A 56,992-nucleotide genomic window follows, 5' to 3' on the forward strand; every position below is an offset into this window, starting at 1 on the left:
AGGTGGCGGGCGGCAGCGGCAGGACCTTCGGGAGCCTGTGGGTGGCCGCGAGATACGCCCCGCCCAGGCCGCACGTCACCATCTGCCCCGGCCGCTGCACCGGCTCGGATGTCGTGCGATCAGGACAGGCTGGTCCAGATGCTCTTGACCTCGGTGTAGGCCTCGATGGCCTCCCATCCCATTTCCCGGCCGATGCCGGAGGACTTCATGCCGCCCCAGGCGGCACCGGCGTCGAGGCCCTGCATCATGTTGATCCACACGGTGCCCGCCTTGACCTGGCGCGCCAGACGGTTGGCGGTACCGATGTCTCGGGACCAGACAGCGGCGGCGAGCCCGTAGTCGGAGTCGTTGGCGAGGGTGACGAGCTCCTCCGGGTCGTCGTACGGCAGCACCGCCAGCACCGGAGCGAAGATCTCCTCGCGGGCGATGCGCATGTCCTGCCGGACGCCCGCGAAGACGGTCGGCTCGAAGAAGAAGCCGCCGGCCAGGTCGCCGTCGGGGCGGCTTCCGCCGGTCAGAAGCTCGGCTCCCTCGTCCTTGCCCAGTGCGACGTAGCGGGCGGTCTGCTCGACGTGCTCGGCCGAGACGAGTGGCCCGAGGTGAACCTCGGGGTCGAGGCCGTTGCCGAGGCGCAGGCTCCCGGCCGCTCCGGAGAGCTTCTCGGCGAATTCGTCGTGCCGCTTGGCGTCGACGTAGAAGCGGGTGTAAGCGGCGCAGACCTGACCGGAGTTGAGTAGTCCGCCCAGCAGGTTTCCCTGCACCGCGGCGTCGATGTCGGCATCCGCGGCGATGATGCTCGGCGCCTTGCCGCCGAGTTCCAGGGAAACCTTCTTCAGCGTCCGGCCGCACTCCGCACCGATCTCCCGGCCGACCGTCGTGGAGCCGGTGAAGGAGATCTTCTTGACCAGCGGGTGACTGACGAGGGCCTTGCCAGTCGCCGCACCACCGGTGACGACGTTGACCACGCCGGCCGGGAACCCGGCCTCCTCGATCAGTTCGGCCAGCCGCAGCGTGGACAGCGGGGTCTGCTCGGCAGGCTTGATCACCACGGTGTTGCCGGTGGCGAGTGCCGGGGCGAGCTTCCACACCAGGATCATCAGCGGGAAGTTCCACGGGGTGATGAGGCCGCAGACGCCGAGCGGTTCACGCCGGGTGCGGTAGTCCACGTTCGGCACGGACAGCGGCGCGGTGATGCCGGTGATCTTGGTGACCCAGCCGGCGTAGTAGCGGAAGTGCTCGACGGCGTTGGGTACCGAAAAGCCCGCGCTCACACCGAGCGGCTGCCCCTGGTCCCGGGTCTCCAGTGCAGCGATCTCCTCCGCGTTCTGCTCCAGCAGGTCGGCGAGGCGCAGCAGCAGCTTCGCGCGGGCGGCCGGCAGCAGTTCGCTCCACTCGGGCGAGGTGAACGCCTGATGAGCAGCCCGTACCGCGGCATCGACGTCTGCTTCGGTCGCCTCACGAAGCTCGGCAAGGACCTCGCCGGTGGCCGGGTTGAGGGAGGTGAAGGCGGAGCCACCGCCTGTGGCCCACTCGCCGCCGATGAGCATGTCGGTACGCATGAGAGTTTCTCCTTGTGGTGAATGACGACGAGTCAGGCTTCGGCGAGGATGAGTTCGGCTGCCTTCTCGCCGACCATGATCGAAGGGGCGTTGGTATTGCCGGACGGCACGGACGGCATGATCGAGGCGTCCGCGACCCGCAGCCCCTGCACGCCGTACACCCTCAGCGCGGGGTCCACGACGGCAAGCGAGTCCTGCCCCATTCGGCAGGTGCCGACCTGGTGGTGATACGTCCCCACCGCCCGGCGGACGTAGGAGCGCAGGTCGTCGCGTGTACGGGCGTCAGGACCGGGTGCCACCTCGGCTTTGCGCCAGGCGTCGAAAGCGGCCTGGCCGCCGATCTCCCGGCACAGCTCCACCGCGTCGACCAGCGCTTCGAGGTCGTACCGCTCGGCCAGGACGTTCGGGTCGAGCAGGGGAGCCGCCTCGGGGTCGGCCGAGGCCAAGCGCAGCGTGCCCCGCGAGAGCGGCCGGACGATACCCGGCGCGATGGTGTAGCCGTGCTCCGGCACCGGATAGGACTCGGCCGGATAGACCAGGTGCATGAAGAGCGGCTGAAGATCGGGGCCAGGGCGGCGAGCATCGGTCGAGGCGAAGAGCTGGCTCTCCAGCAAGTTGGCCTTCCCGGGCGGCAGCGGCCGAGACGCCTCGTAGACGTTGCTGACCAGCAGGTGGTCGTGCAGGTTCTCGCCCACGCCCGGCAGGTCGACGAGGACTTCGACACCTACCTCGCGTAGGTGCCTGGCCGGTCCGATCCCGGACAGCAGCAGCGTCTGCGCCGAGCCGATCACGCCGCCACTGAGGACCACCTCGGCAGAGGCGTACGCACGGTGCAGAGCGCCGTCCGCTGCGTACTCCACTCCGACCGCCCGGCCGTCCTCCAGCAGTACACGGCGTACACGGGCGCCAGTGGTGACGGTCAGGGCGGGGTGACCGAGCACGGGGGCGACGAAGCTCTGCCAGGCGCTCATCCGGCGTCCGTTCCGGATGGTGGCGTGGTTGAAGCCCACGCCGGCCATCCGCTCGCCGTTGAAATCGTCCGTGTGTTCGTGGCCGAGTGCGACTGCGGCCTCCACGAAGGCGGCGGTGGCGGGGTGCGGATCGATGATCCGGCTGACCGGCAGCAGACCACCCTCGCCGTGCCACTCGCTTCCGCCGTCGACGTGGTCCTCGGAGCGCCTGAACAGCGGAAGCACGCTGTCCCAGTCCCATCCAGGACACCCGTTGTAGGCCCAGGAGTCGTAGTCGCTGCGGTGACCGCGCACGTAGATCATGCCGTTCAGCGAACTGGATCCCCCGAGCACCTTGCCACGAGGCCAGTACAGCGAACGGTTGTTGGCATGGCGCTGAGGAACGGTCGTGGCCCCCCAATCGAGCGGCGACTGGAGCAGCAGCGGCCAGCCCTGCGGATCGTGCACTCGATCGTCACCGTCGACCGGACCGGCCTCCAGGACATGGACCGAATGCCCCCCGTCAAGCAGCCGCCGGGCGATCACACTGCCGGCCGAACCGGCGCCCACCACCAGATAGTCATGCTCCGTACGCCCCTGCTGCACGCCGCTCGCCTCCCGCAACCTCGTTGTCACGTGGCCGAAAAGCTAGAGCGGAGAAAGCCGGAGCGGGTCTCCACTGAGCGCACCAGTACTCGCCATTGGGTGCACCGTGCCCAGCTGTCTATCAAGCGCCACCCTTCGGTCGGACCCTGATGCGAACTGACCAAGGCGTCGCAACGCGTCCCGTTGCAGCGAGCTGGTGTGCAGGGCGCGGGCGTCAGTGTGGGCAGGGCTGTGGCGACTGGCAGCGTGTCGTCACCCATCGGTCGTTCTGCCGATGTGGTGCACGGAGGCGCCGCCCTACTGTCCCGGCACGCCTGAGCGGCGCCCTGTAGCAAGGAGGAAGCATGTCCACCGCTACGGCCATCCCCCCATCCAGCTGCGGCTGATCCACGATCACAGCCTCATCTGCGAGGTCTCCGACGGCAGCAGCACCAGTCCTCGTCTGCGCCGCGCCCGAGTCTTCGACGAGGGCGGCCGGGGCCTGCTCCTCGTCGCCCAACTCACCCAGAGATGGGGAACCCGCTACACCCGTGCCGACAAGACGATTTGGGCCGAGCAAACCATCTCCACGCCATGAGCTGACCACAACCCGTGTACCGCGCCCGCTAGTGGCAGCGGCCAACACGCAGGTCAACCGTTGCGACACAGTGTGCCCCGCAGAGAGCTCAGCCATGGCCGCCGATGATTCCAAGAAAAGGCGCATCGCTTGCAGGATCCGGCCGCGTGCGGTGCCTGGAGCGTCGAGGTTCGCTTCGCAGGCTCGTGCCAGGCGTCGCCGGTCGGGCGGGGCGGCGCGCCGATCGCGCTGTCCCACCCGACCGGAGTGCGCTGCAGCTCAGGAGGCTTGTTCGGATCCCAGAACGGTAGCGCCAGCACTGGTCTGGACACCCAGCACCGAGGCGGCCGGGGGATTGGCCCCAGCGCGGACGAGACCTGTCACCAGCAATCCCGCGAGGCCGACACCGGCGAACACGTAGAAGGCGTACGTCGGAGGCACACCGGCCCCAATCAGTGCTCCGCCCGCCACCGGACCGAAGATGCCGCCGAGCCGGCCGAACCCGGCACACCAGGCGACACCGGCGGCGCGGGCCACGGTGTCGTAGTAGTTGGACACGAATCCGTAGATCAGGACCTGGGTGCCCAGCGTTCCCACACCGGCGACGGCGACGAGAGCAAGGAGCACGCCGAGCGGCAGGTTGATCGTCAGCAGGGCCAGCGAGGCAGCGGCCAGGCCGAAGGTGACCGCGATGACGCGTTGCGCGCCGAGACGGTCGGCGATCCGCGAGCCGAGCAGCCCGCCGATGATGGCGCCGCCGTTCAGCGTCAGCAGGAAAGCCAGCGCGTACGACTTCCCGTAGCCGTTGCGGCCCATGATCTCTGGCAGCCAGGTGTTCAGGCCGTAGGTGAGCAGGAGACCGGAGAAGCTCATCAGCCCGAGGAAGAAGGTAGAGAGGGCGTAACGACGGGTGGCGAGGGCCGCGAACCCAACCTTGCTGTTCTGTTCGGTGAGAACCGAACCCGCTTCCGGGAGGGGGATGCCGGTGTGGCCGGAAACCTCGTTGGCCCGCTCTGTGTACCCGCGGGCAAGAAGCCACTTGGGCGACTCCGGCAGCTTCAGCAGTGCGACAGGCAGCAGCAGGACGAGAGGCAGGGCTCCGATGAAGAAGAGCCCACGCCAGCCGATCGCATCGGATGTGAGCAGAGCAAGCAGTGCCGCGAGAACACCGCCGGCGGGGACGCCGCTGTACACGATGGCGTTGTAGAAGTTGCGGCGGCCCGGCGGGGCGAACTCGGCGATCAGGGCTCCGACGGTGACAACCAGGGCTCCCACGCCTATCCCCGTGAAGAAACGCAGGAAGCCGAAGGCGGTGACGCTGGTGGCGAACGAGGTCAGGCCCATGCCGACGGAAAACCAGACAAGGTTGACCACCATGACGCGGCGCCGTCCGACGCGGTCGCCTACGGCGCCTGCTGCCAGAGCACCGACCATGACGCCCACCAGGGCGTAGGAGCCGAGTGCTCCGGCTTGGCCTGGGGAAAGGGCGCCGAGCTGGTCCGGGTCCCGCAAGAGCGTGGGTACGACGGTGCCGTAGACGACGAGGTCGTAACCGTCGAAGAGGAGGGTGACGGCGGCGATGCTGACGATCCACCAGAGGCTGTTGCGCTGGCGACGTACGTCGGTGGTCGTTCTACGCTCGTGATCGGTCATGGCATGTCCCTGGGTTGGTGAGCGGGGGTGGGGACGGGCAACGTGAAAAGGCGAAGAGGCCTCGGCCCTGCTCTTCGCCGGCGGCGGGCGGCGCTGTGCCCCTGAGGTCAGGCTTTGTCGGAGGCGAGAAGCACGATCGCGGCGGACTGTGCCGCCTTCAGCCCCAGTCGGTGCCATGGCGTTGAGCCGTTGGCGGTGGGGATGCCGATTCGACGCTCCTGGCGGCTACGGAGGAGAAGCTGCTCGCGGTCTTCCGTCCGGGACGACATCAACCCGACGTCTCGGTCGCCGGCCTCTCGGTCCAGCCAACCTTGGTGAGGTTGTCCGAGTCCGTCGGATGCCGTGGGCGCCTCTGTGAGATCCGGTTGCGGTATCGGCCCGTCCCTCTGGATCGATTGGATCGATCGATCCACCAGGCCGGGGCAGGTGATGCGATTGGTTGCCCAGAACCATGACATCGAGGTGAGGAATCTAACCCGGTGTTTTCCCCAGGGTTGACCAAGGGGGGTATTGATATCGGCATCAGATGAATTAGTTGAGATCGCGTATATGTCTTTCCGGGGCTCGTCTGCTTGGGCTCGGACTTCGCTGGTCCGGAGGGGGGAAGCTGCAGGTGACAGGTCATGCCGAGTAAGGGCGCCGCAGTTCAGGGTGATCGTGACGTCGACGCAACGGGATGGCTGGTGACGTCGGCGGAGGCGTTGGTCCTCGGCGCACCCACCCACGAAGCGGACGCGATCGGCGCAGCTGTCGGCGACTTGCGGCTGACTGCGGTTGCCTGAACCCAGGCGCACAACGGAGCCCATCAGGGCCGGCGGTCTTGGCGCTACGGGCGGTCGTTCTCATACGTCCCCGAAGTCACCCGCACGATCGGCAGGGAACAACCACTTTCCAGCGGGCACCAGAGGCGAGCAGGGAAAGACTGCGAGCATGGGGGCCGATCCCTACTGCCTGTGCGGAGTGGACCTCTCGAGGACGGTGGCCGGACCGGGCGTCGAGGTCACCTCGACGCCTCGGACGGTTCACATCACGGGCTCTCGCCGACCACTGCCCCGGGCAGTCCTTCCTGCGTGACGGCGCGGGATGAGCCGCGGGTCAGGAGCAGAACACAGATCAGGCTGGCGCCGCAGATTCCCACCAGGTAGAGGGTGATTGGCCGGCTGGCGTGGGCGGAGTCGTAGAGCGCCGTGGCGATGATGGGGGCCAGGCCGCCACCGAGGACGGCGCCGACCTGGTAGCCGAGCGAGATCCCGCTGTAGCGCAGACGGGCCTCGAACAACTCCGAAAAGAGAGCAGCCTGAGGGCCGTACGTGAAACCGAGGATGATTCCGAGCCCCCCGAGCGCCGACAGTGCGAGACCTGTGGAGGCGGTGTCGAGGAGGGGGAAGTAGACCACTGCCCAGACCACAAGGGCCGCAGAACCAGCGAGGATGACCCTCCGCCGCCCAAAACGGTCGGACAGGGCGGCCGCCCAGGGGATGGACACCAGCCACACGGCGGCGGCCGCAAGGACCAGGACCAGGACTGTGTCGCGGCTGAATCCGAGTCCGGCGGTGGCGTAGGACAGCGTGTAGGCCATGAAGATGTACCCGAAGGCGTTGTTGCCTATGAAGGTGCCGCCGGCTAGCAGGACGTCCTTCCATTGAGTGCGCAGAACCTCGACCACAGGCATGCCGGCGGGCGCGCGACCGCCGGTGGCCGCCCGGGAGAACTCAGGGCTCTCGTCGACCTTCAGGCGGATGAGGAGGCCGACGCCCACCAGCAGGAAGCTCGCCAGGAAGGGGATACGCCAGCCCCACTCGGCAAACGCGGACGGCCCCGCCACGTTCGAGACGGCGAGGAAGACGACGTTGGCCAGGATGAGCCCACCGGGCACGCCCATTTGCGGGAAGCCGCCGTAGAACCCGCGCTTGCCCGGCGGGGCATGCTCGACCGCCATGAGCGCTGCCCCGCCCCACTCGCCACCGACGCCCAGGCCTTGGATCAGCCGCAGAAGCACCAGGAGTACAGGGGCCCAGATGCCGATGGCTTCGTAGGAAGGCAGAAGCCCGATGCAGGTGGTGGCCAGTCCCATCATGGTCAGGGACAGCACGAGCATGGCCTTGCGGCCGATTCGGTCACCGAAGTGGCCCATGACCACACCGCCGAGAGGGCGGGCGAGGAAGCCGACGGTGTACGTGGCGAACGAGGCCAGCGTGCCTGCCGCAGGGGAGAACTGCGGGAAGAACTGCGGGCCGAACACGAGGGCTGCGGCAGTGCCGTAGATGAAGTAGTCGTACCACTCGACGGCGGTGCCGACGAAGCTGGCGGTGACCACGCGGCGCAAGTGACGCTGCTGGCCGCGCGCGTGGGTTTGGGACACAGAGACTCCTGCCTTGAGGGGTGAGGCTCGGCGCGAGGCAGTGCCGCGCCGACGCAGAGAAGGAGAAGCCGGGCCGTCCGCCCACGGACCGGAAGCCGCGTCCCGGACCGGCAGAAGCCGGTCACACGGTGCCGCGTGGCGCACACGGTAGGTGCCCGCTGAACCCCCCGCAAGGTTCCCGGCCGGTAGGGGGAAGTTCTCCCTTCAGGGGTTCCCGACGGCGGCTATCGCGGGTATGGTCCAAAATAATCAAAGCTTTGATTAGATGTGCCGAGGTGCCTCACCGCACCCTTGCCCCGCTCTTAAGGGGCCACACAGCCCTGGTGGGGGCATCCCGCCCGATGCCCCCACCAGGCGCCCCTGGTCACACTGCCCTTCCCCCGCCCACAGGCGCCGGCACGGCCGGCACGCGACCCAAGGGGGTCCCGCATGTCACAAGCCCTCGCTCCTCCCAATCCCGGCGCCCTGCGCGCCTGCCTGTCCCGGTTCGCCACCGGCGTCACCGTCGTGACGTACGAAAGCGAAGACGGCCCCCGAGGCGCGACCATGAACTCCTTCACGTCCGTCTCCGCAGACCCCCCGCTCATACTCGTCAGCGTCGCTCGCAGGGCCCGCTGTCACGACCAGCTCCTCGGCCGCTCGTTCTGCGTCAACATCCTCGGATCCGAACAAGAGCCATTGGCACGGCTGTTCGCCGGCGCACACGGCACCACCGAACCCGCCTGGGCGGCCGAAGCCGACGTGCCCCGCCTTGCGAACCCCCTGGCATGGGTGGAATGCGGCCCGTGGCGCACATACGACGGCGGCGACCACACCCTCGTCGTCGGCCGCGTCACAGACCTCGGCCACCGTGACGGCGACGCCCTCACCTACGCATGGAGCCGCTTCGGCACCGCGGCCGAGACCACCGACGGCATCGAACACCTCATCTGACCTCGCACACCACACTCCCCAGGGAGCACCACCATGGCCGCACGCACCGGCAAGGAATTCCTCGAGCGCCTCTCCCAGTCCCGCGCCACCGTCCATGTCCAGGGCGAGACCCTCACCGGCCGCATCCAGGACCACCCCGCCTTCCGCAACGTCGTCCAGACCTATGCCGAGCTCTACGACCTCCAGCACTCGGACGAGCACAAGGACACCCTCACCTACACCTCACCGACATCCGGCAACCGCGTCGGCACGTCCTTCCTCACCCCGAAGACCCCGGACGACCTGGTCAAGCGGCGCCAGGCGTTCAAGGTGTGGGCCGATCACAGCAACGGGATGCTCGGCCGCACCGGCGACTACATGAACAGCTCCCTCATGGCGCTGGCCTCGGCCGCCGACTGGTTCGCCCAGGCGAACCCGGCCTTCGGCGAGAACATCCGCCGCTACTACGAGAAGGTCCGCGAAGAGGACCTTCTGTGCACGCACACCCTGATCCCGCCACAGGTCAACCGCTCGGTCGCCGGCACCCAGCAGGCCGGTGGCAAGCTGGCCGCCCGGATCGTGAAGGAGGACGACAACGGCATCGTGATCCACGGCGCGCGGATGCTCGCCACCATCGCGCCGTTCGCCGACGAGATGCTGGTCTTCCCCTCGACGGTGCTGCGCGGCACCCCCGAGGACAAGCCGTACTCGTACGCCTTCGCCATCCCCAATGACACCCCGGGCCTGCGCTACATCGCCCGCGAACCCCTTGACTACGACCGCCCGGCCCACGACCACCCCCTGGCCTCCCGCTTCGAGGAGTCGGACTGCGTCGTGGTCTTCGACAACGTGCACGTGCCCTTCGAGCGCGTCTTCGCCATGGGCGACGCCGAGCTGTGCAACGGCTTCTACTCCCAGACCAACTCGGTCAACCACATGACCCACCAGGTCGTCACCCGCACCACCGCCAAGACGGAGTACGTCCTCGGCCTGGTGTCGCTGCTGACCGAGGCCATCGGCATCGAGCAGTTCGGTCACGTCCAGGAGGACGTCGCCGAGATCATCACGACGCTGGAGACCCTGCGCGCGTTCCTGCGTGCCGCGGAGGCCGATGCCGAGGTCAACGAGTACGGCGTCCTCACCCCCGCCTGGGCGCCGCTCAACGCCGCCCGCAACCTCTACCCCAAGCTCTACCAGCGCTTCCCGGAGATCCTGCGCAAGCTCGGCGCCTCCGGCCTGATGGCCACCCCGACCGAGCTGGACATCAACGGGCCCGCCGCCGCCGACATCGAGGCCTACCTGCAGTCGGCCACCCTCACCGGCGCCGAGCGGGTCAAGCTCTTCCGCCTGGTGTGGGACACCTGCATCTCCGCGTTCTCCAGCCGCCAGGCCCTCTACGAGTACTACTTCTTCGGCGACCCGGTCCGCATGGCCGGCGCGTACGTGAAGAGCTACGACCGTGATCCGTACAAGGCGAAGGTCCAGGCCTTCCTCGACCGCGCCTGACCGGGGGCGGACGACATGACACACCCGCTCGGCAACCCACCGTCGAAGATCATCGCGGTTCATCTCAACTACCCCAGCCGCGCCCGGGAGCGCGGCCGGATCCCCGCCCAGCCCTCGTACTTCCTCAAGCCCCCCTCCTCGCTGGCGGGCACCAAAGATGCCCTCGTTCGGCCCGAGGGATGCGAACTCCTCGGTTTCGAGGGGGAGATCGCCCTCGTCATCGGATCGCGGGCCCAGCGCGTAAGCCCCGAGGACGGCTGGCAGTACGTGCGCTGGGTGACGGCCGCGAACGACGCCGGGTTGTACGACCTGCGCTACGCGGACCGGGGCTCCAACCTCCGCTCCAAGGGCGCCGACGGGCTCACCCCGCTCGGACCGCGCCTCCTCGACGCCCGCCGACTCGACCCGACGGCTTTGCGGCTGAGGACCTGGGTCAATGGCGAGCTGGTCCAGGACGACACCACGGACACCCTGCTGTTCCCTTTCGGACAGCTGATCGCCGACCTGTCCCGCCTTGTCACCCTGGAGCCGGGAGACGTCATCCTCACCGGCACACCGGCCGGCGCCTCGGTCGCCTCGCCCGGGGACGTGGTGGAGGTCGAGGTCAGCGGCGACGGCCTGTCCACCGGGCGCCTGCGCAACCCTGTCGCCGCCGGGCCCGCCCTGGAGCCGTACGGGGCGATGCCCCGACGGGACGAGGCAGAGCGCGAAGCCGCCTACGGCACCGCCTACACGCCGACGCCTCTGCTGGACAAGGCCCTTGAGGACGGGCTGCGGTCGGTGGCCGTCGCCACTCTCAGCGCCCAGCTGCGCTCGCGGGGACTGCCGCACATGTCCATCGACGGCGTCCGGCCCACCCGACCGGACCAGAGGATGGTCGGAGTCGCCCACACCCTGCGCTACCTGCCGCTGCGCGAGGACCTCTTCACGAGGTACGGCAACGGGATGAACGCCCAGAAGCGGGCGATCGAGGAGCTGAGGCCTGGCCACGTGCTGGTGATGGACGCCCGACGCGACACCTCGGCCGGCACTCTCGGCGACATTCTCGCGCTGCGCGCCCAGATGCGCGGAGCGGCCGGGGTCGTGACCGACGGCGGCCTGCGCGACAGCGCCGCGGTCACCAACCTGGGCCTGCCCGTCTACCACGCGGGCGAGCACCCCTCGGTCCTGGGCCGCCGCCACGTGCCATGGGACACCGGCGTTCCGATCGCCTGCGGCGGCGCCCTGGTGCAGCCCGGCGACCTGATCGTCGGCGACGCGGACGGCGTCGTCGTCGTGCCGCCCGACCTCGCGGAGGAGCTGATCGCCGACTGCCGGGAGCAGGAACTGCGCGAGCGGTTCATCACCGAGCAGGTGCGCGCCGGACACGGTGTGGACGGGCTCTACCCCCTCGGCCCCGCATGGCGCGAACAGTTCGACCTGTGGCGCCACAGCCATGACCCCGCGTGCGCTCCCGACACCCCGCACGCCTCGCAAGGAGAATCCGCATGAAGTTCCGCAGCGACCCCTCTGCCATCCGGGGCTCCATCGCCCCGGTCGTCACCCCGTTCACCGCCGAGGGTGCCATCGACCACGCGAGTCTGCGCTCGCTCGTCCGCTTCCAGCTGGACTCCGGTTCGCATGGCATCTCGCTGGGCGGCTCCACAGGCGAACCGAGCGCGCAGTCCGTCTCCGAGCGGATCGCCGGCATGCGTACGGCGGTTGAGGAGATCGGGGACCGCGTCCCGTTCCTTCCGGGCACCGGCTCGCACAAGCTGGACGAGACCCTGGAACTGACCGCGGCCGCCCAGGAGCTCGGCGCCGACGCCGCCCTGGTGATCACCCCCTACTACGCGCGCCCCACCCAGGAGGCGCTGTACCAGTGGTATGCCACCGTGGCCCGTGAGTTCCCGGACCTGCCGATCGTCGCGTACAACGTGCCCTCGCGCACGGCCGTCGATATCGCCCCGGAGACCGTCAAGCGGCTGTTCTCCGACTTCGACAACTTCGTCGGCGTCAAGGAGACGACGAAGGACTTCGAGCACTTCTCCCGCGTGCTGCACGCCTGTGGCCGCTCGCTGCTCGTGTGGTCCGGCATCGAGCTGCTGTGCCTGCCGCTGCTCGCCCTGGGCGGAGCCGGCTTCGTCAGTGCCGTGGCAAACCTGGCACCCGGCGCGGTGGCGCGCATGTACGAGCTGTGGGAGGCAGGCGACTTCGATGGCGCCCGGGACCTGCACTACCGCCTGCACCCGCTGGTCGACCTGCTGTTCGTCGAGACCAACCCGGCACCGGCGAAGTGGGTGCTGGCCCAACAGGGCCGGATCGCGTCCGGGCACGTCCGGCCCCCGCTGACCGCGCCCACGGACCAGGGCCTCGCCCGGATCCGCCCCCTCCTCGCCGAGGGCGGAGACCTCACCCAGCAGATCGGAGCCGACAAGTGAGCACCGCTCCCGAGGGCCTGCCCGCCCTCATCCGGCACTGGATCGGCGGCGAACTCGCCGACGCGTCCGACGGCCGCACCTTCGAGGTGACCGACCCGGTGTCCAACACCCCCTACACCCGGGGCGCGCGCGGCTCGGAGACCGACGTCCAGCGGGCCGTCGACGCGGCGCGTACCGCATTCCCCACCTGGGCCGCGCTCTCCAACCGTGAGCGCGCCCGGATCCTGTACCGCGTCGCCGACGCGGTCGAGGCCCGCCACGACCGCCTCGCGCACTTCGAGTCGTACGACTCGGGCCTGCCCATCACGCAGGCGAAGGGGCAGGCGCGCCGCGCGGCGGAGAACTTCCGCTACTTCGCCGACGTGATCGTCGCGCTCGGAGAGGAGGCGTTCCGGCAGGGCGACGAGCAGTTCAGCTACGTCGTCCGCACCCCGGTCGGCGTCGCCGGACTGATCACCCCCTGGAACACCCCGTTCATGCTGGAGAGCTGGAAGCTGGCCCCCGCCCTGGCCTCCGGCTGCACCCTGATCCTCAAGCCCGCCGAGTGGACGCCGCTGTCGGCCTCCCTCTGGCCGGAGATCTTTGCCGAGGCCGGTGTCCCGGCGGGTGTCGTGAACATCGTCCACGGCATCGGCGAGGAGGCCGGCCAGGCCCTGGTCGACCACCCGGACGTGCCGCTGATCTCCTTCACGGGCTCGACCGAGACCGGCCGGCACATCATCCGCTCCTCGGCCCAGCACCTGAAGACCACGTCGATGGAACTGGGCGGGAAGTCGCCCGTCGTCGTCTTCGCCGACGCCGACGTCGAAGCCGCCCTGGACTCGGTGGTATTCGGCGTCTTCTCCCTCAACGGCGAGCGCTGCACGGCCGGTTCACGGGTCCTCGTCGAGCGCCCGCTGTACGAGGAGTTCACCCGCCGCCTCGCCGAACGGGCCGATCGGGTCAAGGTCGGCCTGCCGTCCGACCCGGCCACCGAGGTGGGCGCGCTGGTCCACACCGAGCACTACCAGCGCGTCCTCGGCTACGTGGAGATCGGCAGGAAGGAGGCCAGGCTGGTGGCCGGCGGCGCCCGCCCGGCCCACCTCGCCGACGGCAACTACCTTCAGCCGACCGTCTTCGCGGACGTCGAGCGTGACGACCGCATCTTCCAGGAGGAGATCTTCGGCCCCGTCGTCGCCGTCGCTCCCTTCGACGACGAGGCCGAGGCGGTCGAACTGGCCAACGCCACCCAGTACGGCCTGGCCGCGTACATCTGGACGTCCGACCTCAAGCGAGGCCACCGCCTCGCCCACGCCGTCGAGTCCGGCATGGTCTGGATCAACTCCCACAACGTCCGTGACCTGCGCACCCCCTTCGGAGGAGTCAAGGCCTCCGGCGTCGGCCGCGAGGGTGGGGCCCACAGCATCGACTTCTACACCGAATCCAAGATCGTCCACGTAGCTCTCGGCGACGTCCACACTCCCCGATTCGGAGCCGCTCGATGACCGCCGCACCCGCACCGGACGTGGTCCGTTCCGCCTACGCCCAGCTCGCCGTCACGGACCTGGCAAAGGCCCGCTGGTTCTGGGTCGACATGCTGGGCTTCCACGTCCAGTACGAGGACACTCACTCCCTCTATCTGCGAGGGACCGACGAGCTGACCCACCACTCCCTTGTCCTGCGCAAGGGCGAGATCGCTGCCCTCGACCACATCTCCTACCGGGTGCGCACCCCCGAGGACGTCGACAAGGCGGAGCGGTTCTTCACCAGCCTCGGCCGCCCGGTCAGGCGGCTGAAGAGGGGAGAGGGCGCGCACGGCGTCGGCGATGCCGTGCGCGTCGTCGACCCGCTCGGATTCCCAGTGGAGTTCTTCCACGAGATCGACCGCGCAGAGCGCCTCATCCAGCGCTACGACCTCCGGCGCGGCGCGGAGATCGCCCGCCTGGACCACTTCAACATCTGCACCCCCGACATCCCGGCCGCCTACGCCCACTACCAGTCTCTCGGCTTCGGCTGCTCGGAGACAATCGAAGGCGACGAGCACGAACTGTACGCGGCCTGGATGTACCGCAAGCAGACCGTCCACGACGTGGCCTTCACCGGCGGCGCAGGACCCCGCCTGCACCACGTCGGGGTGGCCACACACGAATCCCACCAGGTCTTGCGAACCGCCGACATCTTCGGTTCCCTGCACGAGGAGAAGTACATTGAGCGTGGTCCCGGCCGGCACGGCGTCTCCAACGCCTTCTACCTCTACCTGCGCGACCCGGACGGCCACCGTGTGGAGATCTATACCTCCGACTACTACACCGGCGACCCCGACCACGAGACGTACCGGTGGAACGTCCACGACGACCGTCGCCGAGACTTCTGGGGGAACGCCGTGATCGATTCCTGGTACAAGGAAGCGACCCCGGTCCTCGGCCTCGACGGCACACCCCAGCCGATCGGCGACGCCCTGCTGGACGAGTCCGCGGTGCAGGTCGGGGCCGACGGACTCGGTTGAGAGGCACGAGTGGCGGGCGTCAAATCAGCAGCGGTGCCCGCCGATTCCGCGTCACGGACTGGTCCCGCTCATAACCGATATGGAGCGGCCTCCTTCGGCGCTGCCAAGAGCTTTGCATCGGCCGGTGCCCGTTGTACCTGCGGGCACCGGCTCCGCTACACAGGGTGACAACGCCCGCAGTCCCGGGCGGGCAGCGGCGCGATGAGCCGCCGAAGGCTGTCCTTCCTCCTCGCGTCGACGGACGGCGGAGCTCCAGCACTACGGGGCTACCGCGCGACTGCGCAACCATGATGCAGCTCCGCGGCACACGGCCAGCCAATTGAGGCGTGCCGCATCACGGCACACGAACTGGGGGTGATGGTGGCAAAACCCGTCTCCTGTACCCATGTGGCAAGACCAGGACCACCAAAGGCACACGCCGATCGTGTGGTTTGACGAGGACGTCACCAGGTACTTCGCCTCGGCCGCGGCCTGATCGACCGCACCATCTTCAGCGCTCCGGCCCTCTACCAGCAGGAGCTGCACCGAGTCTTCGCGCCCAGCTGGCTGTTCCTAGCGCACGAGAGCCAGTTCGAGAAACGGCGCGACTTCTTCACCACGTACATGGGGGAAGACCCGGTCATCGTCGCCATGGGCCGGGAGCGGAAGCTGCGCGCCTTCCTCAATGCCCGCCGGCATCGTGGCATGCGGGTCTGTCGGGCGGACGAGGGTGCGACGAAGGCGTTCACCTGCAGTTACCACGGCTGGTCGTACGACATGGCCGGAAAGCTCGTCAATGTCCCCAACGGAGACGACTATCCGGCCCACTTCGAGCGTGAGCAGTGGGGACTGAGCGAGGTCGCCCAACTCGACACGTACGAGGGACTGGTTTTCGCGACCGGGAGCAGGCGGGTGCCCTGACGTGTCCCTGATGCCTTCTTCCCGCTGCCAAGAGTGACCTCACGCGAAGGAGGCGTCAGATCGGCCGGCTGCTTGACCGTTCTCCTTCGGTTAGGGAAGCCCGCCGAAGGAGAACGAGGGCTCCGGATGGCTGTGATTGGCATCTCCGGCAGACGAGCGCGCCCTCCCAGGGGGAGAGGGGCTTCGTGGAAGCCGCCTGCGGATCTCCCAGCGGATCCGCAGGCGACGAAAACAAGTGCCGGGGAGTCGAAGGCGAGGTCGACAACTCGGCGTGAGCGCGGAGTTCGGAGCGAGCGGTGGAATGGGCTGCGACGACGCTGCGGTTGCCGACGGTCGGGCGGACAGCGGGCGGGATGCTGGTGGCAGCGATGATCAGGAGGTGCGTGACTTCCATTTATGCCCAGGTAGGAGGTGTTTTGTTCTCCTTGGGGATTTCCCTGAAGTCGAACGACTCCTGAGATGGCCGCCCAAGCGGGAGTCGCCGCAGGGACTGATTCGCCGACCGCATCAGTCGAATCTTTACTATGCGTAAAAAGACTTAATAGAGAGTGAATATTTTGGTAGCCTCCCTTCCGTGTGACCCCCGTCGGCATGACTGCTGCGGGATCTCGGTACACGGGTGAGGCAGGTTGCCTTGCCGCATCCTTAGGGTCCCGCCGTCGGAGGGGCCCTGATCCTGGTTGATTTGATGGGGCGATGCTGTGAGCGCCGGGTCCTCCAGCGAGCGCAAGGCCGTGCTCGCCATATCCGGCTCGCCTCATGGGGCACAAGGTGCGCAGTTACCACCGAGCTGTCACCTCCGGGGTGAGCGCCGCTGGCATCCACACCGCGCGCCTTGCCTGCCGGACCGCTCCTGTTGGCCGTGACGCGTTACCCCTCCGCGGGTCCGCCGACACCCCGATGGTGGCCGCAGAGACCCCCGAGTGCCTGTGCGCCGCGGCTCGCCGTCCATGAGCGGGCGGCCAAGGAAACCTTCCCTGCTGCCAGGCTTTCCGGTGGCACATCCCGAAAAACAACCTAGGCCGCACTGCGACGCATCAATGCTTCGCTTACCGGTCAGAAGGATTCAACGCATGCCCATATACGGCGCAGAAGAGTGGCCGGTAGAGAGTCCGGAAAGTCCGAATTCGAAGCATAAAATTCGGGCAGTGTCAAAAGAGCGTCGTCGCCTCTCTGTTGCAATCCTTTCCGCTGTAGGGGTGACGCCCCTTTCAATACTTCTCCTGGGGGAAGAGTTGGGTAACACTATCTCTGGTCGATTTACCCTCGGGATGCTCATACTGGGTCTCCAGAACCTAGCCGTAATCGTTTCTGTCGTCTGGTACAACAAGGTGGAGCGCGCGTGAACGCACAGAACTCTCTGGCGGCTTCTTCGGACGGGCTGATATCGCCAGTCGTCATCTTTGTGCTTTTCGTGATGGCCTCGTTCCTCCTCTGCCTCTTCGTGGGTATCAGGAATGACAGCGTTTCTGAATTCTTCAGTGCCGAGAGGGGTATTTCGAAATTCCAGAACACTCTCGCGCTGTGCGGGGACTGGATACCGGTTACCGCTCTACTCGGTAATGTTAGTGCAATTGCTGTCGGCGGCTTCGATGGAATGGTGATCGCGGCTAGCGTGACTGCGGGTCCCGCGATTCTCCTTCTCTTGGCGGGTCCGCTCCGATCTGCAGGGGGGTTCACCCTGAGCGGAATCATGTTGCGCCGTTTCCCGGGGCGCGCGACTCGGATAGCAGGGGCCGTTATTACGGTAGCCATGTGCATCCCGATGGCAATCGTCCAGCTCACGGTCGCGGGAGACGCCACGGCGTACGTCTTCGGCCTGGACAGCGAAGCGGCCTCCCAGGTCTGCACTGCTCTGAACGGAATGCTCATCATCAGCTTCGCCGCCTTCGGCGGTATGCGAGGCACGAGCATGATTCAGCTCGTCAAGACCGTGCTCGTTCTGACCACTCTTTTGGCGCTTACTTGGGTCGTCCTTCGACACGAGAACTGGGACTTCGGGGCGATCGTGGAGGGGGCTGGTCAGAAGAGCGGCGACGTTCATTCCTACTATTCTCCCGGAAAGTTGTACGGAGACTCATTGGAAGGAAAGCTGGATGTAGTTTCCTTGGCTGTCACAGCCGCGCTCGGTGCCGCAGCCCTGCCCCATATCTTCATGCGCCTAAACGTATTTACTGACGGACGATCCGTCCGCCAGGGGGCGGTATCTGCGACGATCATCCTTTCTCTGTGCGCTGTCCTCATGGCGACAATCGGACTGGCTTCGGCGGCAATGGTTGGCGATCAGCCTCTCACGCTCCGCGACCAGCAGGGAATTTCAGCTCTTTTCCTCCTCTCGGGAAGCTTGAACAACGGGACTGTCGGAGAAATATTGGTTTCCCTTGTTTCGTGTGCTGTTTTCGCTACCGCCCTCAGCACGGCATCGGGTATCACCCTCGCCGTCGGTTCTCTCGTTAGCGACCTGTACCCCTCATCGCGAAAGTACACTGAAAGAGAAGAGGGGAAGCAAGTATCCCTGGCTCGCTGGTTCATTATCGGTTCGGGCGCTCTGAGTCTTTTCCTGGCGGTGAAGCTTCACACCTGGAGCGTTGTCTCGATGACTTCTTTCGTTTTCGCTATCGGTGCGTCCGTGGTGCTCCCAGTGATTGTTTACGGACTTCTCTGGGGCGGCTTCAACCGAACCGGTCTGTATGCGACCATGTACGGATCCTTCGCCTTCTGTGTCTTCCTTCAGGTCTTCAGCCCGAGCGTTTCCGGAAGCCCCATCGCGCTACTCCCGGACAGGGACTTCCACTGGTTCCCTCTGCACCACATATCCCTGGTTTCCGTACCAGCAGGATTCCTCATCGGGTGGGTCGCAAGTCGCCTCGATGGACCTCTGCGTGCAAGGAAAGGAGCTGCTTCCGGAGCTCGCCTCAAGGCTTCTGCGTGATCTCTCCCTGTTCTCCTATTCATTTCCCAAATAATTAGGAGACGGAAGATTCATCCGGCTTGCCCCACCCCCGGCCACACGCGGGGGTGGGGCGCTTGTGGCAGGCGCAATGGAGGTTCGACCGGGTCAGACGGGTTTGGTCTGCCAGCTCGGTTCGGTCTTGCGGTCCAAGCCATCATGAGGGCCCAGAGGTCGAGGCATCCGAACTGTCAGCAAGGCTGCACAGGTTGTTTTCTCGCCCAGCTGTTCAGCTTGCCGCTCGGGTGCCGCGATATCACATAGTTCTTGGAGCCGGCCCGTCCCCGGTCGACCTGCGGCGGGCCCGTCTGGAGCCCTCTCTCTAGCGCTCTGACGTGGCTGGATTCGACGACCGTTCTCGACCAGTCGAAGACGGGCCGCAGCATTCAGCTCGGCCGGCAACACCTCGTGGGGCTGTCGCCAGAGCTCGTTCCAGTCCCGCAGCCGACGCCGGCACGTTGCTCGCGGCCCGGGTACCTGAGCCGCCTCTCCCGCTTCGGCAAGAGCGGATCAATCCGCTCCCACAGGTCATCCGGCACGATCCACGGCGAAGCCCTCATCACATCGAAGCAGACCAGCCCCATGGAATCCGCCACGGCGGCCGCGTAGGCCGATGCCTCCTCGGCCACGCTCCACCGCATGGGGAAGTAGATCAGCGGGCCAGTAGCCTTGCCGATCAACGGACCGGTCGACCAGGGGGAGGTTTCCTCCCGCTACGCCTCCCCAGGCCGTCTACAGCAGGTGCCGGTTCGGTTCCTTCGCCGCGTCGGCGTACTCGGGTAGTTCGACGACGGTGACGCCGGCGTGCTGGAGGAGTTCGGCGCCGTCGGCTCCGGGGACGAAGGTGTCGGGCTCGCGCCAGGCGGTGACGACGCGGCGGATCCCGGCATCCTTGATGAGCTGGGCGCACGGCCTGGGCCGCGAGGCGCGTTTCGCGCAGGGCTCCAGCGAGCTGTATACGGTGGCGCCGGCCAGACGTGGCTCGCCCGCAGGAAGCTTGGCGAGGGCGCCTTCCTCGGCATGGTCGTGGGGGTCGTTCTCACGTGAGTATCCGCGGGCGAGCTCGGTTCCGTCGGCGGCGACGATGACCGCTCCCACACTGAAGGCCGTGTCGGACGGTGGGCAGTGGGTGGCGAGTTCGCAGGCGAGCGCGAGCCAGTCCCGGTCCGCGGAGGAGGCTTCGTGGCCGGCACCGGGCCGGCCGCGGCCGGTGGGACCGGGGGCCGGGGCGGGTGTGGGGATGGGTGTCATCGGGGCTCCGTGCTGATGTCCTTGGGGGCGTACCTGAGGAGTACCACGTCGCCGATCTGCCGTGTTTCCAAGAGCCGCAGACGTGCGGAGGGCCCGCCCGTGTAGTGGGCGGGGCCGAGCATGCGCACGGCGTCGCTCTGCCCGACCAGGAGAGGGGCGATGACGAGCTGCAGCTCATCGGCGAGCTGCCCCTCGAGGAGCTGGGTGTGGATGGTCCCGCCGCCCTCGACCATCAGCCGCCGCACGCCATACACCTCGCCGAGGACGTCAAGGGCGACCGGCCAGGTGGCATCCTGCGGAACGCCCTGAATGGTGGCGAGGCCGCCCAGAGCCTTGCCGGCTTTCTCCGCTGCCTGGCTGCCGACGGCCAGCACGAGCTTCTCGCCGCCGTGATGCCAGAACTTCCACTCCGGGTCGAGGTCACCGGTGCCCGTGATCGTGACCTTCAGCGGGTACTCGGGAAGGCCAGCGGTGAGACGGTCGGCGCGCCGCTGAGACGAGTTCACCAGAAGCCGGGGATTGTCGGCGCGCAGTGTTCCGGCGCCGACGAGGATCGCGTCGACGGACGCGCGCACGGAATCGACACGGTCGAAGTCCGCAGGGTTGGAGAGCATCAGCCGGTCCTCGCCCGGCCGGGTGTCGAGGTAGCCATCCAGGGACACGGCGGCGGACAGCAGGACGTAAGGGCGGGGTGACACGGGGCGGCTCCAGTGCGACGCGGGGCGGGAAAGCGGTGCGGGTGGATGGGTGTCAGGCGGGGTGGAGGACGATCCGGTCCAGCGCGTCCCGGAATTCGGCGACGCCCTGCTCGCCGACGGTGGTGGACAGGGCGTGGTCGAGGAGATCGAGCTGGCCGATGATGCGGGCCGAACCGGTCTCCGCGGCGACACCCACCGCCTGCAGGCCGATCCGGGCGGCGAGCGGGATGTTGCCGGTTCCTGCGTGGGCCCGGGCCGCGCGGGCGAGATAGACGCCGCGGTCACGCCGGTAGGCGCCGGGCAGTTCGGCGATCGCCGTGTCGAATCCCCGCGCGGCCTGCTCGTAGCATCCGAGAGCGGCCAGCGAGCGGGCACGGGCGGTATGGACGTACGCCTCATCCAGCCATGAACCCCACACCCCGTCCACCTCCGCGCCCCCCAAGAGCGCGAGCGCGGAGTCGTAAGCCCTGAGAGCCCGTGTCCCGTCACCGAGGACGGCGTGCGCATGCGCCTGGTGCATGACGGCGATGACCTCGAGCCGACTGCCAGAGCGGGCGGTGCGCCGGGCGGCGGCCGCCAGCCCAAGGGCATCCGAGGGGTGCCCGGTGTCGACGGCGAGCTGAGCCTTGCGGCCCAGGATGTACGCGGTCAGGTCGCTGTCGCCGGTGATGTGGGAAGCATCCAACGCTCGGGCGGTGTGGCCGTGAGCGCAGCGGTCGTCACCGATGTCCTGGGCCAGCCACCCAGCCAGTTCCTCAAACCGGGTCTCGAGCGACAACAACCGCACCGCATCCGTACCCCGGGCGGTGCGGCGGCGCGCCGTGAGCTGGGCCAGGTGCTGCTGGACCGCGGGCAGGACGTGCCGGGCACCGATCAGGTTGTCCGTCTGGATCAGCACACGCCGCAGCTGCGCATAGTGCTCGACAGGCGATCCCATGTCACCCGGGAGCGTGCCGGCGAACGCCGTCGTGGCGGGCAACGCGGTCGAGGCGAGGCCGGCGAGTCCGGAAGCCAGGACGACGCGGCGGGGCACAGGCACGAACAGGATCCTTCCCTTGATACGGCAGGGCACGACGACCGTGTCCGTGTCGCCATGATCGGAGCCTGCCTGCCCGGACAAGCCTGCGACCAGATCATCGGGGGTCGTGGCCCCATCCGCTGCGCGACTGGCCCCATGACCCCGAACCCCAGCTCTGGACATCCCGAGCCCCAAGTCCTCCGGCACGCTGACAGCGGGGGAGTGGGAGGCTTGTCGCTGCGCCCATTCCCAGAGCCGGACCAGTGCCCCGCAGGCATCCAGGGCCCGGTCGACGGCGACCGCGATCTCACGAGGGACGGGCCGTTCGGCGCGCTCCAGGCGCGCGAGGTGCGACCGGTCGATCAGAGCGCGTGCGGCCAGCTCCTGCTGGGAGAGTCCGCGTGCGATGCGGGTCTGCCGTAACTCGTGTCCCCACCGGTGCCACGGGCCGGCCCCGGGCGTCAGTTGCTTCGGCCGCTGCCCCATGCCTCCCGCCCCTTCCCTGAGCCTCCAGCCCCGATGCTCTGCTGCTCCCGGCGTCATCGCCACGGTTCCCATGGGGCCAGCGGGGCCGGCACACCGGGCCCCATGCCGCGCCTGGCCACCGCGCCTGCCCACGGCTTCGATGGGTGATGCGAGCCGTCACACCGTATCCGAACACCCACCACAACTAACCGACTTGGAGGCGCCGACGTGACCGAACCGGCCACCCCCTCCACCCATCCCGCCCGCGCCGGGCGGGGCGGATCGGGCAGGAGCCCGCATGCCGGCATCGTCCACGCCCCCCAGGCACTTCTCGACGGCACCGTGCTGCTCGACCGGGACGTGCACGAACGGCTCGTCGACACCGTCCTGACCTGGCGACGCAACACCGCCGTCCTGCTGCCGGCTGACCTCGACCAGATCACCCTCCAGCTCACCGGCTACGGCCGTCTGTTGATCCGGGAGACCAAGGCCGCGTGCGGGCGTCTGCCGCAGACCGACCCGGCCGTACCCCTTGCACGCGCGTCCTGCGCCGAGGCCGTACGCCGATTCGACACGGCACACCGCCCCCGTGACCCGCTCACCGCCGCGCAATCGACGGCCCGCCTCGTGCGCGCCCTACACAGGGCGCTCGACCGCGCTCTCGCCGCCCGGCCCGATCCCGTACCGGCGAAGCCATAGCCCCTGCAAGCGGCTAGTACTGCAACGGTCTTTGCCGTGACGGTTGGGCGGGTGAGTCGTTGGTCTGTTCATGGGTGGGGTATTGGTTGATGCCCGGTCGTGGGCGGGTGAGCTGAAGGCTCTGCATGAGCGGTTCGTGCACCGTTTCGCCAGGTCGGAGCCGCGTGAGTCGGCGCTCGCCTATATGCGGGGGTTGATCGCTCCGCTCGAGCGGAAGAACGGCTGGACGCTGGCGGAGGAGGCCGGGCACGGAGGTCCGGACCGGATCCACAGGTTGCTGAACCGGATCGACTGGGACGCGGAGGAGGTCCTGGACGACGTGCGCGAGTACGTCGTCGAGCACCTCGGCGATCGGGAAGCGGTGCTGATCGTGGACGACACCGGTTTCCTGAAGAAGGGAGACCGGTCGGCCGGGGTCCAGCGGCAGTACTCGGGCACGGCCGGACGGACGGAGAACTGCCAGGTCGGGGTCTTCCTCGCCTATGCCACGGCCCGAGGCCGCACCCTCATCGACCGGCGCCTCTACCTGCCGGCGTCCTGGACGGACGACCGGGAACGGTGCCGACAGGCCGGCATCGCCGACACGACCGCCTTCGAGACGAAGGTTGCGATGGCCAGGGCGATGGTCCGCCGCGCGATCGAGGAGAAGATCCCGTTCGGCTGGGTCACCGCGGACGCCGGCTACGGCTACTCGAAAAGCTGGCGGACCGAACTGGAACGGGCCGATGTCTTCCATGTCATGGCCACCACCCGCCACGACACCGTCGTCACCCGCTGGGCCATGGACCACCCGGTTCACGACCTGTTCAACGGACTGGCCAGGCAGAAGTGGAAACGCCGGTCCTGCGGCAACGGCTCCCACGGCCCCCGGGTCTTCGACTGGGCGAGGGTCGAGGTCAGGCCCTGGCACCGGGAAGACCGCCGGCACTGGGTGATCGCCCGCCGCAGCGTCCGCCGACCCGAGGAGATCTCCTACTACGTCGCCTACTGCCCCGCCGAGGCCACCCTGGACCAGCTGATCCACGTCGCCGGTGCCCGCTGGGCTGTCGAGGAGTGCTTCCAGACCGCCAAGCAGGAATGCGGCCTGGACGACTACCAGGTTCGCCGCTACCCCGGCTGGCACCGCCACATGACCCTCGCCATGGCCGCCCACGCCTGCCTCACCGTGCTGCGGGCCCGCGAACTCGACACCGGGAAAGCAGAAACGGATCCTCCGAACTCGTCCCCCTCAGCCTCCCCGAGCTCAGACGCCTGATCCACCGCCTCACCCACCGCCACCCAGCACCCGTCGACCACGTCCTGCACTGGTCCAACTGGCGACGCAGACGACAACAACAAGCCCGCCTCAGCCACTACAAACGACGCGGCCACACACCACCAGAAACTGCCCAACCGTCACAGCAAAGACCGTTGCAGTACTAGCCCCCTGGGGAACGGCGCCTGAGCCCCAGGCCCGCCAGGCAGGGGCGGGGCCCATCCATACACTCCCGCACACCGCTCCCCTTCAAGGCGATGCGCGGGCCCGCGGTCGGGAAGTCCGGCCGCCCCGACCCATCGAAGGAGGCCGATCGAGATGAAGAGCTCGAACACCCCACAGCCCCGCAAGAACGGGCAGCCGGGCGGTCTGGTCCGTGCGCGCCGCGCGATCGCCGCGGCCCGCAGCCGGGGCGTGATCCCGTCGGACGGCGGCGGCACCGGCCGCTCGGACTCCAACGACTAGAAGGGGGACACCGCGCGATGACCGTCCCGTTCATCGCGGAACGTCTGGGCCAGGACTTCCTGGCCCAGACGTATACCCGCGACTACCTGCACCTGCCCGGCGCCGTCACGAACCCAGGCACCCTGTTCTCCTACGGCACCCTCAGCGACCTCATCGCGGCCCACCGCCTGGAGCCCCCGCGACTGCGACTGTCCGCCGACGGCCAGACCCTCCCGGCACACCACTACGCCGTACCGGTCACGAGCCGCCGGGCCACCGTGTGGCAGCGGACCTACCCGGCGGAGCTCCACGAGCGGCTCGCCGAGGGCGCCTCCCTCGTCCTCGACGCGGTCGACGAACTCCACGATCCGGTCGGCGACCTCGCCGCCGCCCTGGAGAAACACCTGCGCACCCACGTCCAGGTCAACGCCTACGCCTCCTGGACGCCGACCGAGGGCTTCGGCACCCACTGGGACGACCACGACACCCTCATCATCCAGATCGCCGGCACGAAGCGGTGGCGCCTGTTCGGGCCGACCCGCGAACGCCCGATGTACCGGGACGTCACCACCCCCGAGCCCCCGCCCGAACAGCCACTCGCCGACCTCACCCTCCATTCCGGAGACGTGCTGTATGTGCCGCGCGGCTGGTGGCATTCGGTCACCGCTGACCAGGGCGAGGCATCCCTGCATCTGACGTGCGGCCTCGCCCCGCATACCGGTGCTGACCTCATCACCTGGGCAGCTGACCGGCTCCGTGCGAGCACGACAGCCCGCACCGACCTTCCTCTCCACGCCAGTGCCGAAGGCCAGGCCGACTACGTCGCCGCCCTGCGCAAGGAACTCGACACCCTCTTCGACACCCCCGGCCTCCTCGACGCCTACACGGCCGCCCGGGACGCCGAAGACCTCGGACGGCTCCGCCCCTCGCTTCCGCACATCCACTGTGTGCCCGCCGACCCCGGTCTGCTCGTACGCCTCACCACCGCCCGCGCCCGCACCACTCGCGTCACGGTCGACGGAGAGAGCCTGGTCCGGCTCACCGCGGCCGGCAACGAGATCGACCTCGGCCCGGCCGCCCACCCGCTCCTCGACATCCTCCTCGCCGCCATGCCGGCATGGACGCCGCTCGGAGACCTCGCCACCGCGAGCCAGCTCCCGGTCGGCGACGTCGCGCTCGTCGTCCAGGAACTCCTCGCCGCCCAGGCGGCCACAGTCCGCCCGGGGGAGCGCTGATGACCGCGACCCTCGCACTGGGCACCTACCGCATCCCCGCCGACCGGATGAACCAGGCCGCTGAACACGCCGCCACTGCCCCCATGCCGTGGGTCGATACCGCCCCCAACTACTGCGACGGCAACGCCCACCGGCTCCTCGCCCCGGCGCTGGCCGCGCACCCGCGCCTGCGGGTCGCGACCAAGAGCGGCTACCTCACCCCCAAAGCAATCCGAGCGGCCGCCGCAGACGGCATCCCCATACCTGCCGATGCCCGGCACAGCCTCGATCCCGCTGTGGTGGGCTGGCAGGTGGAACGAGCCCGGGCGGAACTTGGCCGAGACCGGCTCGACACCGTGTTCGTCCACAACCCCGAGCACCTACCCGACGACCAGCTTGCGGTCGGACTGCGAAACGTCTTCGCCGTCCTGGAGGAAGATGTGGCTTGCGGACGGATCGCCTCCTACGGCGTTGCCACCTGGAACGGCTTCACCGACGGCCGTTTCACCGTCGCCACCCTGAACCGCCTCGCCCAGACCGCGGCCGGCAGCCACGACCACCACCTGACGACGATCCAGCTCCCCGTCTCGCTCATCGAGGACACCGCCCTCGCACAAGCACTCCTGGGGCGCGGACCGATTGCCCACGCCGTCGACCACGGCTGGCACGTGCACGCCTCCGCACCCCTGCACGGCGGCGAGCTCGCCCGACTCGACGGCGGCGCCGAACTCGCCGGCCTCATCCGCCCCGGAACCACGATCGCCGAAGCAGCGCTCGCCGCAGTCGCCTCCTGCCCCGGCATCGAACGCGTCCTTGTGTCCACTGCCGATCCGCGACACTGGGACCGCGCCCTCACGGCGCTCGCTCACGACCCCGTACCGGCCACCACCCTGCGGAGCGTTCTTCGTGTACTCGCCACCGCCTGACCCCACCGACGAGGAGCGCATGACCGCCGCCCATACCCGGGCCGCGGCCGCCCTCAACACCACCGCCTCTGGCCCACCTGCCTGGGGCCATCGGGGGCGCACTCTCGGCCGCCGTACCGACCACCCTCTTCACGGCGCCTGCTGGCTCCGTCTCCAGACCGCCCCCGACGGGAAGGAAGGCGGCCGAACCTGGACCGGACAGGAACAGGCAGCGCTCCTGTTCCCCACCGTCCGCAAGCCCACCCTGCACGCGATCCACGACGCCACCACCGACGCACACGCCTACCGCGCCGAGCTCACCACCTTCGTCGACGAACCCGTCCTCTCCCCGAGCGGCCCCGTCCTCCATGACGAACTCGACCTGCCCGACACCTGGTTCAAGAAGATCCGTGAAGACCTCGGTGCTGTCGCCGCAACGGCGACCGACCGGGTCAGCGTCCGCCAGCAATGGATCGACCGCGCCGTCCCTCAATTCACCGGACGCCCCGCGCCCCAGATCACCGACTGGACCTGCGCCCACGGCGACCTCCACACCGCCAACCTCACGGCCGGCGCCACGATCCTGGACTGGGAGGGCTTCGGCCTCGCGCCCCGAGGCTGGGACGCCGCACTCCTGTACTCCTACGCACTCCTCGCACCGGCCACCGCCGCCCGCATCCGAGAGGCGTTCGCCGACATCCTCGACACTCACACCGGCCGCACCGCGCTCCTCGTTGTTGCCGCCGATCTCCTCCAGGCCGCCTCGCGCGGTGACCACCCCGACCTCGTCGCCCCGTTGCACCGTCTTGTCGACGAGATCACCAGCAGGTCCACCTTCCCGGCAGAGTGACAGGGCTCAGAAGTCGTGGCCGTCACAGGGAAGGTGTGCAGGTGGCGTGCACCAGCTGGAGATGACCCCGTCGAGCGAGGGCACGGCGTAGCGAGTTTCCACCTGGGATGAGCAGGCCGGGGCCCGGCGAACGCGAGTTCGCCAGAGCGTGTCCGGCCGGGGTCGTGCTACGGGGTGTTGCGCTCCAGGTAGATGGAGGTGAACACGGCGACCTTGGCCCGCAGGGCCCAGGGGTCGAAGGGCTTGCTGATGTAGTCGACGGCGCCGGCCTGGTACCCGCGGGCGGAGTGCTCCGGCCCCGCTCCCATCGCGGTCAGGAAGATGATGGGGACGTCACGGGTGCGAGCACGGCGCTTGATGTGGGCGCAGGTCTCGTAGCCGTCCATCTCCGGCATCTGCACGTCCATGAGGATGACGGCGAAGTCGTCGTGGTCGAGCAGCGCTTTCAGCGCCTCCTTACCGGAGGAGACCGTGACGAGTTCCTGGTCGAGCGTCGCGAGGACCGCCGTCATCGCGATCAGGTTGTCCGGCTGGTCGTCGACGATCAGGATCTTCGGCATCTGCTGGGACACCACGGGGGCAGGCAGCGCGGGAGTGACCGTCTCCACGGCCTCCAGCTGCCGTTCCAGCAGATCACACCGGTGTTCGGCCGCGGCATGCAGCGCCTGTGCCGTCCGGAGGTCTGTCTCCAGCCGCCGCACCTCGCTGCGCAGCGCGTCGCGCTCTTCCAACAGGCCGGAGACGTCGGGATGAGCCTCCGCGAGCTCGTCCGCCCGCCGCCTCTCGGCACTGCGGTCGGCCTCCAGCTGACTCAGCCGCACCTCTAGGTCCGCGATGCGGTGCGTACGGTCCAGCAGCGCATCGCCCAGAACATCACCACGCACACTGGAGCGCCGCGAGTCCCGGTCGGCGTCCGCCAACTGCTGCTCCAGGATCTCCACCGCATTGTTGGGCGAAGACCCGGCATCGACAGCCGACCCGTACAGCTCACGCACGAACTCGATGGCCTCAGGAGTGACCACCGTCCCACGGTGCTCGCCCAGATCGGCGAAGAGTTCATTGATCACCTGCCACGGCGGTAACCGGGTCCCGTTCAGATACCGAGAGAACGTCCCCGGATCCCGCCGGCGCCGCGCGGCATACCGGCGCACGGACAACTCCATCCCCTCGAACAGCTCCCGCAGAGCCATGGCCAGCGCCCGGGAAGCGTCGTTGAGACCATCCCCCAGCGGCCGCAGCTCACCCATGTCCCTGCTCCTCGTGCGAGCGCACCACCACCGCATGACCACACTGCGCGGCCTCGCCGGCCTCGGCGCCCACCAGACGGTTGAAGAAAGGCACCGCCAGTGCCGCGACAGCGAGGCCCGCGAGCACGCTGCGCGGTACCCCCTCGCCCGCGAGGACGGTCAGACCTCCGGCCGCGCCGCCGGCGAGCAGCGCGAGCAGAAGCACCAGGGTCGTTCTCAACGACAGCAGCGGCCGATCCATCAAGATCTCCATCCTTCAACCCGGCACAGAGCGCCGGGACTTGTCACTCATCCGGCGGATTGCCAGAGGGGAGGATCCAAGAATGTAGGCCCCCGAAACCGTTGCCATGTGCGATCGGAGAACAGCGGCAACAACGCGTCCGTGTTGCCGCCATCTCGAAATCGCCTTCCACGGTGCGTTCTGGCTGATCAAGCAGACAGAGCGATCGCCTGTTGGCAGGCCGTTGCGCCGCAACACCTGCTGGCCTTCGGCAACAGCAAGCCCCCTGGCTGCCGCCCCAGGCCTTGTGCGTGGTCGCTGCCCGTGCGAGTGGACACCATGGCTGCGCGACAACCTTGGCGAGCTGCAGGCTCACCAGACGTTGCTGTCCTCGACCGTGCCATCGGCATCCCTGCGGCGAGCCGGCTCCGTGACTCTGACGACCAGTCATCCCATCGAGGAGCAGGGAGCCGGTTGCCACCCCGCACTGGCTACCGCCCTCCTTCAGCCCTCCTGCCCCTGGGCGGGAGGTGCACTGGCAATACCGAGCGGCGCGCGCCGGGGGCGTTCACGCCACTTGCCTTTGGAATATGCCGGATACGGCTGCGCAGGCATGGACCGCCTCGGCAAGGTGGTCCTAGCAGCGGGCGAACAGCAATCGCCCACCGAAACGGTGGCGGAGGAGGACGCGATGGCTTGGGAACGGGAGGGGTTCGAGTCCCACGAGGGCGTGGTGGGGGTGCTGCTGGCCGACGGTAGTGAGCCGGGGCCGGTGTTCTTCGACATGGGCAGCAGCAGCTACTTCCATGAGTCGATCGACTGGTGGGCCTACGACGGCACCTTCCGTCGGCCGACGGCGACGACGATGCGGGGCAGGTGTGCGTGCGGCTGGCGCGGCGAGAACACCTACCCCATCGACTGGGAGAAGCTCCGCGAGCTCGAGCCGTACGACTACGACACCTCCGGGCCGGAGAAGGACTGGGACAACCACATGGACCAGGTGGCCGCCGGAGCGATCTCCCTGCCCGAAGACGTCACTGCTCTTTTGTGCCGACTGCGAGAGCACCTGGACCTGCTTCTCGATGACGCGCCGCTCGCTGCACTGAAGGCGGCCGACGACCTGGAGGCGATCGTCGCCATGACCGGCCCCTACGCTGCCTCGCTCGTCACCCGAGGGCAGGCGATCCCGGTGCCGCGGATCGCCGAGGCTCTCGGGATGACGGAGAAGGCGGCCCGCTCCCGTCTCCTCCACTACGAGTACCTGAATCGCTGACCCCGCATCCCAAGGATGGACCTTCGCATCCGCGGGAGATCGTGACCTGGCACACCGTCGTTACTGTCCCGCATCATGCACGCGTTGCCGGTTTCTCACGGTCTTCGGGGACACGCCGGCGGCTGCGGCGATCTCCCGTACCGTCTCACCCTGAGCCCGGCGAAGCCGGAGCTCTGCTCCAGTCAGGTCAGGAGCCCGCCGGGTCACCCGCTTCGCCTGATCGCTGGTGCGTCGTTCCTCTTCGGGGATGCGGCGAATGATCGTCCTGCACGACACGCCTGCCGCGGTGGCAGGATGCCGGGGCATGGGGACGAGAGGCGACAGTGACGAGGCGTATGTGGTGGGCCTGTGCAACCAGGTCCTCGGCGAAACTGCGTTGACGCAGCACAAGTTCGACTGGCTGCTGGGTGATCCCGGAATCGGCGGCCGGCAGGCCAGACTGCCGGTCGACGCCTACTGGCCCGGTCACCGGCTCGTGGTCGAGCACCGCGAGCTTCAGCACGACCAGGCGATGCCTCGCTTCGACAAGCCGGACCGGCTCGCCGTCAGCGGGGTTTCACCGGGGCGAGCAGCGGGCCCTGTACGACGCCCGGCGAGACACGGAGATCCCCGCACACGGACTTCGGCTCGTCGTGATCCGCCCCGCCGACCTCGACGCGGATGGCCGGGGACGGCTGCGACGACGCAGTCAGGAGGCTGACCTGGCCGTGCTGCGACAGCTCCTCGCGCGCGACAGCGACGAGGACCGCGTCATCGACGCCTTCCGCACCTGGCTGCTCGCCGAAGGCTGGACACCGGTCGATCCCACGGACCGCTGGACCGACATCGAAGCCGTACGAGGCGACGACCGGCTGATCTCCGAGGCCAAGGGCCGTACCTCGGAGAAGGGCATCGACGCAGACATCGCCTACGGACAGCTGCTGCGCCGCATGACGAGCCAGGCACCGCGCACACGGTACGCGCTGGTCGTGCCCTCGGCGTCCGTCAAAGCCGCCGAACGGGTTCCCGCGCACGTACGCCGACTGCTGCGAATCGACGTGTACGAGGTCGGGGACGACAACACGGTGCACCAGCTCCCGATATAGACGGACCAGGCCGTCGCCTACATGGGTACCTCCGGCCTTCGCCGGCCACCCCTCGGTATCGGGCCGGACAGTCGTCCGGGGCAAGACGAACTATTGCCGGCCGCATTACCCACCGTCACATGGGGATCGCCGGCAGCCGCTCTGCTCCGAGATGTCCGAGCAGGGGCATGAGAGTTGGGTCTGCAGTGTCGCTACGCAGTACATGCCGGCGCATGAGGCCCGGTGGTGAGGGACAGAGGCGTCGCCATTGCCATCGCCGTATTCGTTGCGGGGATCGTCACGACCCTGCTCGGTGCGAGCCCCGTTGCCGCCGTAGGCGCCAGCGTGGGCACGTTCCTCGGAGATCGCCACCCCTTGGGTTCACGGCCGCGGCCTTCCTCACTTCGTTGTCCCAGAAGCAGGAGGTCCTGTTGGCCTCCTCGTAAACATTCGCTTCTGCTGACGCTGGGTACACGGGAAGGGCAGCACTGCCGGGGTGTCGCCCCTCCGCCTGCTTCGCCGACGGGCCCCGGCATCCTGCCGCGCCTTGGAGAACCACGCACGTGACCACCGCGCCGGCAAGGGCACGGGTTCGGCGTCCGGCTTACGGCAGGAGCACGAGGTAGCCCGGCTGGACGCCCTCGATGGTCGTGATGGCGGTGCCGGAAGTGACCCAGATGCTGGTGGGTTTCTCCCCGGCAGGGATCTGGAAGACCCCGTGCACTGGCCCCTTGCTGTCGGGGTTGAGGCCGAAGGCCGGTGCCGTCTGGCCTTTGCTGTTCCAGTACTGGTCGTAGTCCATGGTGTAGTCGGAATCCTTCTGCGACATGGTGTAGCGCGTGTCCGCGACGTTCAGGCTCACGCGGTTGTCGGCGTCCCAGGACGACTTGCTCTTGCCGACGTTGACCGCGTCCATGGTCAGCACACAGAACTGCTTGCCGGCTTCGGGGGACGGGGTGGCGGTGGGCGCGCCGACCGAGTCGGCCGCGTAGGCCATGACCGCCGGATCGAGTGGCTTGCCGCAGACCACCTTGCGCACGGTGAACTGCCATCGGTGAGGGTCGTCAGCGGTGTCTGAGGCGAGGACCGTGACGGTGAAGGACTGACCGGGATGTGCCGTCCCGAGCACCTCGGCTCCCGGGGGAGCCCCCGCAGGCGCGCTGTCGTGGGACGGGGCTACTGAGCTCGGAGGGCCACTCTCTCCGGAACCGTCCGAGCAAGCCATCAGGACTGCGAGAAGCGAAGCCGCCACCACCACGCGATATGAGTTCTGGCACGCGCTCATGCACCCATGCTGAGGGGCCGCCTCCAGCCCCGCATGCGGACCCCTCGACGGCCCACCCGGCCAGGCACGCTGCAGCAGTCCGCTTCGTCCGCTCGATGAATTCACCGCCAAACCCTCTCCAGCTGCGCTTTCACTCCAAACGTTTCTAATTCAAGGGTAAATCCATAGGTAAATCTGATACAGTCTCAGTGGAGGTGGACCCATGTCGCCAGGGCCGAATGAAGAAGACCTGTTCAGGGCCGTCGAGGCGCTGCTTGCGGGCGGGCCGGAGTTCCCCGACCCCGCCGAGCGGTCGCGTCTGCGTGAGGCAGCCGGTGTCACACAGGCCGGCCTCGCCCAGGTCCTGGAGACCTCGACGCAGACAGTGAAGAACTGGGAAGCGGGACGTAGCGAGCCGCGTCCGCCGCGTCGGGCCCCGTACCTGGCGCTGCTGGAAGGTTGGGCGAAGAAGTACCCGGCTCCCGCCCCGCACGCGACCCAGCCTGCGGACGAGATCCAGGCCGCCCCGGAGGCGACGGCTTCGGTACCCAAGGCGGCACCAGCCGCTGCCGCGGTCCAGCCGCGCCCGCGCGCGGCCCGACCGGCGTCGGCGCCGCGCCGCCCATCCACCCGACCCGCTCCGGTGCGCACCGACGACACGGCTGACCCGCGGTTCGCCAACGGACCGCTCGCCGTCCTCACTGTTGAGGAAGGCGTGCTGCTCGCCTACTGCGCGGGCGGCCTGGTCCTCGACGTTCCCGCCAAGACGCTGGGCGACCTGGTGGAGTGGACGCTGGCCGAGGGCCAGCTTGGCGCACCCCGCCTGGACGGGTCCGGCCGGGACGCCGACCCCCTGCTCGTGCTCACCCCCACCGCGCTCGAGCACTTCGGCCTGCCCGTCGAGCTGAGCGACGACGAGCGCCACGCCGGCCGCCTTGTGGCCGACCACCCGGCGGTGAAGCAGGTCGAGAACACCGAATGGCAGCTGACCCGGCGGGGATTCGGCCCCTGGGCGAGGATCTACCGCCCGGCGCAGGGCAGCCGCCGCATGTGCGTCCAGCTGTGCATCCCGTCGTGGAAGGCGCTCGACACCCGCTCGTGGGGACACGCCGCCGACCTGGCGCCGGCCGACCTGGCCCGCGTGATGAGCCTGTACGCCTCCCGCGTCATCACCCCGCGTGGCTCGACCGCGGTCACCGGTCTGGAGCTGATGACCACGCTGCATCCGCCGACCCGTGCCTCCGCCCCTGATGCCGAGGGCCGCCGGCACAGTGTCCACAACCCCGGCTCCCTGGGGACCGAGCCGATGGATCCGCCGCCGTGCGAGGCGATCAACGGCCACCCCGTCCTGGCTCACCTGCCCCGCTTCCACCAGCGCGGCCCCGCAGAGCGGATCTTCGAGGAGGCGTACGACTGGGCCCGGCCGCTCACCGACGATGAGTGCCTGGGCAGCCACTTGGTCGGCATCGACGTCAACATGGCGTTCGCCGCCGCCGCCAACGGCGCGGTCGTCGGACTTGCGACCCCGCCCGTCCACGCGGTCAACCCCGTCTTCGACCCCAAGGTCCCCGGCTCCTGGCTGGTCGACCTCTCCCACGTCGACCCAGGCCGCGTGCTGGTCGGCAAGAAGTGGACCGAGCTGCGGGGTGATCTGCTGCCCAGCCCATTCACCCAGTACGGCGAGCGCCCCGAAGGCCCTGCCTGGTACGCGACCCCCACCGTCGCCTATGCCGTCGAGCTCGGCTACACCGTCCAGCCACTCGAGGGCTGGCTGCGCCCGGACTCGGGCCGCTACCTGGACGCCTGGTACAAGAAGCTCCGCGACGCCTACATGGCGACGATGGCCGACCTCGGCGTGGAAGAGGGCATGTCCCCGGCCGAGTTCCTGGCCGCCATGGACGGTTACAAGCAGCGCGACCCCGATGCGGCGATCGTTCTGGACGCCATCAAGGGCACGGTGAAGTTCGGCCTCGGCAAGCTCCAGCAGAAGGCCTCCGGCAACTGGGCGCCGGGCCAGCCGTGGCCTGCGCTCTCCCGCCCCACCTGGCGCCCCGACATCCGCGCCGCGGTCATTTCCCGGGCCCGGATCGGCATGCACCGCAAGATGGTCGCGCTCGCCGCCGCCACCGGCCGCTACCCGGTCTCCGTCCTGTCGGACTGCGCGGTCTACGCCGCCGACGGTCCCTCCCCGCTCGACGTCCTGCCTTACAGCTCCGAGGGCAAGACGATCCCCGGCAGTTTCCGGATCGGCATCTCCCCGGGGATGGTCAAGCACGAGGGCACCCGGACTCCGCTGTGGGCCGAGCAGATCCGCGAGCAGACCGACAACCCGCTGCTGAACCTGGCCCGCAACATCAAGACCGGCGCCGTCGGCCCGGACACGGGGGAGTAGAGCCATGGTGGTCAAGACGGTCGGCGAGGGCCTGGACAGGGTCCTGGACAAGGCGCTCACCCGCCCTGTCCCCAAGTCCGCAGGCGCCCAGATGCGGTTCCTGGTCAAGCAGTTCAAGGGCACCCAGGCCGTCGCACAGCTTCTCGGCATCTCCCAGCGCACCGTCGAGCGGTACGTGAAGGACCAGATCAAGAAACCTCGTCCCGAGCTGGCGGCCCGTATGCAGGAAGAGGCCCGCAAGCGGTGGCAGCCGAGGGTGAAGGACAGGGCGAAGAAGGCGGCGGCCACCAGCCAGGGCCTGATGATCGATGTGAGAGCCAGCCTCGGCTATGCGGCCCCGGCCGGCACGACCGACGAGGCCCGCGAGCGCCATCTCACCCTCGCGCTTCCGCCGCACCATGCCGGGCAGATCCTCGCCGCCCAAGTGCGCGGTGAGCGTGACATGCGACAGGCGGTCGCCGACGCGCTGAAGGAGGTGTACTTCCAGCAGCGCGGCACCCGGGCGGCCAGCCTGGAGGAAGTGCGCATGCTGCACGTCGAGCACATCGAGTTCGACCTGTGAAGCCCACCAATCCCGCCAGTTCCCCGGGTTCGGCCTCAGCGCCGCTTCCGCTCCGTCACGTTTTCGGACGGGCCCGGTCGGCGTAGGCGATCAGCTCGGCACGCAGCTCCCGCCCCGCCGCGGCTGCGATCTGACGCTGCAGTTTGTCGAGCTCACCCGCACTGAGCTCGTCGACCCAGACGACCATGCGCTGTTACTCTGCCTTCCTGTCCACCTTCTTCCTTCTTTGCTCCTGCCGCAGCTCTTCGTGCAGATGCTCGTCGTGCTCGTCCAGTTCCCGTGCCTCGGGCAGCCCCCGCCTGGCACGGAAGGCGTGACCGCGTTCCGCGCGGTCGAGGAGCGCCTCGCGGCGGGGGTCGGCATCGGCGCACGGATAGACGGCCGGCTGCAGATCGTGGTCTGCCGGCCGGGGCGGCGCGGGCCGAGGGTCAAGCCGGTCGCGGACGGTGTTCAGGTGGCGGACGACGTCCGGGCGGGCATCGCAGGCGCCCAGAAAGGCATCCAGAAGCCGGGCCGAGGGAAGCCTCTTGCCGCGCAGGACCAGGGCCAGTGTGCTGCGCGGCACGGTACCCCCGGTCATCCTCTCCAGGGCACGCGCCGACAGCCCCGCATCGTCCTTCACCCGGCGCATCGCCCGACCCAGCCCTCTGAGCGTGCTGACCGGTCCGGGAACGTACAGCTTGCGGACGGGCACGGCGGCCTCCAGCCGCTCTGCTTCGGCTTTGTCAGCCGCCTCCAGGAGCCGGACAGCCTCCGCCAAGTCGCCGCCGGCCGCATGAGTGAAGGCGGCCACGACGCTCTTGCTGGGCATACGACCGTCCACGGCCCGGCACAGAGTCGATGCATCGGGCTTACCGCCGCACCGGTACGCCAGAGCACGGTAGGTCCGCTGTCCCTTAGCCGTGAGCAAGTAGTCGATCAGTGCCCGGAGTTCTGCGGAAGGCTCGCCGGACACAGGGGAGGAGGTCACCCCTGGCCCCCGCAGCGCCCCAGCAGGCACACGGCGGGCAGCCGGATCAGCAGGGCGCTGGCGGTCGCGCAGAGCGCGAGCAGAGCGGTCGGCAGGGGACGATGGGCGACGGTGAGGACGGTGACGGCCGTGACCAGGGCGATCACGACGGCCGCCTCGGCGGGGGCGAGCCGGTTGCGCACGCTGTCGGCCGGCCGCTCGGGGATGCCGCCGACCGGAGCGGTACCCGAGGACGGCTCGGGACTGGGCACGATGGACATCAAGAACCTCCTGAAGACAGGGAATGGACGATGGGCACGCGGCACGCCCAAAGAGCAACTGACCGGGAGACACTCCCGCCGGGCGGGGGCTGTGCCCGCTGCCGCGATGCGTCGATGGTGGCAGCCCGAACGCCCCTCGAACCAGCCGCGCTCGCCTCGCCGCCAAGGGGACGTACACCGGCCACGCGCTCATTGCAGCAGGCCGTAGGCCGATGTTGCACCGGCCGGTCACACCTCCGGCACACAAGACCGCACCCACCAGCACAAGACCCCAGACACGAAACGCCTGCTCGACGACAGAGCAGCATCACCTCCGCCTCCGGCACCGCGCGTCGGACATGGCACCGGCCCGCGGGGTTCGGCCGCGGCTGCTGTGCGCTGGGGGCGATGATGGGCCGCTGTGCGCTGCCACCGCCGAGAACGCCATACCTGTCGCGGGGCGGGCGGACAAGAACTGGGCGCTCATCAACGACGCCACGGCCATCCACGCGGACCGCCGCTACATGACCACCCCCCTGCGCAAGCAAAGAATCTTGGTTCACGACGTCACGGGACGGCATGCGACAGCGCACATCCCTCCGACAGCCCCTTTCAGACCGGGAGATCGGAGTGTGACGTGTCAGATGCAGTAGTTGCCGCCCTCGTGGTGGTGGCAGGAAACCTGTTCACGCTGCTTGCCGTTTGGGTGCGAGTGCGCGGGAAGGTTCAAATGGAGCGTTCCAGGCGGGAGGTGTACCGAGACGCCGCGAGGCGGCTGCCTGCCGGCAGCCGGATCGTCGAGAACCAGCACGGTACGACGATCGAGGTGGGTCCCCGATCCTGTGAAGAGGCGAAGGAGACTGGTCGTGTCGGATCCTGATGTGCACGATTGGCAGCAGGAAGCCGTATGCCGGTACGACGCAAACGATGTGCCCGGTTCCGAGCGCATCTCGGCGATGGCTTGGTCGAGCTCACTTACTGATGTGTCAGCGTTCCGATCCCTCTGTCAGACATGTTCGGTGCGGCTCGATTGCGCGAGTAATGCGCTGGAAGTTAAGGAGTCCTTGGGTATCTGGGGCGGATTGACTCAGCAGGAACGGCGCCACTTGCTGCGCAGCCGCCCTGATGTCGCTGACTGGCAGCATTTGCTGGAGACGGCAATCGCAGAGTACGACCTCGTCTCCGCTACTTTTGATGAGGACTTCGCCGACCTGTTCGAGCAGCAGTTCTGTCGTCTTGTGGGGTTCCTCATCACCGCAGGAGCTCGACGTCAGGATGCCGAGGATGCTGTACAGATGGCGTTCGTCGAACTCGCCAGGCACTGGACAGAGGTCTGTGAACGGAGCGGCTGGCTGCGACGCGTGGCACACAGAATGTGGTCGAAGGTGGTAGTCGGGAGCCGCGAGTCTCTGGTTGCTGATGTGTACAGCGATGCTGTGATCGCATCGGCGGACGATGCGGCGTTGGCAGAGCGACATCGAGTACTCCAGCTGCTCAGTCGTCTGCCGGAGCAGCAACGCGTCGTGCTCGCTTTCGCGTACGACGGTTGCACCCCCGCCGAGACCGCCGAGACCCTTGGGGTTCCGGCAGTGAACATCCGGCAGAACCTGAAGCGGGCCAGGGCGGCGCTGGCGCGTCTCATCGCAGAGGAAGGAATCATCTAGTGACAACCGAAGCCAACTACGAACCGGTGCACACCGAAGCTATGGACCAGCTGATGCTCGCGGGCATCGCAAGGCTTCGCGACGACTTGAGCTCGCAAATGGACACCGAGTTGCATCTGCGGCGCGTTCGCGAGTTGGCCGACCCCGGTCACATTGCCCTTCAGGTTGGGCACGGTGCCTCCACGCTGTCATCTTGAACAGCGGTCAGCAACGCAGGGTGTGGCAGTGGTCGCGGCAGCTTCGTTGGACGCGGCCAGAGCCCGGTATGGGGCGAAGCGGCCGACTGCGGGGGGTCGGGCGATCGAGGTGATCGACTCGTTCACCTTGTGGCTTTGTTCGCGAGAAAGGGTTTGGCGCAGGTTCTGTGGGCCGGCGCCGCCCCGGTTCATGCCTGCCCCGAAGCAAGCCGCCGCCCTGAAGCAGCCTCACCACCTGGCCACGCGCCCTCAAGATCGAAGGCGTCACTGCGCCGCCACGTCTTTCAATCGATGGTGAAAGCGAGAAACTGCCGAAGATGCTGGGCGTGGATTGTTTCGTGGCGGCCGCCAGCGCTCGATCTGCTGATGGGCTCGGCGTACCCGAAAGCATCCAGGGCCGGAGGCGATGCCTCTCCCGGATCATCGCCTGCGAACCGGGCGGCGCGTTCGCCGTACGTTCGGAGAGCTGCGGCGGGGCCTCCCGCTCTACCGTGCCGGGCTCACCCTCGCGGGCGCCTTGATCTGCACGATGACACCACCAGCGGTGTGGAGTCCCACGTACAAGCCAACCCATCCGACTTCAGCTCAAAGGCGAGGTAGCGCGGCTAGCCGCGCCCACCCAGAGGCAGCGTGACTTTTGGTGCCCGCACGTACCGGCGGACGGACCGTGACGGCTCGTTCCACACGCTGTGAGGCGGGGACCGGTCCGAGGTGACGGGCTGACCCAGCCGTGACGCACCAGTGGGCCGATGTCGCCACCGGCCCACTGGTGCGTTGATATTCTCGCTACCCCGCCCGACAACAGGTGTGGGCACATGGGTTCGGGGGGTGTGGAGTAGATGAGGCCACGTCTGGTGTTCGTGCACGGGGTGGGAAAGCCACGGGAGGCCAAGACCGAGCTGGAGGAGTGGCAGGCAGCGCTGACCGTCGGCGCGCGTGCAGCCGGGCACTCCCGAAAGGCCGCGGAGCTGCTCGATGGCGGAGCGGTCGACATCCACTTCGCGTACTACGGCGATCTCTTTCTCCCGGGGACCGCTCCCGACAATGAGGCTGTGGCACCCGCACCCGCCGGACCGGACGAGGACGAGGAACTGCGGGAGCTGCTCCTCGATATGGTCGACGAGCAGCTCGAAGCGCCCCGCGACGACCGTCAGGCACAGGCGCTCCGGGTGACTAGGAACAAACTGGCGCCGACCGGCGAGGAACAGGGACCCGGCAGCCTCGCACGGCAGGTGCTCGTTGGGGCCAACTCCCTGTTCGCGGTGCCGGGTCTGCGCACCTTCGGCGGCTGGCTCAGTGCCGGAGCGATGAAGCGCGATCTGCACCAGGTCAGGAGATATCTCGCCCGCAAGGAGACCGACGAGGCTGGTCTGAGCCTCGACCGGCGCATCCGTGCCCGCGTCGCCACGGAACTCGACCCCGAGGGACCCACGGTCGTCGTCGCGCACTCGCTGGGGACCGTGGCGGCGTTCGAGACACTGCACGCGCACTCCGCGCACGTCCCGTTGTTCGTCACGCTCGGATCACCGCTCGGAATGCGCACGGCAGTACGGCCGCGGGTGCGCCCGCAGCCCGTACAGACCCCGGAACCGGTCGGCCGCTGGCTGAACTTCTGGGACCGCGACGACTTCGTCACCGGTGGCACCGAACTGGCCCTGTGCATCGCCTCGAACGCCGCCTCGGTCGCTCCGGTGAGCACGCGGGTCGATTCGGACGGACTGAATGTGCATCCGGCCGTCAAGTACCTGGCGCAGCCCGCCGTCGCGGGCCCGCTGATCGAGGCGCTCGACGCGGGCACCGTCGCATGACACCGTCCACACCGCCGCGTCACCTGCTGGTCATCGCGCCGCAGTGCCCGGCCCAAGGACTGCTGACCGGTCTGGAGGAGACCGCCGAATCCCTGCACGCCGTCCTCCTGGACGAGGAACTGGGCGGCTGCGAGCCGAACCCGCCGGGCGTGCCCTCCCTGCTGTACGGGCTCAGCGTCGGCAGGGCCGAGATCGACCAGTCGGTCCGGGACGCGGCGGACCGGGCCGGGGCCGCGGAGGCGGTGCTGGTAATCGCGTGCCTCGGGCACGGCACCACCCTCGGCCAGACGCCCAAGCTGGCCTTCATGGCGAGCGACTCCCACGAGGACGTCGCGACCAGTGTCGTGGACGTCGGCGGGCTGCTCACCCTGGCCCTGGACGTCCCCGGTGTGCGGGGCGTCATCGCCCTGGTGGACACCTGCCGCGCCGGCGGGGCCGTACCGGATCTCGGTGGGCTGGCCGGAGGGGTCCGGCAGGGCGCGACCAGCCTCTCCCTGCTGATGTCCGCGAGCGCGGTCGAGTCGGCTCACGGTCTCGCGTACACCCGGACGCTGGTGCGCGTGCTGCGCGACGGCCTGCCCGACGCGGGGATGTTCCTCTCGCCGCAGGACGTACAGGAGGCCGTGGACAAGGAAGCGGGCACCAGCTCCCAGTTGGTCACGCTGAACGGCCTCTCCCTGGATGCCCGACCCTGGTTCGCCCGCAACACACGGCACAGGACTGACGGCGCGCTGCTGGGGCCGCTGGGCGAGGAGGATCTGCGGCTCGCCCTTGACCCGCTCGGCGATGCGGCTCCCGCCCTGCCGATCGTCACCTCCGGCGATCTGGCCCGGCTGCGCCGGACCCTGGCGGCCCTTGACCGGCACCAGGCCACCGCCGACCAGCACCTCGCCCACGCCCTGCGCACGGTCGACCGGCTCGCGACCGCCGTACGCACCCGCGAGTTCCTCCTGTCGTCCTGGCCAGGCAGCCTCCCTGCGTCGGAACGCATCCGCCGCGCCTATGTGACGGCGGCTGGCCGGCCCGCGTCCGCCTCCGACGGGGACGAACTGCTGCGTGACTGCGTCGAGTCGCTGTGTCTGCGAGTTCCTCGCGCCAAGGGCAGTCCCACGGCGCCTCTCGCCACCTTCGTCGCCGCGCTCGCCGTGGAAGACGGTCTCGCGGCGGGAACGCCCGGACTCACGGGGTGGGCGCGAGGCATCGGGGCCGGCGTGGAACTCGTCGACGCCTTCGCCGCCCAGGCACGTCGAGCCGCCGAGAACAGGCTGCGGCTGGTGGTCAGCCTGCACTCCGCGATGGCCGACGAGTGGCCCGAGACCCTTCTCGTCTGGCTGTTGGACGGCGAAACCCTCGTGGGACGTGAGGACTTCCGCTGCCCTCCGACGCAGGCCGGCGTCGAACAGCGGTTGGGTGCGGTGCTCGCCTGGGCGACCCGGCATGCCCGGTGCACCGGATTCAGGCTCAAACGCATCGACATCGCAGCGCCCGCCGCGCTGCTCGTCTGCTGGCGCCCCGAGGAAGCCAGGCTCGGGCAGCGACTGGGGCTCTACTACGACATCGTCTTGCGCTGGAGCGACCGGCTGAACCTCCCCGCCCACCTGGGCCTGATCAACGAGTTCGCCCGGAACCAGCTCGACGAGATGAAGGACGGCCCGGCCACGCCTGTGAACTGGCTCGACAAGGCCGAGCTCAGCGCGGTGCCGAAGCTGGTGGAGAGCCTCGGCAACGGCTGCTACGGCGGCGCGCTGGCGCTGCGACACCGGCCGGAGCGGCTCCAGGAACTCCTGGAACCCCTGCTCGCGTACGCCCCGATGGCGCTGTGGCCGGACGGCACGGGAGATCTGCCGCAGGCGTCGCAGGACAGCGTGGAACGCAACTGGGCGAGACTCCCCGGAGAGTTCAGCGCCGCCTACCGCACCTCCTGGAAGCAGGGGAACCCGGCGCACGAGCACACCGATCTCGCCCGGGTGCGATCCGTGTGGCTGGACGATCAATGGCTGGACTTCTGCGACGCGTTCGCGAACGACTCGGTCGATGGAGAGAACCCACGATGACCTGGACACCCTTCTACGTCGGCGACGGCACCCCCCGGGACGTGGACCTCGGTGCCCCGCCGCCCTGGCGCGCCTTCCCCAGGCAGCCCCGGCCCGAGCGATTCCAGCCGCCACCCGGGCTCGTCGAGGCCGTGAACGCCGCGCTCGCCCTGCGCCGTCCGCTGCTGCTGACGGGCGCCCCAGGCTCCGGCAAGTCGTCGGTCATCAAGCAGGTGGCGACGGAGTTGCGGCTCGGGGAACCACTGCGCTGGCACATCACCTCCCGCAGCACCCTCGTGGACGCGCTCTACCGTTACGACGCCCTGGGGCGCATCCACGCACAACGCCTGGGCGGCGAATCGGGCACCGACGACATCGCCCCCTTCCTGCAGCTCGGACCGCTGGGGACCGCACTGCTGCCGTCGAGGGCGCCGTCCGAGCAGCCCCGCGCCCTGCTCATCGACGAGATCGACAAGAGTGACCTCGATCTGCCGAGCGATCTGCTGGACGTGCTGGAGCACGGGGAGTTCGAGATCCCGGAGCTGGCGCGGTATCGGGACGACGACGTGGACGTGCGGGAATGGGAGAGCGATGCCGTCCATCGCATCGTCAAGGGCCGCGTGCGGTGCGACAAATTCCCGTTCATCGTGCTGACGAGCAACGGCGAGCGTGACTTCCCCGCCGCCTTCCTGCGGCGCTGCATCCGGTACACCATGCCGATGCCGGACACGGAGTCGCTGCGGCGGGTGGTGGCGGCCCACTTCGAGACCGATGTGGCACCCTCGGGCCCGGTCGACTCACTGATCGTCACGTTCGTCGACCGTCTGCGGGCGGGCGAGAGCCTGGCCGTGGACCAGTTGCTCAACGCCGTGCACATCCTGACCGGTGCCCAGGCTCCGGAGGGAGTCGCCGCCGAGGAGGTCAGGGAACTGATCCTGCGTGAGCTGACCGGTGCCTGAGGAAGCGGACGGGCCGGGGGATTCCCCGGGCGTGGAGCGGGTCACCGGCCTGAACGGGGCCGTGTCGGCGATCGGCGCCGTGGCTCCGGGGCTTGACGGGACGGCGCTCGCGGAGGCGCTGTGGCTGGCCTCCCGTATGGCCGCCAGCTCGGCTTCGCCCGCACCCGAAGAACCGGCGCCGGCGTCGGCGCAGGTTCCCGCACGGACCGGGCCGTCCGTCCAGCGCCTGCCGCGCGTCGGTGACTTTGTGCGACAGAGCCCTCCGACGGCCCCGGAGAACCGGTCGGCCCGTCCCCTCCACGAGCGGCTGCCCGGATCCACCGGCCGAGTCCCCGGTGACGCGGTCGCCGTCCCCCGAGCGACGGCGCTGCCGTCGGCGCTGGAGATGACGCGTGCCCTACGCCCCTGGAAACGCCCGTGGCGCACGGGGCGGCGGCAGGCGCTCGACCTCGACGCGACCGTGGCGGGGTACGCCCGCAGCGGGGAGCTGATCCCGGTCTTCGCTCCCGCTCCAGAACGCTGGTTCGACCTCGTGCTCGTCGTCGACCGCTCGCCCTCGATGCAGGTGTGGCGGGAGACCGTCAGCGCCTTCGAGGGGCTGCTCGACCGGCTCGGCGCGTTCCGCACCCTGCAGGTGCGCGACCTCACCGTGGACCCGGATGACGGCGTCGGCCTCACCGACCGTCAGGGCATGCCGACCTCGACCGGTCAACTGGGCTCCCCCGACGGCCGTCGGCTGATCGTCGTGGTGTCGGACTGCGTGGCACCGGCCTGGCGGGCACCAGAGATCTGGCAGCAGCTGCGAGCCTGGGCGGGCCATGAACTGGTGGCCCTGCTCAACCCGTTGCCGCCCAAGCTGTGGCGGCGCACCGGACTCGATCTGCCGACCGTGCGGGTGTCCCCGGACGCCCCGGGCACCGGCAACACGGGACTCCGCTTCCGGCTGCCTCCGCTGCTGGCTGTCGGCGAGGCGGACCCCGACGAGTGGCTCGCGCTGCCGGTGCTCTCGCTCTCCCCTCACACACTCGGGCGCTGGTCGCGGACAGTGATGCTGGCCGCCCCCGAGGGCTGCTCGGCGGCCCTGATCCCGCCCGCCGGCCGCCCGACTCCGCTCGGCACGGGCCGTCCCCCTGCCCGCAGAAGCGCCGAGGCCCGAACGGACGGATTTCTGCGCACCGCGTCGCCCTCGGCCGCCCGTCTGGCGACGCTGGCCTCCCTGTTCGACCGGCTGAGTTTGGCTATGCTCCATGTGCTCCGCCAAGAGCTGGTGCCCGAGGCCACGACCGAGGACCTGGCCGAGCTGCTCGGCTCCGGACTGTACGCACTGGACACGGACACCGGCGGCCCGGTGACACTGACGCCCGCTCCCCAGGTGCGGGCCCGCCTGGAAGAGGCGTTGACGGAGCACGACACCATGCGGCTCAACCGGGTGCTGGACCGGTACATCTCCTCGGGTCAGGGCGGCGGGGGACGACTGTCGGCAGTGGCGGGCCGACCGGACGGCGAGGAGGCGATCGCCGCGGAGGCCACGGCGGCGGGCGTCGCATGGGGTCGGACGCTGGAGCTGCTCGGGCTCCCCCTGCCGATTGGCGGTACGGAACCGCCGGAGAGCGTCGGGGCGGCGACGGAGCCCGCGGATGCCACCGACCTCGCGCTGCGGGTGGCGCTGGCGATGTTGCCGCAGGACCGGCAGGCGGAGGCGGGCGAGCTGCACGAGACCGTGCACTCGGTCGTCACCCTGCTCGCCGCGCGGGGCCTCGCGGTCGACAGGGCTGTTCTGCTGAGGCAACTGGAGGCTTCCGTATTCCAGTTCGTCACACGGCCCGTCGTTCTGGAGGACGACCGGGACCACGAGCCGTGGTCGCCGGACGGTGACGGCACCCGAGGGCGGGAGTTCTGGGAGCGCTATCTGAGGTTCCTGGAGTACGAGCGGATCCTGCCGCCGGCACAGGTCCGTCAGCTGGACGATGTCACCCGTGACCTGCTGTCCCAGCTGGAGGACCCTCGTCGGCCGGGCAGTTGGCGGCGCACGGGTCTCGTCATGACGCCCGTCGGCTCGGGCAAGTCCACCTCGGTGATCGCCCTGGCCGCCAAGGCGGTCGACGCCGGCTACGGCACGGTCGTCATTCTGGCCGGTACGACCAATACCGCACGCGATCAGATGCAACAGCGCGTGGATGAGGGGCTGTTGGGCTTCGACAGTCAATACACGGCGAGTTCGGAGACCGGCAGCCGGATTGGCGCGGGTGCCATGCCCCATGCCCGCGCCCTCCCCATCGTGTCCGTGACGACCCGTGGCGAGCAGGGCGAGTTCTCGCTGTACAAGGCCATAGGCCTCAGGCATCCTTCCCCTGCCCACCCGCAGATCTTCGTGATCAAGAAGAACCGTAGGATCGTCGACAGAGTCTGTGACTGGCTCATGCACACCTCACAGCCCGAAGACCGGCCCATGCTCGTGATCGACAGGACAGGCGACGCGAGGGGCACGCGCAGCTCTCCCTCGAAAGTGGACGAGAGCGTGGAGCGGTTGCTGTCCTCGTGTCCCAGGGTCGGCTATGTCGGCTACACGCCCTTCCTCACGACATCGCAGGTCGTCCCCGACTTCATCTACCACGTCCCGAAGCCCCCTGGTCACTTCGGCCCCGAACAGCTCTTTACCGACTCGGAACAACCGCTGCCCCTGGTCCGCGCGGTGTTCGATCAGGACCGCTGGCTGCCGCCCGGGCATCGGGCCGACCACGTGCCGGGTCGGGAGCTGCCGGACTCTCTCTTCACCGCGCTGAAGTCGTTCGTGCTGGCGTGTGCCGCACGCCAAGTCCGAGACCGGAAGCGGACGAGCAACTCGATGCTGGTGTCCGTGAGTCGGTTCGTCGCGGTCCAGACGCGAGTCTGCGACCAGCTGGCCGAGCGGGTCGGCGTCATCGTCAAGGACCTCAGAGACCGGCGCGGCCCGCGCGGACAGCGGCTCATGGCCGACTTCGAGGAGTTGTGGCGCCAGGACTTCGTCCCGACCAGTGAAGCGATCGCCGACGTGGCCGTACCGGCGGTCTCATGGAAACAGGTGGCCAACCAACTGCCTTTCGTAGCCCAACAGTTGATCGTGGTCACGGCCAATTCCGCCTCCGACATGATGCCCCACGTGTACGAGAGTGAATACGGAGGTCTGAACATCGTGGCGGTCGGCGGCGCCAAGCCTGCCCAGGGCCTGCCGCTGGAAGGGCTCACCACCAGCTACTGTCTCCGAGCCCCGGCCAACTACGAAACCCTGCGCCTGCTGACCACGCCCTTCGGGCCCCACACCGGTTACCAGGACCTGTGCCGTCTTTACGCCACGCTGGAAGTCCTCGACACACAAAACCAGTTGACGGCGAGGATCAACGGACAGCGCAAGGAACTGCAGGAGCTGGCCGTTCTCGACATCACCCCCGCCGAGGCCGTCTTGCGTGTCCGGGCCACGCATTCGCCCGGCAGGTCGTGGGAGACCCTGGACTTCACTCTGGCCCTCGAGAGGGTGCGGCAGAACTTCCGGACCTTGGAGGCATTCATCCGCGGCCTCGGCCGAGCCGGCACCCCGGACCCACGCACCGCCGCGAACCTGCTGTGGCATGGCGTCACACCCGCGAAGATCGCGGAGTTCCTCGACGCCTATCTGCCAGGTTCGGAGCCATCGTGGAACCGGCTCGCCGAGATCTGCCGGTACCTGCGCCGGGGCGCCGGCCTAGGAGGGCTGGGCGAGTGGACCGTTCAGTTGGTGAACCCGCCGAAATCGCTACTGGTTGAGGTTGCGGGGCATCGGGTCGGCACGGTTCGCCGTGCTCCGTTGCCGCGCGGCAACGAGGACGGGTTCAGGATCCGGCGGCTGTCCGCTGTCGGAAACGAGTACGCGGATCTCGACCCGGACCAGTACCTCAGAGCTATCGACGCGACACGTTCCGCGGCGGCGGTCGATCCGGCTCGTCCGGCCTGGGGGCATGAGCCGACGCGGCCCTCCCGTGCGGCGGTGGAGGCCGTGCGCCGCCCGGACCAGGCTCTGTTGTCGATCTACCTGGTCCGGGGGGAGGAGACCGTCGACTACGAGGTCACGGTTCCACTGGTGGGCCTGGCCGTGTCCCTGCCACGCTCGGCCGCGCTGTCCGAGCCCTTCCCCCCGCTCAGCTGAGCGGCGGCCCAGGTTCCGGAGTCGGAACCGGCTCCGGGCCCGGATGGATCAGGGGCGGCGACGGATCGGGAGCCGGTCCGGGGCGCCATCTTGGACCGGCTTCTGGGGCAGTGCGCCGCTGACCCCCTGCCTCGTCCCCGACAGCCCGAAGCCGCGCCAGGTTCGGACCTCCTTCAGGAGGACGAGCTATCCAACGGGCTCTGAAGCAGCGCTGCGCAAGGCCCGCGCTGCTTCGCGTCGGCAGGACGTCGTCCCGTGCCAGGCGGTTCGGCCTGCGATGGAAGGATGAGCGCATGCCTGACATACCCGAAAGGTTCCATGCCGACGTGCACGGCGACACGGTTGTTGATGCCGACCAACTGGTCCGGATCACCTCGCTGCATCGGGGGTTTCTCTACCAGCACTTGTACGCGGCCGCCTGCCTGTTGCGCTTCACGACAGCCGGCACAACTGGCTGCTGGTGGAACGCGATGAGGACCTCGAAGCCGTCCTGCCCGGACGCCATCTGTACCTGCAGGTGAAGACCCGCAGCCGGCCCCTGCAGTGGGGAGACGTCAGCGGCGCGGTCGACGGCTTCGCTGCGGTGCGGGCCCGTCACTCTGAAGGCAAGCGCGCAGGACAGCCGCAGCTGGTCATCGTGGCCAACGTGCCCCCCGGCCCGCAACTGGTCGCGAAGATGGAGGCGGCCGACTGGCCCGGCGACGTCACCGTCTTGAACCCGCGAACGGCTGCTCTGGAGGAGTGGCTTCCGCCGGCCTGGAGCGATCTTGAGGAAGGCATCGCCTGGTGCACCCGCGAAGCCGCGCAGGTTCCCTTCTCCTCGCTGGCGCCGTTGACCCCCGTGTGGGAAACTCGCCGCCCGCGTCGTCTATGCCTGCACGGGCCACGGCGACCAGGCCTTCACCGCCGACACCGTGGAAGACCTGCACGAGCAGTTCGTGAAGGAGCTGCAGGCCTTCCCGGTCCTCGCCCACGACTACCTGCCTCAGGTCGACGAGCCTGACCTGCTGACCGACGACCGGGTGCGCCTGATCACCGGTTTCTCCGGAGCGGGGAAGACCGCCTGGGCGGCCCACGCCGCCCAGCACTGTCCCGAGTCCCTCACCTACTTCGACACGGCCGCGCTCGCCGCAGACGCCGTCGCTGGCGGCCTCGCCCGTGAATTGGCGGGCCGGTACCTGGATGCCGAACAGCGCACCGCTCTGCCGTATGCCTCCGGCCTCGACCTCCTGCGCGCGGTCCACCAGCACTTGACCGGCACACCGGTGGCCGTGGTCCTCGACAACGTCCACCGTCTCAGTGCCGTCGAGCTGAGGCAGATCACCCAGGCGCTGCCCACCGCCCGCCTCGTCCTGCGGGGCCAGCCGCGCCCCGACCAGACCACCCTCACCGCGCACGTGAGCATCACAGGCGAGTCCCTCAACGGCTGGAACGCCGACCGGGTGGCCCAGAACCACTACGCCGATGCTGGGATGCAGCGGTGCACAGAAGCGGCGCATCGCGCCGTGCAGGGCCCCCGCCGCCCCCTTCAGGGGTGCCCCTTGCCCAACATGACCGTGTGTAACTATCATTACGCCAATCGTGACACAGAAGATGCCACACTCCGCGGCCGGCCAGATGGTCGGCTACCTCTATCAGTGCGAATGGGCCCTGGTGGAACTGGCCCGCCGATGGTTCAAGGACCCCCAGACCGAGCTCCGCATGGAGATGCTCGACGACATCGACATCCTCCGCCAAGGCACGCCGGTCGAGCTCGTCCAGTCCAAACACCACGGACACGCCAGCGAACTGGGGTCCACCAGTGCCGACCTGTGGCGTTCGATCAACTCCTGGTGCGACGCTCTCAAGCACCTGCCGGCGGGGCAGCTCCCCATGCTCCGGCTCGTCACCACCCAGACCGTCTCGCCCGGCAACGTTCTGGCCAAACTCAGACACGACGCCCGAGATGTCACCGCTGCACTGGCAGAACTCGAGGCCATCGCCGGCGACCCCGATGGCGCCAAAACCACCCTGCCCTGGCGATCCCGGTTCATGGCCTGCACCGCTCCGACGCGCGCTGCCCTCGTGGGCGCCATCGTCCTCGACGATTCCGCGCCGCGAGTGTCAGAGGTGGACTCTACGCTGCGCGAAGTGATCGGAATCTGGAAGAACGACGAGCAGAGCCAGGCGATCCTCGAGGAACTGAAAGGCTGGTGGTGGAACGTGTCCCTCGACATGCTCGACCACGCCAATCCCGGCCGGCGCATGTCTGTCAGCGCCGAGGAACTGCGCACTCAGATCGACTACGTCTCCGGCAAGTACACCCACACCGCCCTGCCCGTCGTCGACAGCCTCGACGATCTCACCGAGCAGGAGATCGCCCAGTACACCGGTCACGTCTTCGTCGAACAGCTCAAGCTGATCGGCCTCGGCAACCGCAGCATCCGCGCCCACATCGGCGAGTACCACCACGCTTGGGCCCACCGCTCACGCTGGCTCTACCACCATCACGTCACCCCCGGGGAACTCACCCAGTTCGACAGCGACCTGCGCCAGGAATGGAACCTCATCTTCGCCAAGTACGCCGACCGCTTCGACGCCGGCAAAGAAGGCGACGACGCCCAGGCCGTCGGCGAGAACATCCTCGACGCCACCCTCACCGCGGCGCAGGACATCAAACTCCGCCAGCTCGGCAAACGGTGGATCGCCCGCGGCACCCTGCACGCACTCGCCGACAACGCCCGCAACGAACCCAAGCCGCTGGGCTGGCACCCCCACTTCGAGGACCTGCTCAAGACACCCCCGTGCACGCAGACGAAGGGGGAGTAGCCCATGACCACCACCCAGCTTCCTGAAGCAGCGGCCCTCCTCAACCCCGCCTTCGGCGCCTACATCCTCAGTCACAGTGCTGCCGCGTACGCCGCAGCCGCCACCGAGCCGGAATCCCATCTGCCCTGGCCGTCCGCGTTCCTGATTCTGCCACTGGTCCTGCCCCCCGACTCCCGGAGCGCCCTGCCGCGAGACACCCGCACCCAGCTCGCCGGATGGCTGGCAGACAACACCATGATCCGCGCAGCATTCCCTCAGCGCGCGCCCGCTCTGCACGCCTACACCCAAGGCTGTATCCGCTTCGGCATCCGCCACGGCACCCTGGTGCTGGCCGGAGGCGGTTTGCGGGCCACCCGCAAACCGGTGAAGCCCGACTCGTCACAGCCCGCCGACGAAGCCGCCACCTGCGTACGCGCCGCGGTTCTCGTGGGCCGCTGGTTCGCCGCGACCGACACCGCCACCCTCTTTACGCTGCTGGGCGTAAGGCCCTGACCCGACAAAGGACCCTGCCCCCATGCACCTGATCGCCCTCGCCCTCTACCACCGGGACGGCCGCCCCGCCCCCCGCGTCGTCCGCTTCCGCCCCGGCACCCTCAACATCCTCACCGGAGAGTCCGAGACCGGGAAATCCGCGGTCTTGAGCATCGTCGAGTACTGCCTCGGCCGGCAGACCTTCACCCTTCCCGACGGCGTCATCACCGACACCACCGCCTGGTACGCGCTCCTCGTACAGATCGGCCCCACCCGTCTCCTCCTGGGCCGCCCCGCCCCCAAAGGCGCCTCGACGAACAAAGCGATGCTCGTCCTCGGCGACCACACACTCGACATCCCCCCGGCAGACCAGATGCACGTCAACGCTGACGCCACTGCCATCCGCACCGAGCTCAGCGCCCGTATCGGCATCGAGGAATTCCGCTTCCAGCCCCCCGCCGGAGCCGGGCGCCACGCCTTCGACGTCTCCATCGCCCAGGCCGTGCTGCTGTGCCTGCAGAAGCAGAACGAGATCGCCAACCAGAACCTCCTCTTCCACCGCCAGGGGGAGCAGGGAATCGCCCAGGCGATCAAGGACACCCTTCCCTACTTTCTCGGCGCTACAGGCCCCGAACAGGCAGCCCGCCGTCACGAACTCGCCGAACTGAACAAAGCCCTGCGCAGGGTCAACAAGCAGATCGAAGAGGCACGGCGCCGCGTGGAAGGCGGCGAAGCCCACCGCGTCGCCCTGGCACGTATGGCAGCCGACGCAGGTCTCATCGACACCGTCCCCGAAGCTCTCACCGCAACCGCCCTCGACACCCTGCTACGCCAGGCCCTCGACGCCGTTCCCGACGCCTTCTTCGTCTCCGGCCCAGACACCAGGCGTGAACAGCTCGCCGCGGAACGCCGCGCCCTGCGCAACCAGCTGCAGGAGATCAACAACTCCCGCACCATCCTCGACAGCTGGAAGGAAGAGAGCACCGCCCTCACCGGCGAACTCCACGTACAGCTCAGCCGCCTCAAGCCCATCGGCCTGCTCGGCGACGCCTCCCATGACCGCGACGCCCACACCTGCCCCCTGTGCTCCCAGCACCTTCCCACCCCGGACCCCCGAGTCTCCGACCTCCAGGAACTCACCCGCCGCCTCGAGACAGAACTGGACGATCTGGCCGCACTGCAGCCGGCCCGGAACCAGCACCTCGAAGCACTCGAAGCACAGACCCGCGAGATCCAGGCAAGCCTGCGTAACAACGCGGCCACCCTTGAAGCACTCAACGCCAGCGACCGGCAACTCCGCCAAGCCCAGGACCAGCGCACCTACCTCGCCCACGTCCAAGGACGCATCCTCCAAGAGCTCCAGCGCACCAGCCCCCAAGGCAAGGACGACCTCGGCGACCTCCTGCGGCACGGCGACAGGCTGACCGAACAGGCCGGAGCCCTCCAGCTTCTCGTGGATGCCGACGAAGTCGGCGCCGAGACCGAGAACCGGCTGAACGAAGTCGCCGACCTCATGACCACCTGGGCGCGAACCCTCGGCCTCGAGCACGCCGACACCGCCGAAGAGGTCCGCATCAGCCTCACCCTGCTCAACGTTGTCCTGCGCACCCCCGCCGGACGACTCCCCCTCACCCGCATCGGCAGTGCCAAGAACTGGATCGGCTACCACCTCGTCGCCCACCTCGCCCTGCACACCTATCTGCACCGTCACAACCGCCCGGTCCCGGGCTTCCTCATGCTCGACCAGCCCACCCAGGCGTTCTTCCCCGAGGAGGTGCACGACGCGATCACCGTCGAGGACGCCGACTGGGAAGCCGTCCGCGCCTACTTCGCCCTCATCTCCCAGGCCGTCGAGCAGAACGGCGGAGCTCTCCAGGTCATCGTCTGCGACCACGTCAACCTCCGCGACGACTGGTTCCAGCAGGGAGTCGTCGAGAACTGGAGAGGCGGCGTCGCCCTCATCCCCACAGACTGGATCTCCGCCGACTGAATGACCTGAGCCCTCCCTCCTCACATCTCGCGGCCCTCCCCGTCTCGTATATCACCAGGGCAGCCCGTTGACGTCGACGAAGGCCGGCTGCCGCACCGAGACCGTCGACAAGCAAGGAGACGAACCGAAGTGATCGAACGAGTCCGTGCCGTCCTGGTAACCGCAGACGACACGATGCTGGTCATCCGCCGCAACCGGCCGGGCATCCCCGAGTACTGGGTCCTGCCGGGCGGCGGCGTCGAACCCAGCGACGAGTCCCGAGAGGCCGCCCTGCACCGGGAGATCCACGAGGAGATCGCGGGGAAGGCCGACATCGTCCGCCTCCTCCACACGATGGAGACCGAAGGCGAGCGCCAGCTCTTCTACCTCGCCCACATCGCGACCTGGTCCTTCGAGGACCGCACCGGCCCGGAGTTCAGCGCCGAGAACCGCGGCGAATACACGCTGGAAGAGATCCCACTGACCCTCGAGGGGCTCGACGGCATCAACCTCAAGCCCGAGGAGATCGCCCACGTCCTGAGGCGAGCTATCGGCACCGCAACCCTCGGAGCCGAGGCGTCTTTCTGAGCCTTCGAGCACCTCAACACGCCACCCGTGCCGGACTCGAACGGCGCCGGCCCTGGCAGCCGTCCCGTACCTCGCAGGCCAGTGCTGCAGGCGCGCCGGCCGCAGCCAGACAACAGCGTGCAGACCATTTCTGCCAGGCCCCGGACACCACAAGCCGTGGAGGAGCCATACACCTGGCATGGCCCAGTGCTCCTACCGGGACCACCACGGTTTTTTGAGCGCGCGCAGGTGCTCCCGGACAGCAGCGATATAGGCGGTCTCCAGCGTCTGCAGTGTGCTGAGGTCGATCTGTGCCGGCGGGATGTTCATGGCCGTGTCGCTCTCGATGGGAGACGTTTCCCACGCTGCGCGCATGGCCGCTCCGGCCGTCTTGCGCAGCTCCTGGACGAGGTCGGCGTAGGCACGGCCCACCGCTTCGGATTCGATCTTCGTCCAGGCAAGGTGGTAGGAGAGGTTGCCCTGGATCTCCCGCAACGTCTCCGACAGCCGCACGCGTTCCTCGGCCGCGGCGTCGAACGAACTTGCACACTCCAGCTCGCACCGCGACCGCACCCGAGGGCTACATCCACACCTACACCGAGGGTTAAATCCAACCCGAGCCGAGCCGGTCCCATCGGCCCGGCTTTACTCCCAACGCATCCCAAGCTCGGACAGCTCTGCGACCCGCTCGGGCGACAGCCGCGCCCGGCGCGAGCGACTGTTGGCGATGAACACCCCCAGCGCCTGCTCGTCCCCGCCGACCTCCTCGACATGCCGGTGCGGCACCTCCAGATGCCCCTCTCGCTCCCGGTACTGGCGGGCAGCGGCCAGATTGGCTGCCCATACTTGCGCCCGCGTGCGCCGCGGCGCCACCACGTCCCGCTCGCCCTCCAGCAGGGGGCCGAGGCCGAGGGCTTCCTGCAGCAGCCATTGCTGCGCCGTCCCGAGGCTGTCCCAGCCACGCCGCTGTCCGCCGGCCCACCGCCCCAGGTCCTCGCCCTGGACCACCACCTGCCCCGCCTCCTCGGGCAGCATCTGCCCGCCCTGGACATGTAGGCGAGCGAGGTGGAAGCACCGCTGCCAGGCAACCGACCATGAGGGGCACCACGACGGGTCGATGTCCTCCAGGGCCCGGCGCCGTGCCGCACTCAGCCCACCCGCCCCCTGCCTGCCCTTGTCCTGCCGCGCGGCTGCCCGCTGGTTCTTCAGCCACACCCCTACTGCGTACCCCTCCCACATGGCATCGGCCGGCGCCAGCAGGTGCCCGTGATCGGCCGCCCACTCCCGCGCCGCCGACAGCCCCTCGGCGAACGCGACCTCGGCATGCGACCAGATCATGCCGAGCTCCTCCAGCTGCCCCACCCGCTCCTGGCTCAGCTCCCCGCGGGTATGTGCACTGCGCTGCCGGGCGATCCACACCCCCAGAGCGAACCCGTCCGCAGTCCGGTACTCATACGGAACCGCCAGATCACCATGGTCACTGCGGTAGGCCAGCGCGGCCGCCAGACCCCGCCGCCAAAACTGCCTCTCCGGCTGCAACACCCGCAGACTGATGAACGCCGCCAACTGCGCCGGATCCCGAGGCCGGGAGAACGACAACAGCTCCGCAGCCACCTTGCCCACCTCGCCAGGCACTTCCACCACCTCGCCAGCCGACCGGCCCCCAGCCACCTGGGGAGCGGCCAGCTGCTCCACGGCCTGCGCGTCGTGCGCCCGAAGTGCCGTGAGAACCTTCACCAGCTCCCCGTAGGCCCGCGACACCAGCATCTCGTCAGGCTGCTCACCCGGACCGAGGAAGACGGGAACGACCAGGGAGGCCACCTTGCCTTCCCCCGGCTGCATCCGAAGCGCCCGCCCCACCGCCTGAACGATGTCGATCGCCGACCCCCGCACATCGGCGAAGACGACGGCATCGCACTCCTTGGTGTCCACTCCCTCACCGAGCACCCGCACCGACGACAGCACTCGCACCCACGCCGCCCCCGCATCAACCTCCGGCTCGGACGCGAACCCTGCCAGCACCGCACCCCGGTGCGCCGGCTTGTGCTCCCCGCACAGCCAGTCCGCCCACACCCCATCAGCACCCGGGTATAGCCCCGGATCGCTCCCGTGCAACTCCTTCGCCACCGCACCAAGACCACTGGAGAACGCCTCGGCCTCACCCGTGCGGTAATGAAACGTCAGAAACCTCCTCAACTGCCGCTCCACAGAAGCCTTCACCACCGCCGTCTGCAACGCCGCCAGCCGCGCCCCCCGCACCCGCGCGGTCCTGCCCGCACCCCCCACCAACTCGACCACAGGCAAACCAGGATCCGCGATGTCCACACACACCACCTGGTAACGAGCAATCAGCCCTCGTTCGATCGCCTCCGACAACGACAGCCGGTACACCACCGGCCCGAACACCGCCTCATCGTCCATCGACGCAACCAGCTCACCACCCCTATCCGGACCCTCCCGATCCGGCACCTCCCACAACCGCGGCGTAGCCGTCATATACAACCGACGCAGCGCCGGCACCCGCCCATCGTCATGAACCCCCGCCCACGCCTTCCCCAAAGCCCCCGACGTCCGGTGCGCCTCATCCACCACGACGAGGTCCCACGTCCCCAGCCCCACGCGATGACTCCGCTCCAGGACCCCCAGTCCCAACGAGGCATAGGTGGCAAAGACCGTCACCGACTCCAGACCCGATAGCCAATCCACCAACTCCGCCTCGTCAGTGGTGCATTGAAGGCCCCGTACGTCCTCACCCGACAGCGAACAGGCACCGAACATAGGACCCCGGCGCCCCGCCCCCTGCCACACAGAAACGGTCTGTGCCAGCAGTCCGAGCGTGGGGACTAGCACCAGAACCCGCTTGGCACGCAGAGCCTTCGCCGCATGGACAGCGATCAGGCTCTTACCAGTACCAGTAGCCGCGACGACCTGGGCCCGCACCCCACCCGAGGACCCTCCACCAGGTACGTGCTCCAAAGCCCGCACCACGGCATCGACAGCCTCGACCTGGTGAGGACGGAGAGACACCCGAGCCGACACAACACACCACCTCCCGCCTCAACTAGCGCCGGGAGAGGCACTAGCCGCTAAGCGTGGACTTTATCCGAGCCTATTTTTGATTGCACCCTGCCCACAGGACCGATCTCCCACCCACTATGACAGGACCACCATCCGCCCGTACGAGCTTGAAAGAAGAGCCCACCACATCGAGTGAGGGCCGGAGACCATCCCCAACACCCACGCCACCGAAGCTCGTAGCCAGCCGCCCGCGAAGCGGGCCAAGCTTGAAGGCGAAGCCGAAAAGCTCAAGGCAGGGGAGCGAAGCGGACCTGCCTACCGCGCCGCGAAGCGGCGCGGTGCGGGGGGTTGGGGGCGGCGCCCGCCCACCAAAGGCCCCACGGGACACAAACCCCCCGCCGGGTGGGTTAAACAAAAGAAGCGGGCCCCCGGGAGAGAGGGGGTGTTGAA

The 56,992-nt window shown here is 68.7% G+C and carries 44 protein-coding genes and 4 pseudogenes; 30 read left to right on the forward strand and 18 right to left on the reverse strand.

The window, feature by feature from the left end; genetic code table 11:
• Nucleotides 1-119: 119 nt before the first annotated feature.
• Together ACWGN5_RS25760 and ACWGN5_RS25765 are read right to left on the reverse strand one after the other, a co-directional pair.
• A complete protein-coding gene (locus ACWGN5_RS25760) occupies nt 120-1,559 on the reverse strand; it encodes an aldehyde dehydrogenase family protein (RefSeq protein WP_453519238.1) in 1,440 nt (479 codons plus the stop codon).
• A gap of 32 nt (nt 1,560-1,591) precedes the next feature.
• A complete protein-coding gene (locus ACWGN5_RS25765) occupies nt 1,592-3,115 on the reverse strand; it encodes a GMC family oxidoreductase (RefSeq protein WP_453519240.1) in 1,524 nt (507 codons plus the stop codon).
• A gap of 352 nt (nt 3,116-3,467) precedes the next feature.
• Here ACWGN5_RS25765 and ACWGN5_RS25770 point away from each other — a divergent pair.
• Nucleotides 3,468-3,692: pseudogene (locus ACWGN5_RS25770) on the forward strand (ATP-binding protein); the annotation flags it as partial.
• 258 nt (nt 3,693-3,950) lie between these two features.
• Here the strand turns inward: ACWGN5_RS25770 and ACWGN5_RS25775 are convergent.
• Both ACWGN5_RS25775 and ACWGN5_RS25780 read right to left on the reverse strand, forming a co-directional pair.
• Nucleotides 3,951-5,324, reverse strand: a complete 1,374-nt coding sequence (locus tag ACWGN5_RS25775; protein ID WP_453519243.1) for an MFS transporter — start codon at nt 5,322-5,324, stop codon at nt 3,951-3,953.
• 1,027 nt (nt 5,325-6,351) lie between these two features.
• Nucleotides 6,352-7,686: an MFS transporter gene (locus tag ACWGN5_RS25780; RefSeq protein ID WP_453519246.1), complete on the reverse strand. Its 1,335-nt coding sequence runs from the start codon at nt 7,684-7,686 to the stop codon at nt 6,352-6,354.
• A gap of 429 nt (nt 7,687-8,115) precedes the next feature.
• On the opposite strand from ACWGN5_RS25780, the gene ACWGN5_RS25785 reads away from it, so the two are divergent.
• The 8 genes from ACWGN5_RS25785 to ACWGN5_RS25820 all read left to right on the forward strand — a co-directional run bounded on the left by ACWGN5_RS25785 (nt 8,116) and on the right by ACWGN5_RS25820 (nt 18,841).
• Nucleotides 8,116-8,619, forward strand: coding sequence for a flavin reductase family protein (locus ACWGN5_RS25785; protein ID WP_453519248.1), 504 nt, complete (start codon nt 8,116-8,118; stop codon nt 8,617-8,619).
• A gap of 33 nt (nt 8,620-8,652) precedes the next feature.
• A complete protein-coding gene (gene hpaB / locus ACWGN5_RS25790) occupies nt 8,653-10,104 on the forward strand; it encodes a 4-hydroxyphenylacetate 3-monooxygenase, oxygenase component (RefSeq protein WP_453519251.1) in 1,452 nt (483 codons plus the stop codon).
• A 15-nt stretch (nt 10,105-10,119) separates the two neighbouring features.
• On the forward strand, nt 10,120-11,595 hold the full coding sequence (locus ACWGN5_RS25795; protein WP_453519253.1) for a fumarylacetoacetate hydrolase family protein: 1,476 nt from the start codon (nt 10,120-10,122) through the stop codon (nt 11,593-11,595).
• Nucleotides 11,592-12,524, forward strand: coding sequence for a 4-hydroxy-tetrahydrodipicolinate synthase (dapA, locus tag ACWGN5_RS25800; RefSeq protein WP_453519255.1), 933 nt, complete (start codon nt 11,592-11,594; stop codon nt 12,522-12,524). The genes ACWGN5_RS25795 and dapA overlap by 4 nt, the downstream gene beginning before the upstream one ends.
• Nucleotides 12,521-14,008 (forward strand): 5-carboxymethyl-2-hydroxymuconate semialdehyde dehydrogenase, encoded by a 1,488-nt coding sequence (hpaE, locus tag ACWGN5_RS25805; protein ID WP_453519257.1) that lies wholly within the window; start codon nt 12,521-12,523, stop codon nt 14,006-14,008. Before dapA ends, hpaE begins: the two co-directional genes overlap by 4 nt.
• A complete protein-coding gene (hpaD, locus tag ACWGN5_RS25810) occupies nt 14,005-15,009 on the forward strand; it encodes a 3,4-dihydroxyphenylacetate 2,3-dioxygenase (RefSeq protein WP_453519258.1) in 1,005 nt (334 codons plus the stop codon). The genes hpaE and hpaD overlap by 4 nt, the downstream gene beginning before the upstream one ends.
• Before the next feature lie 546 nt (nt 15,010-15,555).
• Entirely contained in the window at nt 15,556-15,909 is a 354-nt protein-coding gene (locus tag ACWGN5_RS25815) for a Rieske 2Fe-2S domain-containing protein (protein ID WP_453519338.1), read from the forward strand.
• Between the two features lie 1,342 nt (nt 15,910-17,251).
• Entirely contained in the window at nt 17,252-18,841 is a 1,590-nt protein-coding gene (locus tag ACWGN5_RS25820) for a sodium:solute symporter family transporter (RefSeq protein WP_453519259.1), read from the forward strand.
• A gap of 269 nt (nt 18,842-19,110) precedes the next feature.
• On the opposite strand, the pseudogene ACWGN5_RS25825 reads toward ACWGN5_RS25820, so the two are convergent.
• The 3 genes and pseudogenes from ACWGN5_RS25825 to ACWGN5_RS25835 all read right to left on the reverse strand — a co-directional run.
• Nucleotides 19,111-19,443, reverse strand: a pseudogene (locus ACWGN5_RS25825) (hypothetical protein); the annotation flags it as partial.
• Between the two features lie 148 nt (nt 19,444-19,591).
• Nucleotides 19,592-20,808 (reverse strand): annotated as a pseudogene (locus tag ACWGN5_RS25830) (dihydrofolate reductase family protein).
• Nucleotides 20,809-20,860: 52 nt separating this feature from the next.
• A complete protein-coding gene (locus ACWGN5_RS25835; protein ID WP_453519260.1) occupies nt 20,861-22,312 on the reverse strand; it encodes a helix-turn-helix domain-containing protein in 1,452 nt (483 codons plus the stop codon).
• A 207-nt stretch (nt 22,313-22,519) separates the two neighbouring features.
• On the opposite strand from ACWGN5_RS25835, the gene ACWGN5_RS25840 reads away from it, so the two are divergent.
• The 6 genes from ACWGN5_RS25840 to ACWGN5_RS25865 all read left to right on the forward strand — a co-directional run bounded on the left by ACWGN5_RS25840 (nt 22,520) and on the right by ACWGN5_RS25865 (nt 27,658).
• Entirely contained in the window at nt 22,520-22,990 is a 471-nt protein-coding gene (locus tag ACWGN5_RS25840) for a DUF6415 family natural product biosynthesis protein (protein ID WP_453519262.1), read from the forward strand.
• 70 nt (nt 22,991-23,060) lie between these two features.
• Nucleotides 23,061-24,245 (forward strand): IS701 family transposase, encoded by a 1,185-nt coding sequence (locus tag ACWGN5_RS25845; protein WP_453519263.1) that lies wholly within the window; start codon nt 23,061-23,063, stop codon nt 24,243-24,245.
• A gap of 318 nt (nt 24,246-24,563) precedes the next feature.
• On the forward strand, nt 24,564-24,710 hold the full coding sequence (locus ACWGN5_RS25850; RefSeq protein WP_453519266.1) for a hypothetical protein: 147 nt from the start codon (nt 24,564-24,566) through the stop codon (nt 24,708-24,710).
• A gap of 17 nt (nt 24,711-24,727) precedes the next feature.
• Nucleotides 24,728-25,924, forward strand: a complete 1,197-nt coding sequence (locus ACWGN5_RS25855) for a cupin domain-containing protein (RefSeq protein WP_453519268.1) — start codon at nt 24,728-24,730, stop codon at nt 25,922-25,924.
• The gene (locus ACWGN5_RS25860) at nt 25,924-26,829 is read left to right on the forward strand and encodes an aldo/keto reductase (protein ID WP_453519270.1); all 906 of its coding nucleotides are present in this window, start codon (nt 25,924-25,926) and stop codon (nt 26,827-26,829) included. The genes ACWGN5_RS25855 and ACWGN5_RS25860 overlap by 1 nt, the downstream gene beginning before the upstream one ends.
• A 19-nt stretch (nt 26,830-26,848) precedes the next feature.
• The gene (locus tag ACWGN5_RS25865) at nt 26,849-27,658 is read left to right on the forward strand and encodes a hypothetical protein (protein ID WP_453519272.1); all 810 of its coding nucleotides are present in this window, start codon (nt 26,849-26,851) and stop codon (nt 27,656-27,658) included.
• 167 nt (nt 27,659-27,825) lie between these two features.
• Here the strand turns inward: ACWGN5_RS25865 and ACWGN5_RS25870 are convergent, their stop codons facing one another.
• Both ACWGN5_RS25870 and ACWGN5_RS25875 read right to left on the reverse strand, forming a co-directional pair.
• On the reverse strand, nt 27,826-28,905 hold the full coding sequence (locus ACWGN5_RS25870; protein WP_453519275.1) for a response regulator: 1,080 nt from the start codon (nt 28,903-28,905) through the stop codon (nt 27,826-27,828).
• The gene (locus ACWGN5_RS25875; protein ID WP_453519278.1) at nt 28,898-29,158 is read right to left on the reverse strand and encodes a hypothetical protein; all 261 of its coding nucleotides are present in this window, start codon (nt 29,156-29,158) and stop codon (nt 28,898-28,900) included. Before ACWGN5_RS25875 ends, ACWGN5_RS25870 begins: the two co-directional genes overlap by 8 nt.
• 580 nt (nt 29,159-29,738) lie before the next feature.
• On the opposite strand from ACWGN5_RS25875, the gene ACWGN5_RS25880 reads away from it, so the two are divergent.
• Nucleotides 29,739-30,398 carry a hypothetical protein gene (locus ACWGN5_RS25880; protein WP_453519281.1) on the forward strand — a complete coding sequence of 220 codons (660 nt, stop codon included), beginning with the start codon at nt 29,739-29,741 and terminating at the stop codon, nt 30,396-30,398.
• Between the two features lie 187 nt (nt 30,399-30,585).
• Here the strand turns inward: ACWGN5_RS25880 and ACWGN5_RS25885 are convergent, their stop codons facing one another.
• Nucleotides 30,586-30,900, reverse strand: coding sequence for a hypothetical protein (locus ACWGN5_RS25885; RefSeq protein WP_453519283.1), 315 nt, complete (start codon nt 30,898-30,900; stop codon nt 30,586-30,588).
• 205 nt (nt 30,901-31,105) lie between these two features.
• On the opposite strand from ACWGN5_RS25885, the gene ACWGN5_RS25890 reads away from it, so the two are divergent.
• Entirely contained in the window at nt 31,106-31,483 is a 378-nt protein-coding gene (locus ACWGN5_RS25890) for a hypothetical protein (RefSeq protein WP_453519285.1), read from the forward strand.
• Nucleotides 31,484-32,066: 583 nt separating this feature from the next.
• On the opposite strand, the gene ACWGN5_RS25895 is transcribed toward ACWGN5_RS25890, so the two are convergent.
• The gene (locus tag ACWGN5_RS25895) at nt 32,067-32,591 is read right to left on the reverse strand and encodes a hypothetical protein (RefSeq protein ID WP_453519288.1); all 525 of its coding nucleotides are present in this window, start codon (nt 32,589-32,591) and stop codon (nt 32,067-32,069) included.
• Between the two features lie 358 nt (nt 32,592-32,949).
• Between ACWGN5_RS25895 and tap the strand changes: the two genes are divergently transcribed.
• Nucleotides 32,950-35,118 carry a telomere-associated protein Tap gene (gene tap, locus ACWGN5_RS25900; protein WP_453519290.1) on the forward strand — a complete coding sequence of 723 codons (2,169 nt, stop codon included), beginning with the start codon at nt 32,950-32,952 and terminating at the stop codon, nt 35,116-35,118.
• A gap of 4 nt (nt 35,119-35,122) precedes the next feature.
• A complete protein-coding gene (tpg, locus tag ACWGN5_RS25905) occupies nt 35,123-35,680 on the forward strand; it encodes a telomere-protecting terminal protein Tpg (protein WP_453519293.1) in 558 nt (185 codons plus the stop codon).
• A gap of 55 nt (nt 35,681-35,735) precedes the next feature.
• Here tpg and ACWGN5_RS25910 read toward each other — a convergent pair whose 3' ends face one another.
• The 3 genes from ACWGN5_RS25910 to ACWGN5_RS25920 form a co-directional block, all read right to left on the reverse strand.
• Complete coding sequence (locus ACWGN5_RS25910) at nt 35,736-35,867, reverse strand: hypothetical protein (protein WP_453519296.1); 132 nt, start codon at nt 35,865-35,867, stop codon at nt 35,736-35,738.
• Between the two features lie 6 nt (nt 35,868-35,873).
• Entirely contained in the window at nt 35,874-36,491 is a 618-nt protein-coding gene (locus ACWGN5_RS25915) for a helix-turn-helix domain-containing protein (protein WP_453519299.1), read from the reverse strand.
• Between the two features lie 155 nt (nt 36,492-36,646).
• Nucleotides 36,647-36,910 carry a hypothetical protein gene (locus ACWGN5_RS25920; RefSeq protein WP_453519302.1) on the reverse strand — a complete coding sequence of 88 codons (264 nt, stop codon included), beginning with the start codon at nt 36,908-36,910 and terminating at the stop codon, nt 36,647-36,649.
• Nucleotides 36,911-37,755: 845 nt separating this feature from the next.
• Here ACWGN5_RS25920 and ACWGN5_RS25925 point away from each other — a divergent pair.
• From ACWGN5_RS25925 to ACWGN5_RS25955, 7 genes are all read left to right on the forward strand, one after another.
• Complete coding sequence (locus ACWGN5_RS25925; RefSeq protein ID WP_453519305.1) at nt 37,756-38,553, forward strand: sigma-70 family RNA polymerase sigma factor; 798 nt, start codon at nt 37,756-37,758, stop codon at nt 38,551-38,553.
• Entirely contained in the window at nt 38,553-38,750 is a 198-nt protein-coding gene (locus tag ACWGN5_RS25930) for a hypothetical protein (protein WP_453519308.1), read from the forward strand. The genes ACWGN5_RS25925 and ACWGN5_RS25930 overlap by 1 nt, the downstream gene beginning before the upstream one ends.
• 854 nt (nt 38,751-39,604) lie before the next feature.
• Nucleotides 39,605-40,558 (forward strand): alpha/beta hydrolase, encoded by a 954-nt coding sequence (locus tag ACWGN5_RS25935; protein ID WP_453519311.1) that lies wholly within the window; start codon nt 39,605-39,607, stop codon nt 40,556-40,558.
• A complete protein-coding gene (locus ACWGN5_RS25940; protein WP_453519314.1) occupies nt 40,555-42,612 on the forward strand; it encodes a vWA-MoxR associated conflict system protein in 2,058 nt (685 codons plus the stop codon). Before ACWGN5_RS25935 ends, ACWGN5_RS25940 begins: the two co-directional genes overlap by 4 nt.
• Nucleotides 42,609-43,550 carry an AAA family ATPase gene (locus ACWGN5_RS25945; RefSeq protein ID WP_453519317.1) on the forward strand — a complete coding sequence of 314 codons (942 nt, stop codon included), beginning with the start codon at nt 42,609-42,611 and terminating at the stop codon, nt 43,548-43,550. The genes ACWGN5_RS25940 and ACWGN5_RS25945 overlap by 4 nt, the downstream gene beginning before the upstream one ends.
• A gap of 31 nt (nt 43,551-43,581) precedes the next feature.
• Complete coding sequence (locus tag ACWGN5_RS25950) at nt 43,582-47,709, forward strand: SAV_2336 N-terminal domain-related protein (RefSeq protein WP_453519319.1); 4,128 nt, start codon at nt 43,582-43,584, stop codon at nt 47,707-47,709.
• 293 nt (nt 47,710-48,002) lie between these two features.
• Nucleotides 48,003-48,230, forward strand: coding sequence for a hypothetical protein (locus ACWGN5_RS25955; RefSeq protein WP_453519322.1), 228 nt, complete (start codon nt 48,003-48,005; stop codon nt 48,228-48,230).
• Nucleotides 48,231-48,413: 183 nt separating this feature from the next.
• On the opposite strand, the gene ACWGN5_RS25960 is transcribed toward ACWGN5_RS25955, so the two are convergent.
• Nucleotides 48,414-49,106, reverse strand: a complete 693-nt coding sequence (locus ACWGN5_RS25960; RefSeq protein ID WP_453519324.1) for a hypothetical protein — start codon at nt 49,104-49,106, stop codon at nt 48,414-48,416.
• 184 nt (nt 49,107-49,290) lie between these two features.
• Between ACWGN5_RS25960 and ACWGN5_RS25965 the strand changes: the two genes are divergently transcribed.
• The 4 genes from ACWGN5_RS25965 to ACWGN5_RS25980 all read left to right on the forward strand — a co-directional run bounded on the left by ACWGN5_RS25965 (nt 49,291) and on the right by ACWGN5_RS25980 (nt 53,545).
• Complete coding sequence (locus ACWGN5_RS25965; RefSeq protein WP_453519326.1) at nt 49,291-50,517, forward strand: ABC-three component system protein; 1,227 nt, start codon at nt 49,291-49,293, stop codon at nt 50,515-50,517.
• Between the two features lie 3 nt (nt 50,518-50,520).
• Nucleotides 50,521-51,009, forward strand: a complete 489-nt coding sequence (locus tag ACWGN5_RS25970) for a three component ABC system middle component (RefSeq protein WP_453519328.1) — start codon at nt 50,521-50,523, stop codon at nt 51,007-51,009.
• A gap of 22 nt (nt 51,010-51,031) precedes the next feature.
• Nucleotides 51,032-52,978: a DUF3732 domain-containing protein gene (locus tag ACWGN5_RS25975; protein WP_453519331.1), complete on the forward strand. Its 1,947-nt coding sequence runs from the start codon at nt 51,032-51,034 to the stop codon at nt 52,976-52,978.
• A gap of 129 nt (nt 52,979-53,107) precedes the next feature.
• Complete coding sequence (locus tag ACWGN5_RS25980; RefSeq protein WP_453519333.1) at nt 53,108-53,545, forward strand: NUDIX hydrolase; 438 nt, start codon at nt 53,108-53,110, stop codon at nt 53,543-53,545.
• 192 nt (nt 53,546-53,737) lie between these two features.
• On the opposite strand, the gene ACWGN5_RS25985 is transcribed toward ACWGN5_RS25980, so the two are convergent.
• The 3 genes and pseudogenes from ACWGN5_RS25985 to ACWGN5_RS25995 form a co-directional block, all read right to left on the reverse strand.
• Nucleotides 53,738-54,037, reverse strand: coding sequence for a hypothetical protein (locus ACWGN5_RS25985; RefSeq protein WP_453519335.1), 300 nt, complete (start codon nt 54,035-54,037; stop codon nt 53,738-53,740).
• A 132-nt stretch (nt 54,038-54,169) separates the two neighbouring features.
• Nucleotides 54,170-55,945, reverse strand: coding sequence for a Helicase associated domain protein (locus ACWGN5_RS25990; protein WP_453519340.1), 1,776 nt, complete (start codon nt 55,943-55,945; stop codon nt 54,170-54,172).
• Nucleotides 55,946-56,014: 69 nt separating this feature from the next.
• Nucleotides 56,015-56,563 (reverse strand): annotated as a pseudogene (locus ACWGN5_RS25995) (DEAD/DEAH box helicase family protein); the annotation flags it as partial.
• Nucleotides 56,564-56,992 lie beyond the last annotated feature (429 nt).

It is taken from the genome of Streptomyces sp. NPDC055815 (assembly GCF_053616475.1).

Excerpts from the sequence above, each read along its gene's own strand:
- ACWGN5_RS25760 (WP_453519238.1), bottom strand. The coding sequence starts at position 1,559 with ATGCGTACCGACATGCTCATCGGCGGCGAGTGGGCCACAGGCGGTGGC.
- ACWGN5_RS25775 (WP_453519243.1), bottom strand. The coding sequence starts at position 5,324 with ATGACCGATCACGAGCGTAGAACGACCACCGACGTACGTCGCCAGCGC.
- ACWGN5_RS25785 (WP_453519248.1), top strand. The coding sequence starts at position 8,116 with ATGTCACAAGCCCTCGCTCCTCCCAATCCCGGCGCCCTGCGCGCCTGC.
- hpaB (WP_453519251.1), top strand. The coding sequence starts at position 8,653 with ATGGCCGCACGCACCGGCAAGGAATTCCTCGAGCGCCTCTCCCAGTCC.
- ACWGN5_RS25795 (WP_453519253.1), top strand. The coding sequence starts at position 10,120 with ATGACACACCCGCTCGGCAACCCACCGTCGAAGATCATCGCGGTTCAT.
- dapA (WP_453519255.1), top strand. The coding sequence starts at position 11,592 with ATGAAGTTCCGCAGCGACCCCTCTGCCATCCGGGGCTCCATCGCCCCG.
- hpaD (WP_453519258.1), top strand. The coding sequence starts at position 14,005 with ATGACCGCCGCACCCGCACCGGACGTGGTCCGTTCCGCCTACGCCCAG.
- ACWGN5_RS25835 (WP_453519260.1), bottom strand. The coding sequence starts at position 22,312 with ATGGGGCAGCGGCCGAAGCAACTGACGCCCGGGGCCGGCCCGTGGCAC.
- ACWGN5_RS25845 (WP_453519263.1), top strand. The coding sequence starts at position 23,061 with ATGGGTGGGGTATTGGTTGATGCCCGGTCGTGGGCGGGTGAGCTGAAG.
- ACWGN5_RS25850 (WP_453519266.1), top strand. The coding sequence starts at position 24,564 with ATGAAGAGCTCGAACACCCCACAGCCCCGCAAGAACGGGCAGCCGGGC.
- ACWGN5_RS25855 (WP_453519268.1), top strand. The coding sequence starts at position 24,728 with ATGACCGTCCCGTTCATCGCGGAACGTCTGGGCCAGGACTTCCTGGCC.
- ACWGN5_RS25860 (WP_453519270.1), top strand. The coding sequence starts at position 25,924 with ATGACCGCGACCCTCGCACTGGGCACCTACCGCATCCCCGCCGACCGG.
- ACWGN5_RS25865 (WP_453519272.1), top strand. The coding sequence starts at position 26,849 with ATGACCGCCGCCCATACCCGGGCCGCGGCCGCCCTCAACACCACCGCC.
- ACWGN5_RS25870 (WP_453519275.1), bottom strand. The coding sequence starts at position 28,905 with ATGGGTGAGCTGCGGCCGCTGGGGGATGGTCTCAACGACGCTTCCCGG.
- ACWGN5_RS25875 (WP_453519278.1), bottom strand. The coding sequence starts at position 29,158 with ATGGAGATCTTGATGGATCGGCCGCTGCTGTCGTTGAGAACGACCCTG.
- ACWGN5_RS25880 (WP_453519281.1), top strand. The coding sequence starts at position 29,739 with ATGGACCGCCTCGGCAAGGTGGTCCTAGCAGCGGGCGAACAGCAATCG.
- tap (WP_453519290.1), top strand. The coding sequence starts at position 32,950 with ATGTCGCCAGGGCCGAATGAAGAAGACCTGTTCAGGGCCGTCGAGGCG.
- tpg (WP_453519293.1), top strand. The coding sequence starts at position 35,123 with ATGGTGGTCAAGACGGTCGGCGAGGGCCTGGACAGGGTCCTGGACAAG.
- ACWGN5_RS25910 (WP_453519296.1), bottom strand. The coding sequence starts at position 35,867 with ATGGTCGTCTGGGTCGACGAGCTCAGTGCGGGTGAGCTCGACAAACTG.
- ACWGN5_RS25915 (WP_453519299.1), bottom strand. The coding sequence starts at position 36,491 with ATGCCCAGCAAGAGCGTCGTGGCCGCCTTCACTCATGCGGCCGGCGGC.
- ACWGN5_RS25920 (WP_453519302.1), bottom strand. The coding sequence starts at position 36,910 with ATGTCCATCGTGCCCAGTCCCGAGCCGTCCTCGGGTACCGCTCCGGTC.
- ACWGN5_RS25940 (WP_453519314.1), top strand. The coding sequence starts at position 40,555 with ATGACACCGTCCACACCGCCGCGTCACCTGCTGGTCATCGCGCCGCAG.
- ACWGN5_RS25945 (WP_453519317.1), top strand. The coding sequence starts at position 42,609 with ATGACCTGGACACCCTTCTACGTCGGCGACGGCACCCCCCGGGACGTG.
- ACWGN5_RS25955 (WP_453519322.1), top strand. The coding sequence starts at position 48,003 with ATGCCTGACATACCCGAAAGGTTCCATGCCGACGTGCACGGCGACACG.
- ACWGN5_RS25970 (WP_453519328.1), top strand. The coding sequence starts at position 50,521 with ATGACCACCACCCAGCTTCCTGAAGCAGCGGCCCTCCTCAACCCCGCC.
- ACWGN5_RS25975 (WP_453519331.1), top strand. The coding sequence starts at position 51,032 with ATGCACCTGATCGCCCTCGCCCTCTACCACCGGGACGGCCGCCCCGCC.
- ACWGN5_RS25990 (WP_453519340.1), bottom strand. The coding sequence starts at position 55,945 with ATGGACGATGAGGCGGTGTTCGGGCCGGTGGTGTACCGGCTGTCGTTG.